50 protein-coding genes and 1 pseudogene (2 of these 51 running past the window's edge) are annotated in these 57,671 nt (G+C 63.8%); 30 read left to right on the top strand and 21 right to left on the bottom strand.

Annotated elements, in window-relative coordinates:
• Together A9975_RS34255 and A9975_RS34250 are read left to right on the top strand one after the other, a co-directional pair.
• A protein-coding gene (locus A9975_RS34255) for an arginine/lysine/ornithine decarboxylase (RefSeq protein ID WP_183036612.1) crosses the window boundary here: on the top strand, positions 1-202 show its end. 2,063 nt of this gene lie to the left of the window's left edge; 202 of the gene's 2,265 nt are visible here — the last part of the coding sequence; its start codon lies beyond the left edge, outside the window; its stop codon occupies positions 200-202.
• A gap of 143 nt (positions 203-345) precedes the next feature.
• On the top strand, positions 346-1,326 hold the full coding sequence (locus tag A9975_RS34250; RefSeq protein ID WP_183036611.1) for a quinone oxidoreductase: 981 nt from the start codon (positions 346-348) through the stop codon (positions 1,324-1,326).
• Between the two features lie 117 nt (positions 1,327-1,443).
• Here A9975_RS34250 and A9975_RS34245 read toward each other — a convergent pair whose 3' ends face one another.
• The 5 genes from A9975_RS34245 to A9975_RS34225 form a co-directional block, all read right to left on the bottom strand.
• Positions 1,444-3,192: a TRAP transporter large permease subunit gene (locus A9975_RS34245; protein WP_183036610.1), complete on the bottom strand. Its 1,749-nt coding sequence runs from the start codon at positions 3,190-3,192 to the stop codon at positions 1,444-1,446.
• Positions 3,189-3,731 carry a TRAP transporter small permease subunit gene (locus A9975_RS34240; RefSeq protein ID WP_183036609.1) on the bottom strand — a complete coding sequence of 181 codons (543 nt, stop codon included), beginning with the start codon at positions 3,729-3,731 and terminating at the stop codon, positions 3,189-3,191. The genes A9975_RS34245 and A9975_RS34240 overlap by 4 nt, the downstream gene beginning before the upstream one ends.
• Positions 3,732-3,947: 216 nt before the next feature.
• The gene (argH, locus tag A9975_RS34235) at positions 3,948-5,357 is read right to left on the bottom strand and encodes an argininosuccinate lyase (RefSeq protein ID WP_150984039.1); all 1,410 of its coding nucleotides are present in this window, start codon (positions 5,355-5,357) and stop codon (positions 3,948-3,950) included.
• Between the two features lie 136 nt (positions 5,358-5,493).
• A complete protein-coding gene (locus tag A9975_RS34230) occupies positions 5,494-6,240 on the bottom strand; it encodes an anti-sigma factor domain-containing protein (protein ID WP_183036608.1) in 747 nt (248 codons plus the stop codon).
• Positions 6,237-6,842 (bottom strand): sigma-70 family RNA polymerase sigma factor, encoded by a 606-nt coding sequence (locus A9975_RS34225; RefSeq protein ID WP_183036607.1) that lies wholly within the window; start codon positions 6,840-6,842, stop codon positions 6,237-6,239. The genes A9975_RS34230 and A9975_RS34225 overlap by 4 nt, the downstream gene beginning before the upstream one ends.
• Positions 6,843-7,046: 204 nt before the next feature.
• Here A9975_RS34225 and A9975_RS34220 point away from each other — a divergent pair, with 204 nt between their 5' ends.
• Positions 7,047-7,673 carry a ferritin-like domain-containing protein gene (locus A9975_RS34220; protein WP_183036795.1) on the top strand — a complete coding sequence of 209 codons (627 nt, stop codon included), beginning with the start codon at positions 7,047-7,049 and terminating at the stop codon, positions 7,671-7,673.
• Between the two features lie 175 nt (positions 7,674-7,848).
• Here the strand turns inward: A9975_RS34220 and ppc are convergent, their stop codons facing one another.
• A complete protein-coding gene (ppc, locus tag A9975_RS34215) occupies positions 7,849-10,854 on the bottom strand; it encodes a phosphoenolpyruvate carboxylase (RefSeq protein WP_183036606.1) in 3,006 nt (1,001 codons plus the stop codon).
• A 79-nt stretch (positions 10,855-10,933) separates the two neighbouring features.
• Between ppc and hemC the strand changes: the two genes are divergently transcribed.
• Genes hemC through A9975_RS34200 form a run of 3 tightly spaced genes read left to right on the top strand, consistent with a single transcriptional unit; the run spans position 10,934 to position 15,301 of the window.
• Positions 10,934-11,935, top strand: a complete 1,002-nt coding sequence (hemC, locus tag A9975_RS34210) for a hydroxymethylbilane synthase (RefSeq protein WP_183036605.1) — start codon at positions 10,934-10,936, stop codon at positions 11,933-11,935.
• Between the two features lie 9 nt (positions 11,936-11,944).
• Positions 11,945-14,107, top strand: coding sequence for a fused uroporphyrinogen-III synthase HemD/membrane protein HemX (gene hemDX, locus A9975_RS34205; protein ID WP_183036604.1), 2,163 nt, complete (start codon positions 11,945-11,947; stop codon positions 14,105-14,107).
• Positions 14,108-14,110: 3 nt separating this feature from the next.
• Positions 14,111-15,301 carry a heme biosynthesis protein HemY gene (locus A9975_RS34200; protein WP_174422644.1) on the top strand — a complete coding sequence of 397 codons (1,191 nt, stop codon included), beginning with the start codon at positions 14,111-14,113 and terminating at the stop codon, positions 15,299-15,301.
• A gap of 157 nt (positions 15,302-15,458) precedes the next feature.
• On the opposite strand, the gene A9975_RS34195 is transcribed toward A9975_RS34200, so the two are convergent.
• Positions 15,459-17,009 carry a deoxyribodipyrimidine photo-lyase gene (locus tag A9975_RS34195; protein ID WP_183036603.1) on the bottom strand — a complete coding sequence of 517 codons (1,551 nt, stop codon included), beginning with the start codon at positions 17,007-17,009 and terminating at the stop codon, positions 15,459-15,461.
• Between the two features lie 174 nt (positions 17,010-17,183).
• Between A9975_RS34195 and A9975_RS34190 the strand changes: the two genes are divergently transcribed.
• From A9975_RS34190 to A9975_RS34160, 7 genes are all read left to right on the top strand, one after another.
• Positions 17,184-17,891: a pseudouridine synthase gene (locus A9975_RS34190; RefSeq protein WP_170301746.1), complete on the top strand. Its 708-nt coding sequence runs from the start codon at positions 17,184-17,186 to the stop codon at positions 17,889-17,891.
• Between the two features lie 137 nt (positions 17,892-18,028).
• Positions 18,029-18,601 carry a YqgE/AlgH family protein gene (locus A9975_RS34185; RefSeq protein WP_043348720.1) on the top strand — a complete coding sequence of 191 codons (573 nt, stop codon included), beginning with the start codon at positions 18,029-18,031 and terminating at the stop codon, positions 18,599-18,601.
• A complete protein-coding gene (ruvX, locus tag A9975_RS34180; protein ID WP_150984048.1) occupies positions 18,594-19,031 on the top strand; it encodes a Holliday junction resolvase RuvX in 438 nt (145 codons plus the stop codon). The genes A9975_RS34185 and ruvX overlap by 8 nt, the downstream gene beginning before the upstream one ends.
• Complete coding sequence (gene pyrR / locus A9975_RS34175; protein WP_174422641.1) at positions 19,028-19,555, top strand: bifunctional pyr operon transcriptional regulator/uracil phosphoribosyltransferase PyrR; 528 nt, start codon at positions 19,028-19,030, stop codon at positions 19,553-19,555. The genes ruvX and pyrR overlap by 4 nt, the downstream gene beginning before the upstream one ends.
• A gap of 105 nt (positions 19,556-19,660) precedes the next feature.
• Entirely contained in the window at positions 19,661-20,632 is a 972-nt protein-coding gene (locus tag A9975_RS34170) for an aspartate carbamoyltransferase catalytic subunit (RefSeq protein ID WP_183036602.1), read from the top strand.
• 75 nt (positions 20,633-20,707) lie between these two features.
• Positions 20,708-21,982: a dihydroorotase gene (locus tag A9975_RS34165; RefSeq protein WP_183036601.1), complete on the top strand. Its 1,275-nt coding sequence runs from the start codon at positions 20,708-20,710 to the stop codon at positions 21,980-21,982.
• A gap of 64 nt (positions 21,983-22,046) precedes the next feature.
• A complete protein-coding gene (locus tag A9975_RS34160) occupies positions 22,047-22,904 on the top strand; it encodes a 1-acyl-sn-glycerol-3-phosphate acyltransferase (RefSeq protein WP_255504199.1) in 858 nt (285 codons plus the stop codon).
• 25 nt (positions 22,905-22,929) lie between these two features.
• On the opposite strand, the gene A9975_RS34155 is transcribed toward A9975_RS34160, so the two are convergent.
• Entirely contained in the window at positions 22,930-23,769 is an 840-nt protein-coding gene (locus A9975_RS34155) for a symmetrical bis(5'-nucleosyl)-tetraphosphatase (protein ID WP_370565972.1), read from the bottom strand.
• 254 nt (positions 23,770-24,023) lie between these two features.
• Here A9975_RS34155 and rfbB point away from each other — a divergent pair, with 254 nt between their 5' ends.
• The 13 genes from rfbB (at position 24,024) to A9975_RS34090 (ending at position 37,981) form a co-directional block, all read left to right on the top strand.
• Complete coding sequence (gene rfbB, locus A9975_RS34150) at positions 24,024-25,088, top strand: dTDP-glucose 4,6-dehydratase (protein ID WP_183036599.1); 1,065 nt, start codon at positions 24,024-24,026, stop codon at positions 25,086-25,088.
• Positions 25,078-25,995 (top strand): dTDP-4-dehydrorhamnose reductase, encoded by a 918-nt coding sequence (gene rfbD, locus A9975_RS34145; protein ID WP_183036598.1) that lies wholly within the window; start codon positions 25,078-25,080, stop codon positions 25,993-25,995. Before rfbB ends, rfbD begins: the two co-directional genes overlap by 11 nt.
• Before the next feature lie 10 nt (positions 25,996-26,005).
• Positions 26,006-26,884: a glucose-1-phosphate thymidylyltransferase RfbA gene (rfbA, locus tag A9975_RS34140; RefSeq protein ID WP_183036597.1), complete on the top strand. Its 879-nt coding sequence runs from the start codon at positions 26,006-26,008 to the stop codon at positions 26,882-26,884.
• Positions 26,885-26,892: 8 nt separating this feature from the next.
• Positions 26,893-27,444, top strand: a complete 552-nt coding sequence (gene rfbC, locus A9975_RS34135; protein WP_183036596.1) for a dTDP-4-dehydrorhamnose 3,5-epimerase — start codon at positions 26,893-26,895, stop codon at positions 27,442-27,444.
• A gap of 73 nt (positions 27,445-27,517) precedes the next feature.
• Positions 27,518-28,339 (top strand): ABC transporter permease, encoded by an 822-nt coding sequence (locus A9975_RS34130; RefSeq protein WP_183036595.1) that lies wholly within the window; start codon positions 27,518-27,520, stop codon positions 28,337-28,339.
• Positions 28,329-29,717 carry an ABC transporter ATP-binding protein gene (locus A9975_RS34125; protein ID WP_183036594.1) on the top strand — a complete coding sequence of 463 codons (1,389 nt, stop codon included), beginning with the start codon at positions 28,329-28,331 and terminating at the stop codon, positions 29,715-29,717. Before A9975_RS34130 ends, A9975_RS34125 begins: the two co-directional genes overlap by 11 nt.
• Positions 29,718-29,720: 3 nt before the next feature.
• The gene (locus A9975_RS34120) at positions 29,721-33,119 is read left to right on the top strand and encodes a glycosyltransferase (RefSeq protein ID WP_370565966.1); all 3,399 of its coding nucleotides are present in this window, start codon (positions 29,721-29,723) and stop codon (positions 33,117-33,119) included.
• A gap of 8 nt (positions 33,120-33,127) precedes the next feature.
• Positions 33,128-34,165, top strand: a complete 1,038-nt coding sequence (locus A9975_RS34115; protein ID WP_183036593.1) for a dehydrogenase — start codon at positions 33,128-33,130, stop codon at positions 34,163-34,165.
• The gene (locus tag A9975_RS34110) at positions 34,162-34,743 is read left to right on the top strand and encodes a D-sedoheptulose 7-phosphate isomerase (protein ID WP_183036592.1); all 582 of its coding nucleotides are present in this window, start codon (positions 34,162-34,164) and stop codon (positions 34,741-34,743) included. The genes A9975_RS34115 and A9975_RS34110 overlap by 4 nt, the downstream gene beginning before the upstream one ends.
• Complete coding sequence (locus A9975_RS34105) at positions 34,740-35,450, top strand: nucleotidyltransferase family protein (RefSeq protein WP_183036591.1); 711 nt, start codon at positions 34,740-34,742, stop codon at positions 35,448-35,450. The genes A9975_RS34110 and A9975_RS34105 overlap by 4 nt, the downstream gene beginning before the upstream one ends.
• Positions 35,450-36,016: a D-glycero-beta-D-manno-heptose 1,7-bisphosphate 7-phosphatase gene (locus A9975_RS34100; RefSeq protein ID WP_183036590.1), complete on the top strand. Its 567-nt coding sequence runs from the start codon at positions 35,450-35,452 to the stop codon at positions 36,014-36,016. Before A9975_RS34105 ends, A9975_RS34100 begins: the two co-directional genes overlap by 1 nt.
• Positions 36,017-36,182: 166 nt before the next feature.
• Positions 36,183-36,890, top strand: a complete 708-nt coding sequence (locus tag A9975_RS34095; protein ID WP_255504197.1) for a glycosyltransferase — start codon at positions 36,183-36,185, stop codon at positions 36,888-36,890.
• An 8-nt stretch (positions 36,891-36,898) separates the two neighbouring features.
• Complete coding sequence (locus tag A9975_RS34090) at positions 36,899-37,981, top strand: MraY family glycosyltransferase (RefSeq protein WP_183036588.1); 1,083 nt, start codon at positions 36,899-36,901, stop codon at positions 37,979-37,981.
• Between the two features lie 389 nt (positions 37,982-38,370).
• On the opposite strand, the pseudogene A9975_RS34085 reads toward A9975_RS34090, so the two are convergent.
• Positions 38,371-39,631: pseudogene (locus tag A9975_RS34085) on the bottom strand (IS110 family transposase).
• Between the two features lie 49 nt (positions 39,632-39,680).
• Entirely contained in the window at positions 39,681-40,268 is a 588-nt protein-coding gene (locus A9975_RS34080; protein ID WP_183036587.1) for a hypothetical protein, read from the bottom strand.
• Between the two features lie 618 nt (positions 40,269-40,886).
• Between A9975_RS34080 and A9975_RS34075 the strand changes: the two genes are divergently transcribed.
• The 4 genes from A9975_RS34075 to A9975_RS34060 all read left to right on the top strand — a co-directional run bounded on the left by A9975_RS34075 (position 40,887) and on the right by A9975_RS34060 (position 45,128).
• On the top strand, positions 40,887-41,270 hold the full coding sequence (locus A9975_RS34075) for a GtrA family protein (protein WP_183036586.1): 384 nt from the start codon (positions 40,887-40,889) through the stop codon (positions 41,268-41,270).
• A gap of 22 nt (positions 41,271-41,292) precedes the next feature.
• On the top strand, positions 41,293-42,345 hold the full coding sequence (locus tag A9975_RS34070) for a glycosyltransferase family 2 protein (RefSeq protein WP_183036585.1): 1,053 nt from the start codon (positions 41,293-41,295) through the stop codon (positions 42,343-42,345).
• Positions 42,346-42,602: 257 nt separating this feature from the next.
• The gene (locus A9975_RS34065) at positions 42,603-44,687 is read left to right on the top strand and encodes a hypothetical protein (RefSeq protein WP_183036584.1); all 2,085 of its coding nucleotides are present in this window, start codon (positions 42,603-42,605) and stop codon (positions 44,685-44,687) included.
• Between the two features lie 9 nt (positions 44,688-44,696).
• Complete coding sequence (locus tag A9975_RS34060) at positions 44,697-45,128, top strand: hypothetical protein (RefSeq protein WP_183036583.1); 432 nt, start codon at positions 44,697-44,699, stop codon at positions 45,126-45,128.
• Positions 45,129-45,174: 46 nt separating this feature from the next.
• Here the strand turns inward: A9975_RS34060 and A9975_RS34055 are convergent, their stop codons facing one another.
• The 11 genes from A9975_RS34055 to A9975_RS34005 all read right to left on the bottom strand — a co-directional run.
• The gene (locus A9975_RS34055; protein ID WP_183036582.1) at positions 45,175-46,326 is read right to left on the bottom strand and encodes an acyltransferase; all 1,152 of its coding nucleotides are present in this window, start codon (positions 46,324-46,326) and stop codon (positions 45,175-45,177) included.
• Between the two features lie 118 nt (positions 46,327-46,444).
• On the bottom strand, positions 46,445-48,292 hold the full coding sequence (locus A9975_RS34050; RefSeq protein ID WP_183036581.1) for a hypothetical protein: 1,848 nt from the start codon (positions 48,290-48,292) through the stop codon (positions 46,445-46,447).
• A 104-nt stretch (positions 48,293-48,396) separates the two neighbouring features.
• Positions 48,397-48,789 (bottom strand): GtrA family protein, encoded by a 393-nt coding sequence (locus A9975_RS34045; RefSeq protein ID WP_183036580.1) that lies wholly within the window; start codon positions 48,787-48,789, stop codon positions 48,397-48,399.
• 1 nt (position 48,790) lies between these two features.
• Complete coding sequence (locus A9975_RS34040; RefSeq protein WP_253928642.1) at positions 48,791-49,708, bottom strand: class I SAM-dependent methyltransferase; 918 nt, start codon at positions 49,706-49,708, stop codon at positions 48,791-48,793.
• An 89-nt stretch (positions 49,709-49,797) separates the two neighbouring features.
• Positions 49,798-51,753 (bottom strand): NAD-dependent epimerase/dehydratase family protein, encoded by a 1,956-nt coding sequence (locus A9975_RS34035; RefSeq protein ID WP_183036579.1) that lies wholly within the window; start codon positions 51,751-51,753, stop codon positions 49,798-49,800.
• Between the two features lie 21 nt (positions 51,754-51,774).
• Positions 51,775-52,686 carry a transketolase gene (locus A9975_RS34030; RefSeq protein WP_183036578.1) on the bottom strand — a complete coding sequence of 304 codons (912 nt, stop codon included), beginning with the start codon at positions 52,684-52,686 and terminating at the stop codon, positions 51,775-51,777.
• Complete coding sequence (locus A9975_RS34025; protein ID WP_183036577.1) at positions 52,683-53,468, bottom strand: transketolase; 786 nt, start codon at positions 53,466-53,468, stop codon at positions 52,683-52,685. The genes A9975_RS34030 and A9975_RS34025 overlap by 4 nt, the downstream gene beginning before the upstream one ends.
• A complete protein-coding gene (locus A9975_RS34020) occupies positions 53,465-54,949 on the bottom strand; it encodes a hypothetical protein (protein WP_183036576.1) in 1,485 nt (494 codons plus the stop codon). Before A9975_RS34020 ends, A9975_RS34025 begins: the two co-directional genes overlap by 4 nt.
• Positions 54,950-55,258: 309 nt before the next feature.
• Positions 55,259-56,131: a hypothetical protein gene (locus tag A9975_RS34015; protein WP_183036575.1), complete on the bottom strand. Its 873-nt coding sequence runs from the start codon at positions 56,129-56,131 to the stop codon at positions 55,259-55,261.
• Between the two features lie 113 nt (positions 56,132-56,244).
• The gene (gene cysC, locus A9975_RS34010; protein WP_183036792.1) at positions 56,245-56,877 is read right to left on the bottom strand and encodes an adenylyl-sulfate kinase; all 633 of its coding nucleotides are present in this window, start codon (positions 56,875-56,877) and stop codon (positions 56,245-56,247) included.
• A gap of 171 nt (positions 56,878-57,048) precedes the next feature.
• Positions 57,049-57,671: the 3' portion of a glycosyltransferase family 4 protein gene (locus tag A9975_RS34005; protein WP_370565965.1), read on the bottom strand. 484 nt of this gene lie beyond the right edge of the window; only the last 623 of its 1,107 coding nucleotides appear in the window; its start codon lies beyond the right edge, outside the window — the gene reads right to left on this strand; it ends in the stop codon at positions 57,049-57,051.

Raw genomic sequence — 57,671 nt, 5'->3', positions numbered from 1 at the left:
CGCCATCCTGCTCACGCCGTACCCGCCGGGCATTCCGCTACTGATCCCGGGTGAGCGCTTCAACCGCATCATCGTGCAGTACCTGAAGTTCGCGCGCGAGTTCAACAAGCTGTTCCCCGGCTTCGAGACCGACATCCACGGCCTGGTCGAGGAAGAGGTCGAGGGTGGTGGCAAGGCGTATTTCGTCGACTGCGTGAAGTAACGCAGGCTGGCGGCAAGAATGAAGGCCTCGCCCGTGCGAGGCCTTTTTTCTTCGTTCGCCCATGCCTTGCGCACGGCCGACGCGCCGCGCGAGATTGCGATAGAGTGGCGCTCACAAATCTATGCAACCTCGACGGAGTGGAAATGACATCAGCACGCGTAGTGGAATTGACGGAGTTCGGCGGCCCCGAAGTGATGCGCCTGGTGGATGCCGGGTTGCCTGCGCCGGCGCCCGGCCAGGTGCAGTTGCGCCAGACCGCCATCGGCTTCAACTACATCGACGTCTACCAGCGCTCGGGCAAGTACCCGCTGCCGTCGCCGACCGGGCTGGGCCATGAAGCCGCCGGCGTGGTCGAAGCGGTGGGCGAGGGCGTGACCGCCCTGCGCGAAGGCGACCGCGTGGTCTACATGCACGCTGGCATCGGCGCCTATGCCAGCCAGCGCAACGTGCCCGCCGACAAGCTGGTCAAGCTGCCCGACAGCATCGACGACCTCACCGCCGCGGCGATCTTCTTCAAGGCCATGACCGCGCAATACCTCGTGCGCAAGACACATCCCGTGCAAGCCGGCGACATCGTGCTGGTGCACGCCGCCGCGGGCGGCGTAGGGCAGATCCTCAGCAGCTGGGCCAAGGCGCTCGGCGCCACCGTGATCGGCACCGCCGGCTCGGCCGAGAAGTGCGAAGTGGCCCGCGCGGCCGGGTGCGATGTCGCCATCAACTATTCGCAGGCGGACTGGGTGGAGCAGGTGATCGCTGCCACCGACGGGCGCAAGGCGCGTGTGGTTTATGACTCGGTGGGCAAGCATACCTTCATGGGCTCGCTGGACTGCACGGCGCCATTCGGGCTGGTGGCGCTCTATGGCGCCGCCTCGGGCCCCGTGCCGGCGTTTGAGCCAGAGCTGCTCAGCAAGAAGGGCTGCCTGTTCCTGACGCGGCCATCGGTGTTTCCGCACAACGCCGATCCACAGACCTTCCGTGCCAACGCGGCGGACGTGTTCCAGGCGATCGGGCGGGGCGCGATCCGGGCCGCCATCGGCGCGCGCTTCCCGCTTGAGCAGGTGGCCGAGGCGCATCGGATGGCCGAGGCGCGCGCGACCACGGGCGCTATCCTGCTGCTGCCGTGACCTGAACTGACCAGACAAGATGCGGGGGCAACCCCGGAAATCAAAAAAGGCCTCGGTTTTGAACTGAACCCGAGGCCTTTTCCATGCCGGCGACTGAAGCCCCGGCGCTGTCTCAAACTACTTCTTCTTGTCGAACTCGAACTGCGGCGTTGCAGGTTCGCTGTCGGCAGGCGCCGCCGGCAACTCCAGCGTGCCAGGCTCGCTACGGCCGCCCGGCACAGGTGCCGGCACCGAGGCCGCACCGCCCGGACTCTCTCCCCCCAGCGGAATCGTGACCTCCGCCGCATTGCTATGGTGCAACGATCCCTTGTCCAGGAACATCGTCACCAAGCCCGGCCAGAACATCACCAGCACGACCATGATCATCTGCAGGCCGACCCAGGGCAGCGCGCCCCAGTAGATGTCAGAGCTCTTCACTTCCTTGGGCGCAATGCCGCGCAGGTAGAACAGCGCGAAGCCGAAGGGCGGGTGCATGAAGGAGGTCTGCATGTTCACGCACAGCATCACGCCGAACCACACCAGCGCCGCGGTGGCCGCCGCTTCCGGGTTGCCGCCCATCGAATCGGCGACGACCGGGGCCAGCACCTTGACCGCAACCGGCGCCAGCATCGGCACCACGATGAACGCGATCTCGAAGAAGTCCAGGAAGAAGGCCAGGAAGAAGATAAACAGGTTGACCACCAGCAGGAAGCCGATCCAGCCGCCCGGCAGCGAGGTGAACATGTGCTCCACCCAGGCGCCGCCATCCACGCCCTGGAACACCACCGAGAAGCAGGTGGAGCCGATCAGGATGAACACCACCATGGCGGTGATGCGCGCCGTGGACTGGTAAGCCTCGATGATCAGCCCGCGCAGCGCGGTCAGTTGCCCGGCGCGCAGCAGCAACCACGTGATCACGAGGTAGACCACTGCCAGCGGAATGCGGAAGGCATGCGAGCCGAACGCGACAGTGCCGGCGATGATGGCCACGCCCGTGGCGGCAAGGCCGATGCGGTACAAGGTACGGTCGAGCTTGCCGAAGCCGGGGTCGCGCAGCACCGCCAGCACCAGCGCGCCGACCGCGCCCATGGCGCCGGATTCGGTAGGCGTAGCGATGCCCAGCATGATCGTGCCCAGCACCAGGAAGATCAGCACCGCGCACGGGATGATGCCGCGCAGGCATTTGCGCCACAGCGGCCAGCCGCGCAGCGTGCGTTCTTCAACCGGCACCGGCGGAAGCCAGTCAGGCTTGACGCGTGTCAGCACGAAGGTATAGAGCGCGAACAGCGCGATCTGGATCACCGACGGGCCCCAGGCGCCCAGGTACATGCTGCCCACGTCGGCGCTGCCCATTGGCGTCTTGAGCTGGTCGGCCAGCACCACCAGCACCAGCGACGGCGGCACCAGCTGCGTGATGGTGCCCGACGCCGCCAGCACGCCAGTGGCGTACTTCATGTTGTAGCGGTAGCGCATCATCACCGGCAGCGAGATCATCGCCATGGCGATCACCTGCGCCGCCACGGTGCCCGTGATGGCGCCGAGGATAAAGCCCACGATGATCACCGAGTAGCCCAGGCCGCCACGCACCGGGCCGAACAACTGGCCCATGGAGTCCAGCATGTCCTCGGCCAGCCCGCACTTTTCCAGTATCGCCCCCATGAAGGTGAAGAACGGGATGGCAAGCAGCAACTCGTTGGCCAGCACGCTGCCGAACACGCGGCTGGGCACCGCCTGCAGGAAACTGACCGGGAAGTAGCCAAACTGAATGGCCAGGATGCCGAAGGCAAGACCCACCGCCGACAGCGAAAATGCGACCGGGAATCCGATCAGCATGAATACCACCAGGCCGCCGAACATCAGCGGCGGCATATATTCCAATGGAATCATTGCACCGGCCTCTCGTATTTCGATTCGATGCGCACGAGGCCCTTGAGGGCGGCGATGCGCTTGATCAGCTCGGACACGCCCTGCAGACCCAGCAGGACAAAGCCGAGGGGCACCACCAGCTTGATCGGGTAACGCGGCAGGCCGCCGGAGTTACCGGATTGCTCGAGGATGCGCCACGAGGGCAGGAACAGGGAATCCCACGATAGCCAGGCAAACAGCACGCACGAAGGCAGCAGGAAGAAGATGATCCCGAAGATGTCGATCCAGTGTTGCGCACGCTCCGATACGTTGCCGTAGATCAGGTCCACGCGCACATGTTCATTACGCTGGAAGGTGTAGGAGGCGCCGAACATCACCGCGATGGCGAACATATACCACTGCAGCTCGAGCGGCCAGTTGTCACTGAGGTTGAAGCCGTAACGCAGCAGGGCGTTGCCTGCGCTGATCAGGCACGACAGCAGGATCATGATGTTTGCAAGCCTGCCCGTGTGCTGATTCAACCTGTCGATCTGTCGTGACAGACCAAGCAAGTAATACATGGGTTGTCTCCCCTGTTTTTGCGGCGATTAGTTTATCTGTAACAAAATGCTTCGGCGCTTGGGGCTAATACCTACCGCTTCGCGCAAAAATCAAAAGCGCCGTGAGGCAATAAAAAAAAGCCGTCAGGGGCCTGCCCTGGCGGCTTTTTTTTCAAAACAAAACTTACGTGAAACTTACATCAGCACGCTGCGCCGCATTGAATCCGCGGCTTGCGATTAAAGCGTGGCGCGCGCTGCGGCAATGGCCGCGCGCACCTGCGCCGGCGCGGTGCCGCCGATGTGGTTACGCGCCGCGACCGAGCCTTCCAGCGTCAGCACCGCGTGCACGTCATCGCCGATCAGCGCGGCCTTGTCGCCCAGGCCGGTGACTTCGCGCAGCTCGGCCACGGTCAGGTCGGCCAGGTCGCAGCGGCGGTCGTCGCAGGCGCGCACCGCGTGGGCCACGGCTTCGTGGGCATCGCGGAAGGGCAGGCCGTGCTTGACCAGGTAGTCGGCCAGGTCGGTGGCGGTGGCGTAGCCTTGCAGCGCAGCGGCGCGCATGGCCTCCGGCTTGACCGAGATGCCCGGCACCATGTCGGCGAAGATGCGCAGCGTGTCGGCCACGGTGTCGACCGTGTCGAACAGCGGCTCCTTGTCTTCCTGGTTGTCCTTGTTGTACGCCAGGGGCTGGCCCTTCATCAGGGTCAAGAGTCCGATCAGGTGGCCGTTCACGCGGCCGGTCTTGCCACGCGCCAGTTCGGGCACGTCCGGGTTCTTCTTCTGCGGCATGATCGAGCTGCCGGTGCAGAAGCGGTCGGCGATGTCGATAAAGCCCACGCGCGGGCTCATCCAGATCACCAGTTCCTCGGAGAAGCGCGAGATGTGGGTCATCACCAGCGCGGCGGCGGCGCAGAACTCGATGGCAAAGTCGCGGTCGGAGACGGCGTCCAGCGAGTTGCGGCACACGCCGTCGAAGCCCAGCTGCTGCGCCACGAACTCACGGTCGATCGGGTAGCTGGTGCCGGCCAGCGCGGCGGCGCCCAGCGGCAGGCGGTTAACGCGGCGGCGGCAGTCGGCCATGCGCTCGGCGTCGCGCGTAAACATCTCCACGTAAGCCAGCAGGTGGTGGCCGAAGGTGACCGGCTGGGCCACCTGCAGGTGGGTGAAGCCCGGCAGGATGGTGTCGGCGTTCTTCTCGGCCAGGTCCAGCAGCGCGCCGCGCAGCGCGCCCAGCAGGCCGATGATGGTGTCGATCTCGCTGCGCAGCCACAGGCGGATATCGGTAGCGACCTGGTCGTTACGCGAGCGGCCGGTGTGCAGGCGCTTGCCGGCGTCGCCGACCAGCGCGGTCAGGCGCGCTTCGATATTCAGGTGGACGTCTTCCAGGTCGAGCTTCCACTCGAAGCCGCCGGCCTCGATCTCGCCACGGATCTGCGTCATGCCGCGCTCGATCTCGGCGCGGTCGGCCTCGGCGATGATTCCCTGCTTGGCCAGCATGGCGGCGTGCGCCAGCGAACCCTGGATGTCGAAGAGAGCCAGGCGCTTGTCGAAGAACACCGAAGCGGTGTAGCGCTTCACCAGGTCGGACATCGGTTCGGAGAAGCGGGCGGACCAGGCTTCGCCTTTCTTGGCAAGTTGGGAGGTCATGGGCGGTAAGGCTGGGTTAGCTCGCAAGCCGGCGGCGGACCGCGGGGCGAACGAGAAAATTCGGGGAAAGCGCGATTATATCGCTGCCAGGCCCCACGCAGACGGTAGCGGGTCCGGGAGAGCCTCCCGGACCGCCCTATAAGGTGTTGTCGATCACCTGGCCCTTGAACACTACCGGCCCGGTGGGGCCGTTGGGGTCGGGCGAGCCGCCGCGCGGCTCCACGCTGATGGCCAGCGCCGGCACCTTGCCCAGCGCCTGGGCGACCGCCAGGCGCAGCTGGCGCTGGTGCCCGATCACGCCGAGCGATTGTGGCTTGCCACCGGCCGGGAGAGCCCAAAGCTGCAGGGCCTGCGCATCGTTCAGTGGCAAGTGATCCAGGCGGCGCAAGGTCAGCGCTTGCGAACGCGCATCCCAAGTCACAAGCACGGCGGCCTGGGCCCGGTCGTCGTTGAGGACGGCCACCGCATTGACCAGTGGTGAGGTGTCCAACTGGCGGGCCATCCGCACGTTGAGGCCGATTGCCACGGCCGCCAGCGCGGCGGTCGCCATGGTGGCGCTGCGCCAGAAGCCAGGGGCGGCCCACAGCCGTTGCCACCAGGCTGTGGGTGCCGCGCCGGCTGGGCCGGCGGCCTCGGACGACTTCATGGCTTGCCAGCCCAGCCGTTGTTCTATCCCGCTCCACACCTTCTCCACCGGCGCCGAGGCAGGCTGGAGTTCGGCAAGGCCTGACAGCCTGGACTGCCAGTGGTTGATGGCAGCGCGGATCGCGGGCTGCTCGCGGGCGAGCGTCTCCAGCCGGCGGCGCGCGCCCCCGCGCAACACGCCCAGCGCGTACTGCGCGGCAAGGCGGTCGATCAGGTCGGGATGGCGGCTGAGGTTCATGACAGGCTTTCCAGGCACGTGCGCAGGCGCTCCAGGCCGCGCCGTATCCATGACTTGATGGTGCCAAGCGGCACCTGCAATTGTTCGGACAGCTCGCTATGGCTCATGTCCTTCAGGTAGGCCAGCGAGATTGCCTGCCGCTGCGGCTGTTCCAGCCGCTGCAGGCACTGGTTCAACGCCCGCGCTTGCTGGCTGGCGAGCGCAAGTTCCGCCGGGCCGGCCGCTTCGTCGGCCAGCCACTCGCCAAGGCTGTCGTCCAGCTCCACGGTCTGGCTGGTGCGGGCAGCTGCCTGGCGGCGCAGGCAATCCAGCGCCCGGTTGCGCACGATGGCTGTCATCCAGGTCATCGGGGCAGCCAGGTGCGGCCGGTAGTCGCCGGCGTGATGCCAGATGCTGACGAAACTCTCTTGCACCACATCCTCCGCCCAATCGTGTCTGTTGGTTATACGCAGCGCGAGGCCAAACAGTTTCGTTGCGGTCTGGTCGTAGAGCTGCCGCAAGGCGTGCCGGTCTCCCATGGCCGCGCCTTGCAGCAACGAGGCAAGCAGGTCAGCGTCGGCCGGCCTGGGGGCAAATGAGGAGTCGGCGGGGGAGGAGGGCACTGGGGGCGGATATCGGCAAGTGACGTTCCCGGATTATAGGCACGGCTTGCGTGCGGCATGCGATGGATCGCTGCATCCGATGGCCAATTGCGTGCGTAGAAGAGACAGGCGCCGCCATTGCAGCCGCGATGCAAGCCGCATCCGATTGCATGCGACCCCATGAAGGCGCCATCCACCTCTATATAGGAGAACACCATGGAAAGCATGCAGTCGAGGACCGCCCAGCACGAACGCCGGGCCGGCGAGGACACGGACAGCCGCATCCTTGTTGCGCCGGATGCGCGCCGGCGTGGCTTGCTGAAAGTCCCCGGCCTATTCGCGCTGGGATCGCTGGCGGTGATGAGTCTGGGCGAGTCGATGCCAGCATGGGCGCAGGTCCAGTCCGGCAGCACCAAGGACGATATCGCCATTCTCAATGTGGCCCTCGGGCTGGAATACCAGGCTATCGCGGCCTATCAGGTTGGCGCGGAGAGCGGTTTGCTGCAAAAACCCGTGCTGGAAACCGCGGTCAAGTTCCAGACGCACCACAAGGCTCACGCACAGGTGCTGGCGAGCACGGTGTCCAAGATGGGCGGCAGCCCCGTGGTGACCAAGAAGCCGGGTGAATACGGCTTCCCGACCGACCAGCTGAAGACCCAGGCCGATGTATTGCGCTTTGCCGCCGGCCTGGAGAAGGGTGCCGCCGCGGCCTACCTGGGCGTGCTGCCGAATTTCCACAATCGCGAGCTGACCAAGGCCGCCGGCAGCATCCTGGGTGACGAATCGATGCATTGGGCCATCCTGCTCTCGGTGCTCGGCGAAGACCCGGTGCCGGGCGCGTTCGTCGGCTAAAAGCCTGGCCGCCTATATCGGATGGCGGGCCGCGCGCCCGGTCTGCCGTTTCTGCCCGGATAGCCGCTATCCTCGGTAGACGAGCCACACTCTGCGCCGTCCGGCCTGTCGGCCGGACGGGTTTCCCGCCATGGTGCCAGCCACCATGGCGGCTTTTTTTGCGCGCAGCCTCGCCTTAGCCGCTGTTGCGCAGGCCCGCCGCCACCCCGTTGATGGTCAGGTGAATGCCGCGTCGCACGCGGATGTCGTCCCCGTCCTTGCCCGAGCGGTAGCGCTTGAGCAATTCCACCTGCAAGTGGTTGAGCGGGTCCAGGTAGGCGAAGCGGTTCTTGATCGAACGGGCCAGCAGCGGGTTGTCGGCCAGACGCTCATGGCGGCCGGTGATCAGCGCCAGCATCTCGCACGTCAGGTGCCACTCGGCGCTGATGCGCGCGAACACCGTCTTGCGCAGCGCGGCGTCTTCGCACAGCTGGGCGTAGCGCGAGGCCACGGCCAGGTCGGTCTTGGCCAGCACCATGTCCATATTGGACAGCAGCGTGGTGAAGAACGGCCAGGTCTTGACCATGCGGCGCAGCGTGGCCACGGCGGCCTTGTGCGCACGCTCGTCAGGCGCTTCGTCCAGCAGCGCCTTGACCGCGCTGCCAAAGCCGTACCAGCCCGGCAGCAGCAGCCGGCACTGCCCCCAGGAAAAGCCCCAGGGAATCGCGCGCAGGTCTTCGATGCGGCGCTGCTTCTTGTCCATCAGCTTGCGCGAGGCCGGGCGCGAGCCCAGGTTGAGGTCGGCGATCTCGGTGATCGGCGTGGTGGCGAAGAAGTAGTCCTTGAAGCCGGGCGTGTCGTACACCAGGTGACGATACGACGTGAACGCGCGATCCGAGAGCTGCTGCATCACGGCCTCGAACGTCGCCAGGTCCTTCGGCGCGTTCTGCGTCGGCAGCAGCGAGGCTTCCAGCGTGGCGGCGATCACCGTTTCCAGGTTGCGGCGGCCGATCTCGGCGTTGGCGAACTTGCTGTTGATGATCTCGCCCTGCTCGGTCAGGCGGATCTGGCCGTTGACCGTGCCCGGCGGCTGCGACAGGATGGCCTGATAGGTCGGGCCGCCGCCACGGCCAACGGTGCCGCCGCGGCCATGGAACAACCGCAGCTTCACGCGGCGCGCCTCGAACACCTGCACCAGTGCCAGCTCGGCCTTGTACAGCTCCCAGTTGGAGGTGAGGAAGCCGCCGTCCTTGTTGGAGTCGGAGTAGCCCAGCATCACTTCCTGCTCGCCGCCATGCTCGGCGATCACCGAGGCAAAGCCCGGCAGTTCCAGCAGCGATTGCATGATGCCGGCGGCGTTGCGCAAGTCCTCGATGGTCTCGAACAGCGGGATCACCATCAGTTCCGGGCGCGCGGGGTTGGCCTTGCTGCCCAGCGTGCCGTGCAGCATGCCGGTTTCCTTCTGCAGCAGCAGCACCTCGACCAGGTCGGACAGCGTCTCGGTGTGCGAGATGATGTAGTTGCGGGCCACGCGCGCGCCGTAGCGGGCACGCAGCTCGCGCGCCATGTTCAGGATGGCCAGCTCGCTGCGGGTCTGCTCGGAATAGGCATGCCAGGGCAGCGTCAGCAGGCGCGGCTGGCGCAGCTCGGCGAGCAGCAGCTCCAGCTTGCGGGCTTCCGTCAGGCCGGCATAGTTGGCCTCAACCCCGGCTGCGGCGAACAGTTCCGCGATCACCGCCTCGTGCACGTCGGACACCTGGCGCATGTCGATCGAGGCCAGGTGGAAGCCGAATACGGCGATGGCCTTGGCCAGCGCGTCGATGCGGGTGCGCGCCAGCGCCTCGCCGTGGTGCGCGCGCAGCGAGTCGATCACGACCTGCACGTCGGAGGCAAAGGATTGCGCGTCGGCATAGGGCGCGGAGTCGGCCACCGGGTGGCGCGGCGCGGCCTGCCCTGTGACGGCCTGGCAAGTTGCCGCCAGGCGCGCATAGATGCCGATCAGTGCGCGGCGGTACGGCTCGTCGGCGCGATGCTCGGAGTGATCGGGCGAGGCATCCGCCAGCGCCAGCAGTTCCGGGCTGGCCTCCACCATCAGGCTCGACATCGACAGTTCGGCACCCAGCGCGTGGACTTCGTCCAGGTACCACTCCAGGATCAGCGACGATTGCTGGCTTGCGGCGTGTTGCAGGGTGTCGGCGGTGACGTTGGGGTTGCCGTCGCGGTCGCCGCCGATCCAGGAGCCCATCTGGAAGAAGGGCGCGAGCTGGGTAGAGGCGGCCGGCGCAGCCTTGCTCTTGCGCGCGGCGGGAAACACCGCGGCGATGTCCTCTTCCAGCTCGCTCATCAGTTGCGGGATGCCGCGCAGGAAGCAGGTGCGGTAGTAGGACAGCGCATTCTCGATCTCGTCCACCACCATCAGCCGCGTATTGCGCAGCATGCGGGTCTGCCACAGCGTGGTGACGCGCGCGCGCAACAGCGCGGTGTTGTGATCGCGCTCACGCGCGGTCATGGGCAGGTCGCGCTCGGCCAGCAGGCGGGCGATCTCGCGCTCGGCGTCGAGAATGCTCTTGCGCTGGACTTCGGTCGGGTGCGCGGTCAGCACCGGCACGATCAGCGCTTCGTCGAAGAACTTGCGCAGTGTCTTGCCGGTCACACCAGCCGCGTCGATGGCCTGCAGCGCATGCGCCAGGCTGCCCGGCTGCGGCGGCGAGCCGGCCAGCGCGTGCACGCGCCGGCGGCGGTTGTGGTGCTGGTCCTCGGCGATATTGGCCAGGTGCGAGAAATAGCTGAAGGCGCGCACCACCGAGTTGGTCTGGTCGCGCGACAGGCGCTTGAGCAGGCGATCCAGCTCCGCGCCGGCGGCGCGGTCGTTCTCGCGGCGAAAGCGCACGGCGGTCTGGCGGATGGTCTCGACCAGCTCGAACGCCGATTCGCCTTCCTGCTCGCGCACGCAATCGCCCAGCAGCCGGCCCAGGAAGCGGATGTCTTCGCGCAGGGGCACGTCCTTGTCGCTGGCGCGGCGGGCCGGCGTTGCGGCTGGCGCGGCTTCAGGCTTCGCGGCGCTGGCGCGCCTGGTGCGGGCGGATGAGGCGGATGGAGCGGTCGCGGGAATCGAGGCGGAAGCCAATGCGGTGTCGGGGGCGTCTGCCCGGCTGGCGGTTGGCTTGCGCCGGCCTGCGGGGCGCGCAGCTTGCTGCGTCATGCAATCTCCTGTCGTTTCTTATCTATTGTGTGTTGTCTGTTGGCCCGGAGCGGCTTGGGGTGCGTGCTAACATTCGCGGATGCAAGCATCCGTCTCCCCGTCTTCCTCCAGCGCTGCGCCGCGCAAGCTAGTCATTGCCTCCCGTGAAAGCCGTCTGGCTATGTGGCAGGCCGAGCATGTGCGTGCTGCGTTGCAACAATACTATCCCGCGTGCGATGTGTCCATTCTCGGAATGACGACGCGCGGAGATCAGATTCTAGACCGTACTTTGTCCAAGGTTGGCGGCAAGGGCCTGTTCGTCAAGGAGCTCGAGATCGCGATGGCCGAAGGCCGCGCCGACCTCGCCGTGCACTCCCTCAAGGATGTGCCGATGGAGTTGCCTGAAGGGTTTGCCCTGACCGCGATCATGGAGCGCGAGGACCCGCGCGATGCGCTGGTCTCAAGCCGCTTCGCCTCGCTCGACGATATGCCCGCGGGCACCGTGGTTGGCACCTCCAGCCTGCGCCGCGAAGCCGCGTTGCGCACCCGCTACCCCCACCTGGTGATCCAGCCGCTGCGCGGCAACCTGGATACCCGCCTGGCCAAGCTCGACCGTGGCGACTACGGCGCCATTATCCTGGCCGCCGCCGGCCTCAAGCGCCTCGGCCTGGCCGACCGTATCCGTGCCGTGCTGGATACCGTCAGTTCGCTCCCGGCAGCCGGGCAAGGCGCGCTGGGTATCGAGATTCCGTCCGGCCGCCCTGAGCTGGCCGCGTGGCTGGCGCCGCTGAATCATGCGCCCAGCGCGCTGGCCGTGACCGCCGAGCGCGCCGTGTCGCGCATGCTGGGCGGTTCGTGCCAGGTGCCGCTTGCCGCGCATGCGCGCTGGGAGGGCACGCAACTGCACATCGACGCCTTCGTGGCGCTGCCCGACGGCAGCCGCTGCGTGCGGGCCCAGTCCGCGGCCGTGGTGGAAGGCGCCAATGCATCCAGCCAGGCCGAAGCACTTGGCAAGGCCGTTGCCCAGGACCTGTTGGGGCAGGGCGCGGCCGACATTCTCGCGGCGCTGGTGGATCCGGCGTCCCCTCAAGCCCCTGCCTGAGACCGGCCCATGCCCCGCCCGACCGTCGTTGTAACACGACCCGCCGGGCAGTCCCGGCAACTTACCGAGGCCTTGTCGGCCGCCGGCCTGGACGTGCTTGGCTTTCCCCTGCTGGCGATCGGCCCCGTGGCCGACGATGCCCCCTTGCGCGCGGCGCTGGCGCAACTGGCGGACTTCGCGCTGGTGGTGTTCGTCAGCCCCAATGCCGTGGCCTTCGCACTCGATGCGCTGGGCCAGGTGCAGGACAAGCCCGCGCCGCAGTGGCCGGCATCCGTAGCGGTAGCCGTGGTTGGCCCCGCCAGCGTGGCTGCGCTGGCCGAGCGCGGGATTGCCGCGCCCAACTACCGGGTGATCGCCCCGGCGGGTTGCACGACCGGCCATGAGGCAGACAACGGCGATGCCGCCAACGGTGGCGACGGCGCCGCGGCGCGCTTCGATTCCGAGGCCCTGTGGCAACAGCTTGAAGCCCAGCTCGGCGCCGGGGCGCTTGCCGGGCGCCAGGTCCTGATCATCCGTGGCAATGGCGGACGCGACTGGCTGGCCGAGCGCCTGCGCGCCGTCGGCGCCGACGTGCAGGCGGTCGAGGCCTACCAGCGCTCGGTTCCCACGCCCGGCAGCATGCAATGGCAAGCCGTGCGCGACGCGCTCAAGCCCGGCGCGGCACCGCAGGCCTGGCTGCTGACCAGTTCCGAAGCCGTGCGCAATCTCGACGAGATGGCGCGCCAGGCCCTGAGCCCGCAAGAGCTCGCCTGCCTGCGCCAGGTGCAGTGCATCGCGCCCCATGCGAGAATCGCCGAACAGGCCTTGGCCCTCGGCTTCTCGCACCTGCTGCGCGCGGCACCCGGAGACGAGGGCCTGCTGGCGGCTTGCCGCCAGTGGGCGCAGGCGCATGCCGGCCCGCCGGCGCCGATGCCTGTCGCGGCGCCGCCGGCTGCCGCCGCGCCCGTCCCGCTCGCCACGGTGCCGCCGCCGCTCCCGGCAGCACCACCAGTCAATTCACCGCCCGCAACGTCAACGAAGGTCGATCGCGTGACGCAAGACAATACCTCTCCTCCCGCCTCCAGCCCGCCTCCCGCGGCTGGTGCCCCGCTGCCTGCGCGCGGCGCGCCCCGCATCAATCCATGGTGGCTGCTGCTATTCCTGCTGATCCTCGCCATCGGCGGCGGTTTCTGGTGGCTGCAGCAGCGCGTGGATCACCTGACCCAGGAGCTGGCGCGGCGCCAGCAGAGCAACGATGCGCTGGTGCAGGAAACCCGGGTGCTCTCGCGCAATGCGCAGGACACCGTCAAGGAACTGCAGGCCAAGGTTGGCGCGCTGGACGGCCAGGTGGGCGAGGCGCGCGACAAGCAATCCGCGCTGGAGCAGGTCTACCAGGACCTGATGCGCAACCGGGACGACTGGGAGATCGCTGAGATCCAGCAACTGCTCACCAACGCCGGCCAGCAACTCCAGCTGACGGGCAATGTGCAGGTCGCGCTGGCCGCGCTGCAAAGCGCCGACACGCGCCTTGCACGGACCGACAAGCCGCAGTACAACCTGCTGCGCCGTGCCATCGCGCGCGACGTGGCGCGCATGAAGGCCGTGCCGGATACGGACCTGACCGGCGCCGCCATCAAGCTCGACGAAGCCATCAACCAGATCGATACGCTGCCGTTGCTGTCGAGCGAGCGCATGCTCGAGCGCAGTGAAGCGGATGCGCGCAAGACGGACGGGAAGGCCGAGGCTGTCGACAAGCCCGCCAAGCCCGCCGGCGCCAAGGCTGGCAAGAATGCCGCCAAGGACGAGTCGGTGCCGGCCGGCAACGCGATCGGCAACTGGTTTGGCCGCCTGTGGGGCAGTGTGCGCGACGAGCTGATGCAAGTCATCCGCATCCGCCGCGTGGATGATGCCCAGGCACTGCTGCTGACCGGCGACCAGGGTTGGTTCCTGCGCGAGAACGTCAAGCTGCGGCTGCTCAATGCACGCCTGGCGCTGCTGTCGCGCAACGAACCGGTGTTCCGCAATGACCTGGCGGCCGCGCAAGCCATGATCGGACGCTATTGCGACACCAAGTCGCGCCGCGTGCAGGCTGTGCTGACCCTGCTCAAGCAGGCCCAGGCCGGCGCCGTGACGGTGCAGTTGCCCACCATGGCGGAAAGCCTCGGCGCGCTGCAAGCGCTCAAGAAGGAGTAGCGCATGCGGCTTCTTTTCTGGGTAGCTATCCTGTTTGGCGGTGCCGTCGGGCTCGCGTTGTTCACGCAATTCAACCAGAGCAACCTGGTTTTGTTCTACCCGCCTTACCGGGTTGAACTGTCGCTGAACCTGGCGCTGGCCCTGCTGTTGCTGGCGTTCTTCGTGGTCTGGACCATCCTCAGCACCGCGCGCCATCTGTCCGAGATGCCGGCGCGTGCGGCAGCCTACCGCGAGCGCAGCCGCATGAACCGTGCGCAAGCGGCTCTGCGCGAGTCCATCGAGAACCTGTTCGCCGGCCGCTTTGCTCGTGCCGAGCGTACTGCGCGCGAGGCCCAGGCCTGGCCCGAGCAGGCCCAGACGGCGGCCCTGATCGGTGCCCGCGCGGCGCACCGCATGCAGGAAACCGAGCGGCGCGACGCGTGGATGGCGCAGGTGACCGATCCCGAGCGCGAGCAGGCCAGGCTGGTGTCGATGGCCGAGTTGCTGGTCGACGCGCGCGATGCCGAAGGCGCGCTGGAAACCATCGCGCAGCTGCAGGCCCAGGGCGCGCGCCAGATTCATGTGCAGCGCATCGCGCTGCGTGCCCACCAGCACCTGAAGAACTGGACCGAAGTCCTGCGCCTGGCGCGCTCGCTGGAAAAGCGCAACGCCCTGCATCCTGTGCTGGCGCTGCGCCTCAAGCAACTGGCCTGCGAGGCCCTGCTGGAGGAGCGCCGCCACGACGTGCAGGGGCTGCAGGATTTCTGGCGTTCGTTGTCCACCGACGAACGCCGCGCCGCCCGCATCGCCGAGCCTGCGGCGCGCTATTTCGCGGCACTGGGCCGTCAGGATGAAGCGCGCAAGATCGTGGAGGACGCGCTCAAGGTCAACTGGGATAGCCGGCTGGTCTTGCGCTATGCCGAATGCGCGGAGCCAGGACGTGCGCTGCCGCAGATTCAGCAGGCCGAGAAATGGCTGACGCAGCATCCGGTGGATGCGGATCTCTACTTCACGCTAGGCGTGTTGTGCCTGGGCGAGAAGCTATGGGGCAAGGCGCAGTCCAGCTTTGAGCGGGCATTGAAGTATGCGGATGCTGACCTGCAGCGCAGGCTGCGGGTTCGGGCGCATCTGGCGTTGGCTAAGATGTTTGAGGAGACCGAGCGGCCTGAGGAGGCGCAGCGGCATTATCGGGAGAGTGCGATTTTGGCGGCTTGACCGCTGAAAACAGCGGGCTTCGCTTCAGGTGGTTCCTAGCTAAGCCACCCCTCTCCCCGGCCCTCTCCCCCTGAGGGGAGAGGGAGAGACAGCCGTCGTCATCGCAAGCGGTTTGGGCCTGTCAGGCGGCTTCGTTCTGTGTCTCAGGGGCTCCAGATCAATCGTTATTGCCCGACGCCGACTCACTCCCCGCCTTCTCCTTCACTACCGCATACCGCGCCAGGGTCTCCTTGCGGGCCACGTCGTGTTGCACGATCGGCCGCGGATAGTTATCCCCTAGCCTGACCCCGGCTGCTAGCAACACGTCCTCGGAGGCCGTCCACGGTGCATGTATGTACTTGTCCGGCAGGCGCGCCAGTTGCGGCAGGTATTTCCTGATAAATCGTCCCTGCGGGTCGAATTTCTCGGACTGCGTGGTCGGGTTGAAGATGCGGAAGTAGGGCTGGGCGTCGCAGCCGGTGGAGGCGGCCCACTGCCAGCCGCCGTTGTTGGCGGAGAAGTCGAAGTCGTTGAGCTGGTCGGTGAAGTACTGCTCGCCGCGCCGCCAGTCCACGCCGAGGTCCTTCACCAGGAAGCTCGCCACCACCATGCGCAGCCGGTTGTGCATGTAGCCGCTTTGCCGGATCTGCAGCATGGCGGCGTCCACCAGCGGGTAGCCGGTCCTGGCGTCGCACCAGGCCTGGAAGTAGCGCTCGCCGGTGTCGCCATTGACCCAGCGGATGGCATCGTAGGCGGGGTGGAAGGCATGCCCCGCGGCGACCCGGGGGTGGTGGTGCAGGATCATGAAGTAGAAATCGCGCCAGATCAGCTCCGACAGCCAGGTGGCGGCGCCGGCGCTCTCGGCGCCGCCGCGCAGCGTGGCGGCGTGGGCAGTGCGGGCGAGCGTGCGGATCGACAGGGTGCCAAAGCGCAAGTGCACCGACAGGTAGCTCGGCCCGCGCAGGGCGGGGAAGTCGCGCCGGCGTGCGTAGTCGCCCATGCGCTCGCAGAACTCGTCGAACAGCGCGTGGGCGCCGGCGCTGCCGGTGGGCATGGCGATCTCGGCCAGGTTGGAGGGGGCGAAGCCCAGTGCCTCCAGCGTGGGCAGTGGCCGCACGTAAGCCTTCGGCGGAGCGGCCAGTGACTTCAGATAAGGCTCGACCGGGTAGGGCTTGAGGTCGAACGGCAGCAAGGCCTTGAGCCAGGCGTTCTTGTAAGGCGTGAAGACCGAGAAGGACTTGCCCTGGCCGGTCAGGATCTCATCCCGCTCAAAGATCACCTGGTCCTTGAAGCTGAAGCAGGCGCAGGACTGGCCCGCCAGCGCTTGCCTGACTTCGGCATCGCGGGCCAGCGAGGCGGGCTCATAGTCGTGGTTGGCGAAGACGGCGGTGACGCCGAGTTCGGCGGCCAGCTTGGGAATGGCCACGCGCGCGTGGCCGTGCAGCACGATCAGGCCGCCGCCGGCCGCGCGCAGCGCTTCGTCCAGCGGGGCCAGCGAGGCCAGGATGAACGCCACCCGGCGGTCGGCCGCCAGGCCGCGCGCCAGCAGCGGATCCAGGATCTCGCGGTCGAAGACGAAGACGCACCATACCTGGCGGCAGTGCTTGAGGGCATAATGCAGCGCCGCGTGATCGTCGGCGCGCAGGTCGCGCCGGAACCACACCAGGCCGCGCTCGAACTGCCGGTCGATCCGATAGGGTTGGCGGGTGTCGGCGGGGGATGGGGGCAAGATCGTGCGCTCCGGAAGTTGGGCTGGCGAAGCCTGTTACCCTACCATAGCGCCAGGCATGCGCCGCGCGCGCGGGCTGGCCCGGCATGCCGGCCAGTGTTGTCCCCGGCGCCGAACAACCGGCCCGTATTTCCGTAATCCAGTAATCCAGATATCAAGAAGCAAGCCATGGCCATGACACTCGACCGCATCCTCCAATCCCAAGGCTTCGGCACCCGCCGCTATTGCGGCGACCTGATCGGCGCCGGCCTGGTGGAGGTCGATGGCGTCCTGTGCGAGGATCCGGGCGCCAAGTTCGAGGTCGATGGCCTGCGCCTGACCGTGGACGGCGAGGAATGGATCGGCCACACCAAGGCCTACATCCTGCTGAACAAGCCGGTGGGCTACGAATGCTCGCAGCGCCCGCGCCACCATCCCAGCGTGTACAACCTGCTGCCGGTGCCGCTGCGCCAGCGCGAGGTGCAGGCGGTCGGGCGGCTGGACCAGGACACCACCGGGCTGCTGCTGCTCTCGGACGATGGCCAGTTCATCCACGCCCAGACCTCGCCCAAGAAGAAGGTGCCCAAGGTCTACGAAGTGACGACCGCCGAGCCGGTCACCCAAGAGCAGGTCGATGCGCTGGTGGCGGGCGTGCAGCTGGAGGACGAGCCGGCGCCGATCGCGGCGGCCGCCTGCGAGGCTACCGGCGAACGCAGCCTGCGCCTTAGCTTGACCGAGGGCAAGTACCACCAAGTCAAGCGCATGGTGGCCGCGGCTGGCAACCATGTGGAAGCTCTGCATCGCAGCGCCATCGGCGGGCTGGTGCTGGAGCCGACCCTGGCGCTGGGAGACTGGCGCTGGCTGACGCCGGAAGACCTGGCCGCCCTGACGCGCAAGGAATAGGCAGGCGGCAGCAGGCGAGCAACGACGCTGGCACAGAGGCCAGCAAGCAAGCGCACCGGATAAGGGTCGGAATGTTGCGTTGCGGCATTCCGCGAATCTTTTCCGGACGGATGGCAACGATTTGATAAAATGCAGGAATGGCGACGCTGGAAGCCCCAATCAACCTCACCAATCAGTTCCTGATTGCCATGCCCGGCATGGCAGACCCGACTTTTTCGGGTTCCGTCGTCTACTTGTGCGAGCACAACGACCGCGGCGCGCTGGGCCTGGTGATCAATCGGCCTATCGATATCGATATGGCCACCCTGTTCGACAAGATCGACCTCAAGCTGGAGATCCAGCCGGTGGCACAGCAGCCTGTCTATTTCGGCGGGCCGGTGCAGACCGAGCGCGGTTTCGTGCTGCATGATCCGGTTGGCATCTATGTCTCGTCGCTGGCCGTACCCGGCGGACTCGAGATGACCACCTCCAAGGACGTGCTGGAGGCCGTGGCCAACGGCAGCGGCCCGCAACGCTTCCTGCTCACGCTTGGCTATGCCGGTTGGGGCGCCGGGCAGCTGGAGGAAGAACTCAGCCGCAATGGCTGGCTGACTGTCCAGGCCGATCCCGAAATCATCTTCAGCGTGCCCCCCGAGGAACGCTTTGCCGCCGCCATACGCCTGTTGGGCATCGACTTCACCATGCTCTCGGGCGAGGCTGGGCATGCCTGACGACGAAGCGACCCCAGCGCCGCGCCAGTTGCCCTCCGACGGCACCGTCCTGGCCTTCGATTACGGCGAAAAGAAGATTGGCGTCGCGCTTGGCAACTTTGTCACGCGCGAGGCCCGTGCACTCGTCATCATCCCCAATATCACCGTGGAAGGCCGCTTCGAGGCGGTGACCGCGCTGATCGACGAATGGGCGCCGGTGCAACTGGTGGTGGGCATGCCCACCAATCCGGACGGCAGCCAGCAGCCTTCGATGCGGCTCGCACGCCGCTTCGGCAATCAGTTGAACGGCCGTTTTGGCCTGCCGGTGGCCTGGGTGGACGAAAGCTACACGTCGATCGCCGCCGAGATGGCCGGCGCCCGCAAGGGTGCGCTCGACGCCGAGGCCGCCAGCATCATCCTGCAACAGTACTTCGACCAGCATCCGCTATGACCCAGACTTCCTCTCTCGACGCCGAGGCGCTCTACCGTACGCTGCGTGACCAGGTGCAGGCCGCGCTGCCTGAGGCTGAACGCGCGCAATGGTCGGTCGCCGGGATCTATTCCGGCGGCGCCTGGATTGCCGAACGGCTGGCCGCCGACCTGCAACTGGCGGCCCACGGGGTCATCAACGTTGCCTTCCACCGCGACGACTATGCCAAGAAGGGCCTGCATAGCCAGGCCCAGCCGACCACGCTGCCCTTTGACGTGCAAGACCGCAAGATCCTGCTGATCGACGACGTGCTGGCCACCGGGCGCACCATCCGCGCCGCCGTCAACGAGCTGTTCGACTACGGCCGCCCGGCCCGCGTGGCGCTGGCCGTGCTGGTCGATCGCGGCGGCCGCGAACTGCCGGCGGCCGCCGACTTTGCCGCCACGCACGTCGCGTTGCCGCCAGGGACCACGCTGGTGTTGTCGCATGAGGGCACCGGCTCCGACATGCGCTTTGCCTTCGCCGACGAGGCCACCGGCAACTAAGCCTGCCCAGCCCACCGGCCGGCGCGCCCGCAACGGCACGCCGGCACGCCAGACCCAGACCTGCCCAGACCAGTCAACGCCACCGCCCGGCCCTTTCTACCTGCCATGATCAAGACGTTCCGCAACCCGCAACTGACCAAGAACGGCGAGCTCAAGCATCTGCTTTCGATCGAGGGCTTGTCGCGCGAGATGGTCGCGCACATCCTCGACACCGCCAGCCAGTTCGTCTCGCTGTCCGACTCGGACCGCGAAGTGAAGAAGGTGCCGCTGTTGCGCGGCAAAAGCGTGTTCAACCTGTTCTTCGAGAACTCCACGCGCACCCGGACCACCTTCGAGATTGCCGCCAAGCGGCTCTCCGCGGACGTGCTCAACCTGAACATCAACGCCTCGTCCACCAGCAAGGGCGAGTCGCTGCTCGACACCATCAACAACCTGTCGGCGATGTCGGCCGACATGTTCGTGGTGCGCCATGCCAGTTCCGGCGCGCCGTACCTGATCGCCGAGCATGTCGCGCCACATGTGCATGTCATCAACGCCGGTGACGGCCGCCATGCGCACCCCACGCAGGGGCTGCTCGACATGTACACGATCCGCCACTACAAGAAGGATTTCACCAATCTCACGGTCGCCATCGTGGGTGACATCCTGCACTCCCGCGTGGCGCGCTCCGACATCCACGCGCTGACCACGCTGGGCGTGCCCGAAGTGCGCGCCATCGGCCCGCGCACGCTGCTGCCCTCGGGGCTGGAGCAGATGGGCGTGCGTGTCTTCCACAATATGGAGGAGGGGATGAAGGGCGTGGACGTGGTGATCATGCTGCGCCTGCAGAACGAGCGCATGAGCGGCGCGCTGCTGCCCTCGGCGCAGGAGTACTTCAAGGCCTATGGCCTCACACCCGAGCGTCTGGCGCTGGCCAAGCCCGATGCCATCGTGATGCACCCGGGCCCGATGAACCGTGGCGTGGAGATCGACTCCGCCGTGGCCGACGGGCCGCAGTCCGTGATCCTCAACCAGGTGACCTTCGGCATTGCGGTACGCATGGCCGTGATGGGCATCGTGGCCGGAAACAACGACTGATCTCATGACGGATAGCGCCCGACCGACAAGGTCCCGGCAAGCCAGAACAACCGAATACAAGCCAAGCGACACGATATGAAGATCCACATCAAGGGCGGCCGCCTGATCGACCCGGCCGCGAACGTCGATGCGCAGCAAGACCTCTACATTGCCGCCGGCAAGATCGTCGGCGTGGGCAGCGCGCCGGCGGACTTCCACGCCAACAAGACCATCGACGCCAGCGGGCTGATCGTCTGCCCCGGCCTGGTCGACCTGTCCGCGCGGCTGCGCGAGCCAGGCTATGAATACAAGGCCACGCTCGAGTCCGAAGTGGCGGCAGCCACCGCCGGCGGCGTGACCAGCCTGGTCTGCCCGCCCGACACCGACCCCGTGCTCGACGAGCCCGGCCTGGTCGAGATGCTCAAGTATCGCGCCCGCACGCTCAACCAGACCCACGTGTATCCGCTTGGCGCGCTCACGCTGGGCCTCAAGGGCGAGACGCTGACCGAGATGTCGCAGCTGACCGAGGCCGGCTGCATCGGCTTCTCGCAGGCCGAAGCACCGATCCGCAACACGCAGGTGCTGCTGCGCGCCCTGCAGTACGCGCAGACCTTCGGCTTCACGGTCTGGCTGCGCCCGGAAGACCCGTACCTCGGTGGCGGCGTGGCCGCCAGCGGCGCCGTGGCGTCGCGCCTGGGCCTGTCCGGTATGTCGGTGATTGCCGAGACCGTGCGCCTGCACACTATCTTCGAGCTGATGCGCGCCAGCGGCGCACGCGTGCACCTGTGCCGCCTGTCGTCGGCCGCGGGCATCGAGCTGGTGCGCCAGGCCAAGCGCGAAGGCCTCAAGGTGACCTGTGACGTCAACATCCATCATGTGTCGCTGACCGACATGGACATCGGCTACTTCAACTCGCAGATGCGCTTCTCGCCGCCGCTACGCAGCGCGCGCGACCGCGACGCCATCGTGGCCGGGCTGGCCGACGGCACCATCGACGCACTGTGCTCGGACCACACCCCCGTGGACGACGACGAAAAGCTGCTGCCCTTCGCCGAAGCCTCGCCAGGTGCCACTGGGCTGGAACTGCTGCTGCCGCTGACGCTGCGCTGGGCCGAGGAGCACAAGGTGCCGCTTGGCAAGGCGCTTGCCCGCATCACGGCCGAGCCCGCCCGCGTGCTCGGCCTGGCTGCCGGCACGCTGGCCACAGGCAGCGCCGCCGATATCTGCATCTTCCATCCCGAGCAGGAATGGAAGGTCGAGCGGCGCGCGCTCAAGAGCCAGGGCAAGAATTCGCCGTGGCTCGGCTACGAGATGCGTGGGCGCGTGCGCACCACGCTGGTCGGCGGCCACGTCGTCTACGAACTGCACTGAGCACCATGCCGGGCCGAGGGAAGTCGGACAAGATGGTACAAGCGAGTTCGCCAGTGGGGCAGGCATGATCTGGCTGCGCAAGATTGCCCTGATCCTCCACCTGTTGCGCGGCCTCCTGACCTGCGCGGTGCTGTTCCCCTGGCTCGGCGTAGAGTCGCGGCAATCGCATATCCGACGCTGGTCGCGCCGGCTGCTGCGGATCTGTGGGGTGACGCTCGAGGTGCAAGGCCTGCAGCCGGGGCAGGCCATGCCGCATGGCGCGATGGTGGTGTCCAACCATATTTCATGGCTGGATATCTACGTCATCAATAGCTGGCAGCCCGTGCGCTTCGTCGCCAAATCCGAGATCCGCGACTGGCCGGTAATCGGCTGGCTGTGCGGGCAGACCGGCACCATCTTCATCGAACGCGCGCGCAAGCGCGACGCGCATCGCGTGCTGCACGCCATTACCGATGTGATGCTGCAGGGCGATCTGGTCTGCGTGTTCCCGGAAGGCACAACCACGGATGGCAGCAGCGTGCTGCCGTTCCACGCCAACCTGATGCAAGCGCCGATATCGGGCGGGCTGCCGGTGCAGCCGGTCGGGCTGGCTTACCTGGATGCCGCGACGGGCCAGCCGACGCTGGCGCCAGCCTATATTGGCGACCTGAGCCTGCTGGAAACGCTCGATGCGATTCTGCGGGCGCCGCCGATCACCGCGCGGCTGTGCTTCGCGCCTGCCTTGACATCCACCAGCGCCAGCAGGCGCGAACTGGCCGAGGCTGCGCGGGAAGTGGTGATCCATCTGAGCCAGGGCGCGCATGCGTATGCCACTGAACTTGCGGGCCGGGTCAACGCTAAAGGCGGTATGGCAAGCACCGTGGATGAGGGTGGCGAAAGCGTGGAAAGCCCCACTCCGCATGCGCCGGCAACCGCGCCGTAGGCGGGTTTGCCGGCGGCCAGGGGCTTCAGCTTGAGGCTGGCGGGTCGCAGTATTGCGGGCACGCCACTTGGATCAGCGAACGCTGTGCCGGGTCGGACGCCAGCCGTGCCGCCGTCAGCTTGCCCCCCCAGACACACCCGGTATCTAGCGCCATGAGGTTGGGGCGCATCACCAGTCCCAGCGTCGACCAGTGTCCGCATACGACCGTGGTGTCCTCGGTGCGCCGGCCAGGCACGTCGAACCAGGGCATATAACCGGCAGGCATGCTGCCGGGGCCGTCCTTGGTCTTGAGATCCATCACGCCTTCCGCGTTGCAGAACCGCAGGCGGGTGAGGGCGTTGACAACAGCCCGATGACGCTCGATGCCGCGCAGTCCCGCTTCCCACCGATCTGCCGCGTTGCCGAAGATGCCGGCCAGGAAAGCCTTCCAGCCGGGGCCACGTAACTCACGTTCCACTTCCCCGGCCAGTTCCATGGTTTGCTCCGTGGTCCACTGCGGCAGCACGCCGGCGTGCACGAGCAAGAAGCCGTTTTCATGGATCGCCATGGGGCGGTGCCTGAGCCAAGTAACTAATTCGGTACAATCCGGGCCTTCGAGGATATCGTCCAATGTGTCGCCGCGGCCGGGCTTGCGCACGCCGGCAGCCACGGCTAGCAGGTGGATATCGTGATTGCCGAGCACGGATTCGGCCCGGTCGCCAAGCTGGCGGACGGTCCGCAGCGTGCGGGCCGAGGCCGGGCCGCGGTTGACTAGGTCGCCGACGAAGCGCAGGCGGCTATCCGTGGGCAAGTGCTGGGCAAGCAACTCCTCTAAGGAGGCTGCGCAGCCTTGCAGGTCGCCGATGGCGAAATGTTGTCTATTGATCACAAATTCGCTTTGCCTGAATAATTGCACAATAAATTAGTTATTTATTTCCAACATTGTGCCGACAATTCTGGGAAGACGTTACAACAGGCTACAAAAAGATGCCTGTTCCGGGTAAGGCCCTGCCCTCGGTCGGATAGAATATCGCTACTTCTGCAGGTACTTAAGATCCCGCCGTCCCCACAATGGACCAAGGCGGGCGCTCGGCCTTAGCCGGGTTCTCGAAATATATCGATAGGCAGGGAGCACAGCTTTTGTCTCATATTCTCGTTACGGGCGGTGCGGGGTTTATCGGCGCCAACTTTGTTCTGAACTGGCTCGGTACCGACGGCGCCGACAGCGTTGTCAACGTCGACAAGCTGACGTACGCCGGCAACCGCAAGACGCTCGCCTCGCTGGAAGGCGACAGCCGTCATGTCTTCTCGCAGACGGATATCTGCGACCGCGCCGCACTGGACCGGCTGCTGGCGACCTACCGGCCGCGCGCCGTGGTGCATTTTGCCGCGGAGAGCCATGTCGACCGCTCCATCCATGGCCCGGGCGAATTCATCCAGACCAATATCGTCGGCACCTTCACGCTGCTCGAGGCGGTGCGGGCCTACTGGGGGGCGCTGGACGAAGAGGCCAGGGCGGCCTTTCGCTTCCTGCATGTCTCCACCGACGAAGTCTTTGGCTCGCTCGAGGCCGGTGATCCGCAATTCTCCGAGACCACGGCCTATGCGCCCAACAGCCCGTATTCGGCTTCGAAGGCGGCGTCCGACCACTTGGTGCGTGCCTATCACCACACCTACGGGCTGCCGGTTCTCACCACGAACTGCTCCAACAACTATGGTCCGTACCACTTCCCCGAGAAGCTGATCCCGCTGATCATCGCCAATGCGCTGGGCGGCAAGCCCCTGCCGGTATATGGCGATGGCCTGAACGTGCGGGACTGGCTGTATGTTGGCGATCACTGCGCCGCCATCCGTGAAGTGCTGGCGCGCGGCCGCATTGGGGAGACATACAACGTCGGCGGCTGGAACGAAAAGACCAATCTCGACGTGGTGCACACGCTTTGTGACCTGCTTAACGAGTTGCGCCCCAAGGCGGCCGGTTCGTACCGGGACCAGATCACCTTCGTCAAGGACCGCCCTGGCCACGATCGCCGCTATGCCATCGATGCCCGCAAGCTGGAGCGCGAACTCGGCTGGAAGCCCGCCGAGACGTTCGAGAGCGGCATGCGCAAGACCGTTCGGTGGTATCTGGACAATCAGGCATGGGTGCAGGATGTGATGTCTGGTGAATACCGGAACTGGGTAGCCAAGCAATATGCCGCATAAGGCGCTCAGCATCCCAACCCTTCTTGTAACAGGAGGCAACGGCCAAGTCGGCTTCGAACTGCGCCGCAGTCTGGCTCCGCTCGGCAATGTGATCGCACTCGACCGTGCCGGTTGCGACCTGTCGCGCCCGGATGAACTGCGGCGGCTGGTCCGTCGCTACCGCCCCGATGTGATCGTCAACCCTGCCGCCTACACGGCGGTCGACAAGGCCGAGAGCGATGCCAAGACCGCATTTGCGGTCAATGGCGCTGCCGCTGGCGTACTGGCCGAGGAGGCCGTTGCGCTGGGGAGCCTGCTGGTGCACTATTCGACCGACTACGTATTCGATGGCCGCAAGGATGGTGCCTACGTCGAAACGGACGCGGTCAACCCGCAGTCCGTCTACGGCAAGAGCAAGCTGGCTGGCGAGCAAGCGATCGCGGCGTCCGGCGCGCAGGCGCTGGTGTTGCGCACCTGCTGGGTGGCCGGCGCCCACGGGGGCAACTTCGCCAAGACCATGCTAAAGATGGGCCGCGAACGCGACAGCCTGCGCGTGATCGCCGACCAGTTCGGGGCGCCGACGACCGCCGCGCTGATTGCTGACGTGACCGCGCAGATTGTGGCGCGCCACTGGCTGCATGGCCGGCGCGAGGCGTTCCTGGGCGGCGTGTACCATCTGGCGGCCGCCGGTGAAACCACCTGGCACGGCTATGCTACCGAAGTACTGCGCTATGCGGCCTCGCTCGGCGTAGTCTTGAAAGCGGACCCGGCGAGCATCCAGCCGATTCCCGCCAGTGAGTATCCACTACCGGCACCGCGGCCGGCAAACTCGCGCCTGGATACGACCAGGTTGCGCGAGACCTTCGACGTCCATCTTCCGGATTGGCAGCAGGGCATGCACCACCTGCTAGACCAGATCCTCTCCTGATCCCAGCACCATGCGCAAAGGTATTATTCTGGCCGGCGGTTCCGGCACGCGGCTTTATCCGATCACCCGCTCGGTGTCCAAGCAACTGCTGCCGGTCTACGACAAGCCGATGATCTACTATCCCCTGTCCACGCTGATGTTGGCAGGGATTCGTGACATCCTGATTATCTCGACGCCGGAAGACACCCCGCGCTTCGCTGACATGCTCGGCGACGGCAGCAAGTGGGGCATCAACCTGCAGTACGCGGTGCAGCCTTCGCCGGACGGCCTGGCGCAGGCCTTCGTTATCGGCCGCGACTTTATCGGCAACGATCCGTCCACGCTGATCCTGGGCGACAATATCTTCCATGGCCACGACCTGGTCGGCCAGCTCGGCCGCGCCGCGCGGCAGCAGCACGGAGCCACCGTGTTCGCCTATCACGTGCACGATCCGGAGCGCTATGGCGTGGTCGAGTTCGACGACGGTTTCCGTGCGCTGTCGCTTGAGGAAAAGCCGCCGAAGCCGCGTTCCAACTACGCGGTGACCGGACTTTACTTCTATGACCGGCAAGTTTGCGACATCGCCGCAGATATCAAGCCGTCCGCCCGTGGCGAGCTCGAGATCACCGATGTCAACAAGCGCTACCTGGAGATGGCGCAGCTCGACGTGGAAATCATGGGCCGCGGCTATGCGTGGCTTGACACTGGCACGCACGACTCGTTGCTGGAAGCGGCCAGTTTTATCGCCACGCTGCAAAATCGGCAGGGCCTGATGGTTGCCTGTCCGGAAGAGATCGCGTACCGCAGCAAATGGATCAATGCCGAGCAGGTGGCTGCGCTGGCCAAGCCCCTGTCCAAGAACGCCTATGGACAGTATCTGCAGCGCATCGTCTCGGAAACGATCAAGTAAGCAACACCATGAACCTGAAAGCCATTCCCACCGAAATACCCGAGGTATTGATCCTCGAGCCGAGAGTATTCGGCGACGACCGCGGATTCTTTTTTGAGAGTTTCAATGCCAAGGCGTTTGAAGCCGTGACCGGCCTCAGGCGCGAGTTCGTGCAGGACAACCACTCCCGCTCCGCGCGCAACGTATTGCGCGGCCTGCATTACCAGATCCAGCATGCGCAAGGGAAACTGGTTCGCGTGACGTCGGGCGAGGTGTTCGATGTGGCGGTCGACCTGCGCCGTGGCTCGCCTACGTTCGGCAAATGGACCGGCATCGTGCTTTCCGCCGAGAACAAGCGCCAGCTCTGGGTGCCGGAGGGCTTTGCCCATGGTTTCCTGGTGATCTCGGAGTTCGCCGAGTTCTTGTACAAGACGACCGACTACTGGTATCCGGAGTACGAGCGCAGCCTGGCCTGGAACGATCCCGCGCTGGGGATCGACTGGCCACTGGCCGGCGAGCCCGTGCTCGCGGCCAAGGACGCCGCGGGAAAGTGCCTGGCCGATGCCGAGGTATTTGCATGATCCTGCCATCCAGAGCACATGGCGCCGCTGGTTGCCGTCAGGCCCCGACGGCGGTCCGGCAGGGGTGTTGCGCATGAAGGAGAAGCCAAGCTTGCACCCGCTGATCGTGGTGCAGTCCGTCCTTGCGAACCGCAGCATCATCACCCAGTTCGTCAAGCGCGAGGTCGCCGGGCGCTATAAGGGATCGTTCCTGGGCCTGCTGTGGACCTTCATCAATCCGCTGCTGATGCTGCTGATCTATACCTTCGTCTTCGGCGTGGTGTTCAAGTCGCGCTGGCGTCCGGCCTCGACCGATCACCTGGAATTCGCCGTGGTCATGTTCGCCGGCGTGCTGGTGCACGGCCTGATCGCGGAGTGCTTGCAGCGCGCGCCAACACTGGTGGTGAGCAACCCCAACTTCGTCAAGAAGGTGGTGTTTCCGCTTGAGACACTGCCGTGGATTGCCATCGGCTCGGCGCTGTTCCATACGCTGGTGGCATCGGTGATCCTGATCGGCGCGATCTTCATCTGGCAGGGCCACTTGCCGCTGACGGTCGTCCTGGTCCCGGTCATCCTGCTTCCCTTTGTGATCCTGATCGCCGGCCTGGTGTGGCTGCTGGCTTCGCTCGGCGTCTACCTGCGCGATCTGGGCCAGGTGATGGGTATCGTCACTTCGCTGCTGATGTTCATGGCGCCGGTGTTCTATCCGCTGCAATCCGTGCCGGAGCGGCTGCGTCCGCTGTTGTACCTGAATCCCATCACGTTCATTGTCGAGCAGATCCGCAATGCCGCGATCTGGGGAACGGGGATCGACTGGCTCGGCTGGCTGATTTACCTGGCGGTCGGGTACTGCGTGGCATGGGCAGGGCTGGCGTGGTTCCAGAAGACGCGAAAGGGGTTCTCCGATGTCCTCTAATCTCGTGAACAATCCCGTGATTCGCGTCGACAACCTGGGCAAGCGCTATGAAATCTACGCGCAGCCCAAGGATCGCCTCAAGCAGATGGTGGTGCCGCGACTCAAGCGCATGGTCGGCATGCACCCGCCGGAGTACTTCCGTGAGTTCTGGGCGCTGCGCGACGTCAGCTTCGATGTGCAGCAAGGCGAGACCGTCGCCATCATCGGCCAGAACGGCTCGGGCAAGTCGACCCTGCTGCAACTGGTATGCGGCACGCTATTCCCGACCGTGGGCGATGTCAGCGTTAGCGGCCGCATTGCCGCGCTGCTCGAGTTGGGCGCGGGATTCAATCCGGAGTTCACCGGGGAGGAAAACGTCTACCTGAGCGGGCTGCTGTATGGCATCGAACAGGGCGAACTCGCCAAGCGCTTCGATTCCATTGTCGCCTTTGCCGAGATCGGGGACTTCATCAACCAGCCGGTGAAGACGTACTCCAGCGGCATGTATGTGCGCCTGGCATTTGCGATTGCCGCGCACGTCGATGCCGATGTGCTGGTGGTGGACGAAGCCCTCTCGGTGGGCGACGTGCGCTTCACGCAGAAGTGCATGCGCTTCCTGCGCGAGTTCCAGAAGACCGGCACGCTGCTGTTCGTCAGCCATGACGTGGGCGCCGTGACCAGCCTGTGCTCGCGCGCGATCTGGCTCGACCATGGCGTGCTGAAGATGGACGGCAATGCCAAGGAAACCGTCGAGGCTTACCTGGCCGAGCAGCATGCGCTGGACCGCAGCGCGCTCGGCGTGTCCGTTAAGGTCGGGGCAGCCAGGGAGAAGAAGTCACGCAAGAAGGCCGAACTCGACGTGGTGGACGCCCGTTGGGAAATGCTTCGCGCCGGGGGCGGCGGCACGCGTATCGAAGTATTCGAGTTCGATCCGGAACAGGCAGACAGCGAATTCGGCGCACGCGGCGCGTCCATTGTTGATGCCGTGCTGCTGGATGAGCAGGGCGCGGAACTCAAGCTGGTCCATGGCGGCGAGCTGGTCGAGCTGCGGATCACTGCCGAGCTGCACGCCGCGCTGGATGGCTTGATTTTCGGCTTCTACCTGAAAGACCGGCTGGGCCAGCGCCTGTTTGGCGATAACACCTTTCTGGCCACGCTCGAAGACGCCATGTCCGGCGAAGCCGGCAAGCGCTATAGCGCGACCTTCCGCTTCCGCATGCCCACCTTGCCGGTGGGCGCGTATTCCGTGGACGCGGCAGTCGCTTCGGGCACGCAGCATGATCATACACAGCAGCATTGGGTGCACGACGCCCTGAACCTGCGTGCGGTGGACAGCTCCATGCGGTATGGGCTGGTGGGCATTCCGATGCTCGACATCGCAATTTCTGAGGAAGGATAGTCAGTGCTTAACTTTACCGGCGAACGATTCGTTCCCACCGAAGAAGGAGCGATCCGCTACGAGCACATGCACCGTTACAGCTGGTCGCTGGATATCGCTGCCGGCAAGGATGTGCTCGACATCGCCTGCGGCGAAGGCTATGGATCCGCCCTGATGGCGACGCGTGCGAAGTCGGTCGTGGGCGTGGACATCTCCGACGACGCGGTCGCGCACGCGCGCGGGCGCTACCAGCAGCACCAGAACCTGCGTTTCGTGGCAGGCAGCGCCACGGCGATCCCGTTGCCCGATGCCTGCGTGGATGTGGTGGTCTCGTTTGAAACAATCGAGCACCTGCTTGGGCATGAGGAAATGATCGAGCAGATTCGCCGGGTGCTTCGCCCCGACGGCGTCCTGGTTATGTCTTCGCCGAATAAGAAGGTCTATTCCGACGACCGCGATTACCACAACGAGTATCACGTCAAGGAGCTTTACTTCGACGAGTTCGACGCATTGCTGCGCTCGCGCTTTCCCAAGGTCAGCTACTACGGCCAGCGCCTCGCCACCAGCTCGGTGCTACTGCCGCTGGAAGGGCAGCAGGCGGCCTACCAGGCGCTGACGATGCGTGGCGACGAGGTTAGGGAAGCGACCGTGTCGGCCGATGACATGATGTATTTTGTCGCCGTCTGCTCTGCCTCGGACGTGGCGCTGCCGGTGGGCCTGGCTTCGGTATTTTTCGAGGAGGGCGTGGATCTCTATGCCGAGCGCGAAGAAATCGCCAGGTGGGCGGAGCGCCTGAGTGTGGAGGAGGCCGCGGTGCGCAAGCGCCTGGGCGAGTTGCAGGTCGAGTTCGACGAGCGCACGGCCTGGGCGCTGTTGCTCGACAAGCAATTGTCGTCGCTTCCGAACAGGGCCGAGAATATGGGCAGATTGCGGCGCCTGCGCAAGATTTTTCGCCGCAACGTGATATCGACGCCCGCGAAGGCAGCGGTGCCCGGCTTTACTCCTGCTGCCGGTCCACTGTCGGGTGCGGTGCCGCCCCCGACAGTGAGCGAGTCGGGTACGGCTGCGTATTTCAAGTATCAGCTTGAGCAGGCACATCTGGAGCGTGATCATCTTCTTGGCAGGATCGCGGCTCACGAGGGCGAACTGAAAGCCATGCGGCGCTCGCTTTCGTGGAAAGCGACAGCCCCGCTGCGGCTGGTATCGAGGCTGGCGCGCGGCGAGGTCCAGACGGTGCTCGATGGCCTGCGTCCCTGGCTGATCAGTACCGGCCGCGAGTTTTACCAGCGTGCGCCCCTGTCCAGGAAATGGAAAGACCGCTGCGTCGGTCTCGCCTACCGCGTCGCCGGCCCCATGTTCAAGGGCATGGTGCATTATGAGGTGTGGCGGCGCCACCGCGCCGGCATGGCACTCAGGCCGGTCGGACTGGGCCCGGTCGCCGCCGACAAGGTCGACGAGGTGCTGGCCGGTCTGAAACTCCCCGAGGTGGCGGAACCCGTGGTATCGGTGATCATCCCGACCTACGGCAATATCGGCCATACCCTGTCATGTGTGCGCTCCATCTGCGCGCATATGCCGAGCGTGCCGATTGAGGTCATCGTCGCCGAGGACGTGTCGGGCGACAAGGAAATCCTGCGCATGCAGGAAATCCCTGGCCTGCGCTTTGTGATGAACGAGGTGAATCTCGGCTTCATTCGCTCATGCAATCACGCAGCGAGCCTGGCGCGCGGCCAGTACGTTTATTTCCTTAACAACGACACGGAAGTGACGCCGGGCTGGCTCGATACTATGCTATCGCTGTTCGATAGCGAGCCGGACTGCGGCATGGTCGGATCCAAGCTGGTGTACCCGGACGGCCGCATGCAGGAAGCCGGCGGGATCATGTGGCGCGACGGCTCGGCCTGGAATTTCGGCAGGCTCGATGAGCCGACCCGCAGCGTCTACAACTATGTCAAGGACACAGACTATTGTTCCGGCGCATCGCTGCTGATTCCGGCGGCGCTGTTCCGCGAGCTGCACGGTTTTGACGAAATCTATGTCCCTGCCTATTGTGAAGACTCCGATCTGGCCTTCCGCGTGCGTGCCATGGGCAAGCGCGTGCTTTACCAGCCGAAGTCGGTGATCATCCACTACGAAGGCATTTCGCACGGCACGGATACGGGCGGCGGCATCAAGGCCTATCAGGTAGAGAACCAGAAGAAATTCCGCGAGCGCTGGCGTCATGTGCTGGACCGCGAGCATTTCGACAACGGCACCAATGTATTCCGTGCCCACGAGCGTTCCGCCGGCAAGAAGACCATCCTGGTCATCGACCACTACGCGCCGCAGCCGGATCGCGACGCCGGATCGCGCTCGATGTGGTGCTTCCTGCGCGTGTTGAAAGGCATGGGCATGAACGTGAAGTTCTGGCCGCAGAACCTCTGGTATGACCCCGACTACGTTTCGACCCTGCAGCAGGAGGGCATCGAAGTGTTCTATGGTGGCGAGTTCCAGAACAGCTTCGCTGGCTGGATTGCGCAGCATGGCTCGCAGCTCGACTATGTGCTGCTAAGCCGGCCCTCGGTCGCCAAGGAGTTCCTGTCCGCAGTGCGCGCCTACAGCAGCGCCAAGGTGTTGTTCTATGGCCATGATCTGCACTACGCGCGCCTGCTCAACGAGGTCGAACTGACGGGCTCGGAGTCTTCCCGCAAGGAGGCGGCCACCATGCGTGCGCTGGAACTGGCGCTGTGGAAGGATGTGGATGCGGTCTATTACCCATCGCCCACCGAGACCCAGGCCGTGCAGGAGGCCTTGCCTGGGGTGAATGCGCGCACGGTGCCGCCGTATTTCTTTGACGCCGGTCCGGCCAGCCTGGCCGCGCCGTCGCCGCAGGGCCGCAGCGGCATCCTGTTCGTGGCAGGTTTCGGCCACCCGCCCAATGTCGACGCGGCGAAATGGCTGACGCAGGACATCATGCCGCTGATCCGGGCAAGCGTGCCCGGCGTGCATCTCTGGCTGGTAGGCTCCAATCCGACCTCGGAAGTCCAGCGACTGGCCGCGGATGACATTACCGTAACGGGATACGTGACTGACGAGCAACTGCTGGAGTTCTACCGCACCGCGCGCGTTGCCATAGTTCCTCTGCGTTTCGGCGCGGGCGTGAAGAGCAAGGTGGTGGAGGCGATGCACTACGGCCTGCCGCTGGTGACGACGCCGGTAGGTGCCCAGGGCCTGCAAGGCCTGGACGACACGGTGCCTGTCTCAGATGACCCGCACAAGCTGGCCATGGATGTCGTGGCGCTGCTGGAAAGCGATGATCGCTGGCGCGAAGTGGCGGAGAAGGCAAAGTCCTATATCTCCGGCCGTTTTTCCGCGCAGGCTATGGAGAGCGTTTTCCGACTCGACATCGACCCGCGCCCCACCGTGCACAATATCGCTGGATGAGTTCAACTATGTCGCAGTTTTCTCTTGTTCGCGCTCGCGCCCCGCTTCGCCTTGGCCTTGCTGGTGGCGGTACCGACGTTTCTCCTTATTCCGACGATTTCGGCGGCTTGGTGCTGAACGTCACGATCGACAAATTCGCCTACGCGACCATTGCGCCGCGAGACGATGCCCAGGTCGAACTGGTCGCCGCCGATAGCAAGCGTTCGTGGACCGGCCCGTGCACGCCAGTACTCCGGCGCGTCGACGGACTCGACCTGCACGTTGGCGTCTACAACCGCATCGTCAGGGACTTCAACCGGGGGCAGCCGATTCCCGTGTCCATCACGACACACTCGGAAGCGCCCCCGGGGTCTGGCCTCGGCTCTTCGTCGACCATGGTCGTCGCCCTGGTCCACGCATTCTGCGAACTGCTGTCCCTGCCGCTGGGCGAGTACGAGATCGCGCACCTGGCCTACCAGATCGAGCGCGTGGACCTCGATATGGCGGGCGGCAAGCAGGACCAGTACGCGGCGGCCTTTGGCGGCCTGAACTTCATGGAGTTCTACGGTGACCGGGTCATCGTGAACCCGCTGCGCATCAAGGCCAATATCAAGGCCGAACTGGAGTCGTCGCTGGTGCTGTTCTACACCGGCGTTTCCCGCGAGTCGGCGAAGATCATCGCCCAGCAGACCGCCCACGTGAAGAGCGGCGAGCAGAAGTCCCTGAACGCGCTGCATGCTGTGAAAGAAGAAGCCGTCCGCATGAAGGAAGCAATCCTCAAGGGAGATTTCGACGGGTTCGCTGACTCGATGCGCACCGGTTGGGCGTCGAAGAAAAAAATGGCGGACAGTATTAGCAACGCCTCCATCGACGAGGTCTACGACGCAGCGATCGCCGCCGGCGCACTGGCCGGCAAGGTTTCCGGGGCAGGCGGCGGCGGCTTCATGATGTTCTTTGTCGATCCTGCCCGCAGGCCAGACGTGATGCGAACCCTGGCAGAATTCAATGGCCAGGTGTTTACTTGTAACTTCACCGAAAGCGGTGCTCAATCCTGGAGAAAGGCGTGAGGGCATTCATTGAACAGGAAATCGACAAGGCGATCGATATCTTCTCGAAGATCAGGGCTGACGAGGCACTGATCTCGCGTGCCGAGCAATGCGCGTTGCGGATCTGCGAGGCGCTCAAGCGAGGCAACAAGGTGCTGCTGGCCGGCAATGGCGGCAGCGCCGCTGATGCCCAGCATATTGCCGGTGAGTTCGTCAGCCGTTTTAACTATGACCGGCCCGGCCTTTGCGCGTTTGCGCTGACCGTGGACTCCTCGGTGATGACCGCCATCGGCAACGACTACGGCTACGACAAGCTCTTTGCCCGCCAGGTACAGGCTGTCGGCGCAAAGGGCGACATCTTCTGGGCCTATTCGACTTCGGGCAAGTCGCCCAACGTGCTGCTGGCCATGGAAGAGGCGTGCAAGGCCGGCTTGCTGGTCATTGGCTTCACCGGCCAGAACGGCTGGGCTAAGCCCGAGCTTTGCGATATCTCCATCGAGATCCCTGCTGCGGCGACCCCCAAGATCCAGGAAGGGCACTTGCTGCTCGGCCATATCATCTGCGGTCTCGTCGAAGCCGCTATCTTCCCGCGCCCATGAAGCCTGCTCTCATCCTTGCCGGTGGACTCGGCACCCGTTTGCGCTCCGTGCTGGGCGACCTGCCCAAGCCGATGGCTGACGTCGCCGGCAAGCCGTTCCTGTGGTGGCTGCTCAAGCAACTCGAGAACCAGGGGCTGCGCGACGCCTATCTCTCGGTTGGCTACCGCCACGAGCAGGTGCGTGCCGGCATGGGCGACACCTTTGGCGAAATGCGGCTGCACTACATTGTCGAGGAAGAGCCGCTCGGCACGGGCGGCGCGATCCTGAAGGCAGTCGCCGAGATTCCCGGCGACGATGTGCTCGTGTTCAACGGAGATACGCTCGCGGTTGTCGACCTGGCGGCCTTTGTCGCCGACGCGGAGGCGACGCGCGCCGACGTGGCGCTGGCGGTGGCGAACGTGTCGGATGCCACGCGCTACGGTACCGTGGAAATCGATGACGCAAGGCGCATCTGCGCCTTCATCGAGAAAGGCCGCAATGGCCCGGGCCTGATCAACGCCGGTGTCTACCACCTACGCAAGGCCGCCCTGGCGGATCGCCCCGGCTTGCCTCAGCGCTTCTCGTTCGAGCAGGACTTCCTCGGTCGCTTTATCGACGAGATCCACCTTTCCGCCCACCCTGGGGTCAGCGATTTCATCGATATCGGCGTGCCCGACGACTACCGGGCGGCCCAGACCAGGGTGCCCGCTCTGATCGCAGGGCGGTAATGGGCGTAGCGGCTTTATTCCTGGACCGGGACGGGGTCATCAATGTGGACACGGGCTATGTGCACCGCCCGGAAGACTGTGTGTTTGTCAGCGGCATTTTTGGGCTGGTCCGGCGCGCCAATGCGGCAGGCATGCTGGTGTTCGTGGTGACCAACCAGGCCGGTATCGGGCGCGGCTACTACGACGAGGCGCAATTCCAGGCGTTCACCGCCTGGATGCTGCAACGCTTCGAGGAGCAGGGTGCCAGGATCGCCGGAGTCTACCATTGCCCGCATCACCCGAGCTCGGGGCTGGGCGACTACCTGCTGGCTTGCAAATGCCGCAAGCCGGCGCCAGGCATGCTGCTAGCCGCGCGGGATGCCTACGGGCTGGATATGGGCCGCTCGGCAATGGTCGGCGATACCGCCAAGGACATGCAGGCCGCAGCTGCGGCCGGAATCGAGCAGCGTTGGTTCTTCCGCCACGAAGGCGGCACAGCATCGCCGGGCGTGGCTGATGTAAGCTGCACGGTTGTCAGGGCCCTGGAGGAAATCGATCCCGCCATCGCACTGGTACGGCAGGCCTGAAGTTCCAAGAGAAACAAAATGGCGCGCGGGCCCTGCTCGCGACCAACAGACGGGAAGTCGCGCAACGCGCAAGGGCACCTTCTGCGCCTGCGCGTTGCGCGCGTACTACTGAATGCAGATCACATTCTCCATCGTCAGCCATGGCCAGTCGGCGCTGCTGCCGCCATTGCTGGAACAACTGCAGGCCCTGTCGGCGACCGTGCCGCTGCAAGTCATTGTGACCGAGAACATCCCGGACAGCCGGCCCGGCCTGCGCGACTGCCCGAGCTGCCCGATCCTGTGGAAGGTGAATGCACTGCCCAAGGGATTTGGCGCCAATCACAATGCGGCGTTCAGTGAATGCAGGACGCCACTGTTCATGGTGCTGAATCCCGATGTGCGCTTTCCGCCAAATGTCGGGCTGGAAGCGTTGGTGGCGCAGATCGCCGCGCATCCCGGCGTGGCTGGCCCGTGTGTCTTGTCGCCGGACGGGCGCGTGGAGGATAGCGCGCGCCGGGTCCCCGGGCTTGTGCGCCTGGCGCTGCGCCGTCTGCGCGGGATTTCCGAGCCAGACTATTCCGTCAGGACGCCGGTGCAGCAGGTCGACTGGATTGCCGGCATGTGCATGCTGTTCGATAGCCCGAGCTTCGCAGCCGTATCCGGCTTCGACGAGCGTTACCACCTGTACTGCGAGGATATCGACATCTGCCTGCGGCTGCACCGTCTGGGGCGCAGCGTCGCATGGGTACAATCTGCCCGAGTGATTCACGATGCGCAGCGGCAAAGCCATCGTGACCGCCGCTATCTCAACTGGCACGTCAAAAGCCTGCTTCGCCTGATGACATCCGCAAGCTATTGGAGCTTCCGGTTTCTTCCCGCGAGCCGGCAATCGTAGAGAACACTATGTTCGATTTCTTCTGGGTACCTCTAATGGTGGCATTGGTCAGCGCGATGGCGACGCTGACCTTGAGGCCGCTGGCGGAGCGGGGCGGCCTGCTTGACAGGCCGGGCGGCCGCAAGCGCCACGACGGCGACGTACCATTGGTGGGTGGCATAGCGATAACTTTCGCGGTCTGGGTGGGCGCCATCATGTTCATGCGCGACCAGGGGCACTACGTTGCCTTGCTGGGCGGCCTGACCGTGCTGGCGATGGTCGGCGTGGTAGACGACCTGAGGGGCATGACGCCGTTGACCAAGCTTGGCTTCCAGATATTCGCCGCCATCTTGATGACGTCTTGGGGCGGCGTGTTCCTGATGTCCCTTGGCGATCTGATGGGCAAGCGCGAGATCGAATTGGCCAACTGGGGCATCCCGCTGACCCTGTTCGCCGTGGTCGCGGTCATCAACGCCATGAACATGATGGATGGACTGGATGGCCTGGCTGGCGGGCTGGCGTTCATCATCTTCGCCTGGCTCGCCTACCTCTCCGGCGAAGTCGGCAGCAACTCGGCGCAGCGCCTGTGCGTGGTGTTGTGCGGTGCGTTGCTGGGCTTCTTGTTCTTCAACATGCCGAATCCGCTACGCGGCCGCAAGCGCGTCTTCCTTGGCGACGCGGGCAGCCTGATGCTGGGCTTCGGCATTGTCTGGTTTGCGGTTGAGCTGTCGCAGCCCGCCTACAACGTCGGCCGCCATGTGCCGCCCGTGCTGATGCTTTGGGTCGCCGGGTTTCTGCTGATAGACCTGCTGGCGGTAGTGACGCGGCGCATGATTTCGGGTCGCAATCCGTTGTCGGCCGACCGCACCCATTTGCACCATGTGCTGATCCGGATGGATTTGTCCCCGGTGCTGGTGGTCTGGATCATCCTTGTCAGCAATGCGTTGCTCGGGCTCGTCGGGGTTGCCGCGTGGAAGGCGGGCATGACCGACAACTGGCTGTTCCTGGGTTTCCTGGTAGTGGCGGTGACGCATCTGACGATCATGCGCAACGCCGCACGGTTCCTGCGGCGTGGCCGCAGGCTGGTGGCGAGGCGCCGGCGGGCCGGTTAGCCGGCTGGCGTGGCTTGGTGAGGGGCAGGTCAATCCTTGCGCGCAAACAGTCGGCTAAGCAGCTGGCGTGCCCCGCCGCTTTGCCTGTGATGCGCAGCCAGTGCGCGGCTGAGCGATTGGGCCCAGCGAGTTCGGTCGAGCATGGTGGCATGCTCGATATAGCAGTGTGCGCTATCCATCTCCAGGTGGAACTTGAGCGGCCCAAAGCCAGAGCTCTTCAGGGCCGCAATGTTCTCCGGCAGTGGGGACTAATGCCATGCGAACAGATCGTCGATCGGGTTTTCGCTGGCACGCGCGGGAGCGAATTCGGCGAGAAAGGCCCAGTCGCGGCCCTGCAAGGGGAGCGGGTTGAAGCCGGAGTTCGCAGGGGGGTGCCCCTATGTGTTTCGTCAAGCGTTAGAGGCGGATTTCGGCTGGTAGAGGGTGCCGTCGCGCAGCATGGCGAACATCACATCACAACGTCTTCTGGCGAGAGCGATGAGCGCCTGATTGTGGCGTTTTCCTTGCTGGACCTTGCGGGCGTAATAGCCCCTTGAGACCGGATCTCGCAATGCGGCAAAGGCTGAGAGGAAGAGCGCTCTCTTGAGTACCTTGTTGCCCCGCCTGGACGGATGTTCGCCGCGGATAGACGAGCCTGAGCGGCGGGTGACCGGCGCGAGACCGGCGTAGGCGGCAAGATGCGCGGCCGAAGCGAAGGCTTTGTGCGCGACTTCAGTGAGGAGTCTGGCGGCGGTCCTGACGCCGACTCCCGGCATGCTGGTCAGGACCGGCCAAAGAGGGTGTGCATGTACCAGGCGTTCGACTTCGCTGGCGACCTCGTCACGCTGTTTGCGTAAGGCGGCGAGCTGCTGGGCCAGACGCGGCATGACGATGGTGGCCGCCTGCGTGCCGGGTACGACCACAGCCTGTTCACCGAGCGCCTGAACGATTTCGGCCGCAAGGCCTTTGCCCATACGCGGGGCGAGCTTGGTCAGGCGGTTGGCGAGCGTCTTCTCGCTGGTCGCGGCAAGCTCAGAGGGCGATGGGTAGCGCTCGAGCAGATCGAGCACGGCCGGATGGTCCAGGCGCGGCCCCAGAACCCTTTCCAGTGCGGGATGGATCTGGGTGAGCAGGCCGCGATGCGGTTACTGGTTTGGGTGATTTGGGCAGCCAGATCGTCGTCGAAGCCGCACAGCATGGTGAGTTCGGCGAGTGGCTCGTCAGCGAGTCGAAGCGAGCGCAACGTATGCGGCATCGATCGCGCGGCCTCGGCGATGATCGCGGCATCGCGGGCGTCGGTCTTGGCTTCGCCCGCGTGCAGATCGGCGATGCGGCGCATGGCCAGACCCGGCAGATAGGCGACCAGGACGTCTTCGTCGCGGGCGACTGCGACCGGCAGCGCGCCAATGGTGGCGGGCTGATCGACGACGAACAGGAGTCGGCCGTGTGCCTTGAGGTCGGTAATGAGGGCGCGCAGTTTGGCCTCATCGTTGGGCAGCGCTTTGTTGTAAAGGCGTTTTCCGGTCCGATCGAGCGCGACAGCGTGATGATGGCCTTTGCCTACATCAACGCCGACGAAGACATCGACGGAGTCGTGTTGTTGGTTTTCTTGCATCGAAGTTTGTGCGGATTGAGCGGATTGGCCGCAACAACGGTGGCAAGTCTCGGCATCCACGTTACGGACGGCCTCAGGATGTTCCGGCCGAGCCCCTATTAGCGATCACCAGCCACCCACCAGACCCGGTGACAACACCCCCCGGATCATGGACGACTGGGGGCAGGAATCATGCCGGGCCTGGCTGGCCAAAGCCCCAATTATCGGGGCATGAAGATAGTAACGGGGCAGACCCTTGATCCCGTACGAGACGATGTGACCCCTTTGCAAAGGGTCGAGATAGCCGGGGTCTTCCCGCCTGACATAGGAGGGCTGTCCGGAGTTGAACAGATAGAGCGCGCCCGGGTTCGACACATCGGCGAAATCTCGGGGCAAGCAGCCCAGGGTGGCTGGGGTCAGGTGCTCAATGACTTCGATGCACACCCCCTGCGTCGAATTTGTCCCCGGCATTTTCCGACAGCAAAGTGGTGTGGTAATTCGGATGGCGCGAACGGTTTTCTTCGCTGGGAGGAAATAATTCGAATCCGTAAAAGTATGGGGTGCGTCGGGCAATAAGAGCGAGAGCGCATCCAGGAGATAGCCGGGCCCGGAACCGATATCGACGAATCTCCTGAGCGGGCGTCTGCAGTAGAAGAAGGTCTCGGCGACGCCCTGGCTAGATGCGCCGCAGTAGTACTCCCCGGCTGCCTGCAATTCGGTTCGCCAGTAGTCTTCATTGTAATTCCGGACCCTGTCTGCCTCGATCCTGGCAAAAATTCAAGGCTTGCAAAAAATGGATTCGCAGGATCCACAGGGGAAGCAATCGATATTCTCGATGGTGAAACAATAAGGGCCGCCGGCAGCCTTGCAAACGGGACAAGTCGGTTCGACTCGAGCTCAATTCATGATGCCTCTCTGCGTTGTGGGAGGGGTCGATATGAGTGGCGGGGAGAGTGCAGCGGTGTCGTTCCAGTCTTGTACCGTCGATATTCACTGTCAAGCAGAGCGTTCCTCATTATGTAACTGATTCTGTCCGGGCTTGCCATGGAGGGAGCGGAGCGGGTAGGGCAGCGAGATTTCCGCCGATGCCGGGGCGACGCTGGATTCGTTGCGTTCTGAAGGCCATCGGGACATCAGATACGTTAGAATCGCGGGTTGCGCTGAGGACGGTGTGGTACTTCCCTTGCGTTGTCAGTCAGCGCCCGCGGGGGTGCCAGGTCGATTTGACTCCGGGGATCTGGCGTGATAGTGACGCCAACGCCGCGAACTTGGCTGTGGGATAAGATGTGTCGCGCGGCTCCGTATTGCGGAGGGCCGCCGTGGGGAGGCGGGATGAGCTTGATAAGGCAGGGGGCTTCGTATGGAGTCATTGGAGGCGTTCAGTTGGGGGTCGACTGGCTCTGCTTCTTTTTGCTGACTTCGTTTGGCGTTGGCGCCGTGAAGGCCAACATTGCCGGCCGGGTGCTGGGAGCGTTGCTTGGGTTCTGGCTGAACGGAAAGAAGACTTTCTCAGCGCAAATCGATAGCGAGTTGGGATTCCGGCATTTTTTCAGATATATCGTGCTGTGGTCGGGCACTGCATTGGCTAGTACCGTGGTTATCGCTTCGGTGGACCGGCTGCAGGGGCTCCAGCTGGCATGGCTGGTAAAACCCTTTGCTGATGGCTTGCTGGCCGTGGCAGGTTTCGTGGTTTCCAGATATTGGATTTATCGCTGAGTTAAGTTAAGAGATTTCCGGCATGAGTGACAGAAATATAAATTTCGCTGGCGATGAATTCGATATAGCCGTCGTCATTCCTTGTTTTAAGGTAAAGAAGTTCATCCTGTCCGTCATTGAACGCATCGATGAACTGGTATCGGCTATCTATGTCGTAGACGATGCGTGTCCCGAGGGGTCCGGGGAGTACGTCAAGGCGCACTGTACCGACCCGCGTGTGACCGTCGTCAAGCACGAAAAGAACAAGGGAGTCGGTGGTGCGGTGATGACCGGCTATCGCGCCGCGATCGCGGATGGCGCCAAGGTGATCGTCAAGATCGATGGCGACGGCCAGATGGATCCGTCGCTGTTGCGCGAGTTCGTGATGCCTATCCTCGGTGGCGAGGCTGACTACACCAAGGGCAACCGCTTTTACGATCTTTCCAATATAAGCCGCATGCCGGCGATGCGCTTGTTCGGCAATGCCGGGCTATCGTTTCTCGCCAAGCTTTCCACCGGGTACTGGAATATCTTCGATCCGACCAATGGCTATACCGCGATCCATGCCGACGTGGCCGCGAAACTGCCGTTCGACAAGATTAGCGAGCGCTATTTCTTCGAGACCGACATCCTGTTCCGCCTTTGCACCTACCGTGCAGTGGTAGTCGATGTGCCGATGGACGCGGTGTACGGCGAAGAAGTCAGCAACCTGAAGATCTCCCGCATACTGGGCGAATTCCTTCGCAAGCATCTCAGGAATTTCGGCAAACGCCTCTTCTACAATTATTTCCTTCGCGATGTTTCGCTGGCTTCGCTGGAACTGGTATTCGGGCTGCTAATCTTCTGCTTCGGCCTGGTATTCGGCATCTACCATTGGCACAACTCGACGGCCGCTGGAACGGCAACGCCCGTGGGTACGCTGATGATCGTTGCGCTGTCGCTGTTGTTCGGCCTGCAGCTGTTGCTGGCGTTCGTCGGATATGACATTGCCAGCGTACCCAGGCGGCCTATTCACCGTTTGTTCACGATACGCCGGGGCCTGCGCAAGCGAGCCGGCGAAGGGGTGGATGCCGCCAGCGCCCCCGCTGGCAAGTAGGACCCGCCCCCGGATTTCATCGATGCCGGCCGCGACATCGCTTTGGTTCTTCGCGGCCGATCTTCGCGGAGGCGGTCGTCCAGATGATGGGACAATCGATCGCACCCCATAGCAATCAGGGCTTTCGCCGGCGCGCAAGTATGACGGCATGCCACTGAGCTGCGGCCTGTTTGGCCTGCCAGACGGCCCGGTCCGGCAACGATCGGCACCGACGATCATTGCCGGACCGGGGCGATATCCATCTTCACTCCTTTGACATGATTTCAGCCGCCCGTCTTCTGTCAGCCAGGCTCTTGCTCTGGCTGGGCCCGATCCTGATAGCCGCAGGATTTGCCACGACCGCCGTGAGAACGGAATGGCAGGGCAACCGCATCGCGGAATTCATCATGATTGCCGGCGTTTTGCTGGCGTGCGCCGTAGCCCTGGCCAAGGCGAAACGCTGCTCAGCCAGCACGGCGCTTGCCGTGATCGCCGCCGTTTTGCTGTGCACGCATGTCGGTTTCGGTCCGGCGGTCGCCATGGTCCTGTTTGGCGGTGCGGCCCTGGGTGTCGGTTCGACTTTTGTGCCGACAATGGGCCGGCGGCGCTGGGCGCTCGCCTTGCTCATCGGCATGGTCGTATTGGGCGGAACCGCGGGCTGGCTGCTGCCTTTCCCGATCCACAAGCCGCTGATCTATGTGATCGCATTGCTGGCGATCTGGCTATTGCGGTATCGCGTGATCGCCCGCGCAGTGCGGGATTCCCTGGTCGGCTGGCGGCTTGCCGTCCGGGGGGCACCCTATGCATCCCTGCTGGCCATCGCCGTGCTGGTTATCGCATCGACCAGCCTGTGGCTGCCAACCGTACAGTATGACGACATGGTGCTGCACCTGTCCCTGACGGACCAGTTGCGCCATCTCGGTTATTACAGGATGGACGCCGCCACCCAGGTCTGGGCAATGACGCCCTGGGTGGCCGACATTGTCCAGGCAATGGTGGCGGTGGTGGCCAACCAGGAAGCACGCGGTGTCGTCAATGCGGTCTGGTTCGGCCTGTCGGCATATTTCCTGTGGGATATCGGGCGCAGCCTCGGCCTGTCCAACAGGTTGCGCTGGGTCTCGGTGGCGGCTTTTGCCAGCCAGCCGCTGGTCTTGCCTCTGCTCGGCAGCATGCAGGCGGAGAGCTCCCTCACCGCCGCCAGTGCCGCGTGCATCGCCGCGGTGCTGCATATCAAGAACGGAACCAGCCGCAACCGTTCGATCGTCGCGGTTGTCCTCCTGTGTGCCACCCTGATGGCGTTCAAGGCAACACAGGTCCTCCTGGTCGGCCCGCTGGTGATCTGGACGCTCTGGGGGCGGCAGGTCGGGCGCGATCTCGCGCTCGTCGCCAGGTGGTTTCCGCTGGTGCTCCTGATTACGGGTTCGAGCTATTTCTATGGTGCGCTCATTACCGGAAACCCGGTGCTTCCGGTATTCAACGATATCTTCCGTTCCCCGTACTACGACCTTGCGCGATTCAACGACATGCGCTGGCACACGGCGATGGGCTTGTCCACGCCATGGGATCTTGCATTCCATAGCGTGCGCTACATGGAGGCCTACGACGGCGCGGCGGGATTCCTGTTTCTGGGGCTGATTGGCGGCACAGTATTGGCGGCATGCTCGCGCAAGGTGTGGCCTGCACTCCTGGTTGTCTTGGCCAGCCTGCTCGCGACCTTTGCGAGTATCCAATACCTGCGGTATATCTTTCCCGCGCTCACTCTTCTGTTGCCCCTCTCGCTGGCGGGTTTCAAACGTTGGGGACTCCGCGACCGGGAACTGGTTGCCGTCGTCGTTGCGATGGTCCTGCTCAACATCTCTTTCATGCCCAGTAGTTCCTATCATTATCGAGAACGCATCATCTGGGACAAGTTCTGGCTGAAGAGCGGAACGAGGCAGCTCGAGCAGAACTTTGCGCCGGAGAAGGCGCTGGCTGATTACCTGCTGGAACAGGGCGGGGCGGATGCAAGCGTCATCCTGACCGACCGCGAGCGTCCTTACATTGCTCCGTTCGCTGGCAGGGCATTTACCACGGCGTGGTACGACCCATCGATGCTGGCGGCGTCCCGCAAGGCGGACGAGGATGCCACCGGCGCGCTCTGGCAGCGCTTGGTGCGGGCGACCGGCGTAAGCCATGTCGTCACCGGACCTGGCTCGAGCAAGGCGGTCCTGGCGGCGATCGAAAGTCTGCACGCCGTGCCTGTCGTGACCCTTCGCGAAGTGACCATGTGGGCGATTCCTGGCCGTGGGCCGGACGCGGCACCGACGCTGCTCAATGTGCGCGGCGCCGCGCGCTATCAAATCTGGCCGTTTCACGGACAATAGGAGCACGTCATGAAGAAGTTCGCTTTCATCACGTCGATTGCCGTCCTGCTGGCTGGGGGAATGATGGCCGCGAAGTATCATGCGCCAGGGCCCGATCCATTGCCTGGGATATCGCTATTGCAGGCGGCGGTGGGGGCACCGGCGGTGCCCGGTGTCGCGTTCGATATCCGGCTGCTTCCCGGGGCGGATTGCACCGCCTTGCAGAATGGCGCCATAGCCGAGGCGCAATGGCATGTCGGCGAGGCGGGGCCGCGCGAGGTCGAGTTGTGGATTCAAAAGCCGGACGGCAAACCCCAGTTATGGGAGAGTGGCGGGCGGGAAGGGCGTAAGCTGACCGGTCCCTGGGTCCGGGACGGGCTCTTGTTCGTACTGGTGGAGAGCCACAGCCACAGGCTGCTGGCGGCAAGAAGCATCGATAAGGATCGCTGCCCGGTGCGCTGATGTGGTCTGTGGTGGCAGGCAAGTGTGCGGCCGGCGGCCGGCGCCGCTACAGAGCGGCGGGGTTGCGCTTGCCGCCAGAAGCGGCGGATAGGGATGTGGCCAGCCGCCTGGCGAGGCGGATCGACGGCTTCTCGACGATATGCCACGAAAGGGCCGCCGCAATGATGGTCAGGGGAATGGAGATCGCAAGGCCCACCAGGTTGTCCATCTCCGGCGCGTACGCTGCCACGATCTGCTGGATGGGGAACGCCCAGAGATACACCCCGTACGAGTAGTCGTTCACGAGGCGGATGCGCCGCAGCATTCTGTCGCCGGAAAGGCACAGGAGAACATAGACGAAGGCCAGGTAGAACAGCGGGGCGGCAAGCGCCGAGTGCCGTCCCGCGATATAGGCGATCGCCAGGGCGATCCCGACCGGCCAGCTGACGATCACGCGATCGCGGACAGCATACAGCAGCATGCCGGCCATAAAGAACGGCGGAGCATAAAACGAATACCCCGTCGGCTTGTTGACAATGCTGCGGAGCAATTCGTAATTTGAGGTATGGCTGGCCAGGTAGGCAATGCCCGCGCCGATAACGGCCAGCAGTGCCACAAGCCTCAACCGTGACGAATAGGCCGACATAAGCCCGGCGGCAATGACCATCAGGTAGCACATCAGTTCAAGCGGTAAAGTCCAGAGGGACCCGTTTACTACCCCCTTGATTGCATTGTGTTCAAAGATGTGAGGGAGCGTCCACTGGATCCCCCAGAACAGTCCGACGTTCATGAAGAAATACTCCTTTGCCTCCCCGCTTAGCAGTGCGTTGGCCATGCCGCCTGTGGACAGGATCGGGTACAGCACGAAGGTCGTCAGGAAAACACAGGCAATCAGTGCCGGATAAATGCGAGCAAGCCGGAGCGGGACGAAACGCCCCAGGGAACGTTGGCGCTGGTAGCTGGCGGATACCAGCATCCCGCTGATCACGAAGAAGGTGTAGACGGCGAGACTGCCCGAGTATTCCAGGCCCGTGTGCGTGAGGATGGGTTCCGTGCGGCCATGCGCCGGCTGCAGCCAGAAGGAATGGCCAAACATCACGGCCAGGGCCGCGCATAGCCTCAACAGGTCGAAGTTGTTTCCGTCCCTTTCCAGAATGGATGAGAGCCTCGTGCCGCGGAGCAGGCCATGCCAGCCTGGGGAAGTCTTTAAGTCTTGCATAATATGGTCTTGGTTGGTTGCCGCAGGATCTATCTCTAACTCAGCGACGCCCTGGCCACGCTCGCATAGCCAGGGCAATGCCCGATCCCCGGGGCCGCCTGCCTAGTGAGAGGCCGGCTCAGGATTTATCGTCTCGCCGCAATGTTTCCAATGCCTGGTTGAAAGCGGGGTTTGGCGACGCACCGGCGTTTGCCACCGCTGCCGCGTATGCGCTGCGCGCTTCGCCGAAGCGTCCAAGTGCCTCGAGCGCCTTGCCCAGGTAATAGTGGCTGTATGGATTCCCAGGAATCAATTCGGCGCTGCGCCGCAGGCATAATTCAGCGCGGTCCGGCGCATTGTAGGAGAGAAACGAGGTCCCGCATTTGAGAAAGCGGAATCCCGTCGCATCCCCAGCATCCCCAGCATCGGCGGCTTGCGGCGCTGACGCGAACTCGAGGAGATCCGGGTACTTCACCAGATCCTGCCCGCTGATCCCGAAATCGGGCACGCCCGCAAGTCGGCTCTGCTGGTCGAGCGTACGGGCGACGCTTCCATCCGAGCGGAACAGCCATGCACGGTCGGCGTGCATACCCTCCAGCTGATCCGGATTTATCCAGCTCACAATCCCTCGCGCGGCATTGATCCCTTCGATGGCCGACACGGACGCGCCGCCTGACGGCAACTTCTCCGGATAGCGCATCACATAGAAGTGCACGCCGGCGGGTGGATGCATGGACAGGATGGCTTGCCAGTGGTCATAGGGACTGAATGGCCCGTTCAGGCCGGAGACGACGACGGAAGACTGCCCAGGAGGAAGCTCTGCGATCAGGCCCTGGAGCGCGGTCACAAGGCGCTTCTGCCGGAGCTGGTTGTCCACGGTCCATCTCTCTTTGGCGTACGTGCCGGCGAATCCGGCCGGGCTGCAGATGGCGACGGCGACGATGGCCGAAACGAGGAGCTTGAAGCCGGGGGCGCCTCGTTGGAAGACCGCCGCCAGGAGGATCACTGGGGCATAGAGCAGGTATGCGCCGTTCCACGCATAGGCGGAGTGATGGTGATTGGGTAGCACGGAGTTGGGCAGCCACGCCAGCGTGCCCGAGACGGCGACTGCCAAGGCTGTCATGGCAACGGCGCTCGCGCCGCCAAAGACCAGCACAATACTCGCGAGGGTCAGGACGATGACGCCCGCGCTGGCAAGCGACACGCCCTCAACGGCGTACTGTGCCCACTGCGAAAGCACCGACCAGGGACTGAGCACGATCTGGTAAGGCGAGCCGGCGAAGTCCGCGCCGCCGGTGAAGGGGGAGCCGTTGATCCGGTTGATCGCGAAGGCCAGCACGAATGCCGCGAGCACGATGGCCAGCGGTGAGAGCGCTGCCCGCGCGCCCGACTTCTTGTGATACAGAAGCCATGCAAGTGCGAGCATCGCTGCCGACGCCGCATAGGTTTCTTTCACGAGAAAGCCCATCAGCGCGACCAGGAACACCTGCCAGGGGGCGTGACCCCGGAGCATGAGACTCGTTGCCAGCAGCAGGAACAGAAACGACATCTGCGAAAACATGTCCCAGGTCGAGAATTCGTACTGGTATGGGTGCGATGCCAGCAAATAGGCGAAGCTCGCCACGGCGGCAAAGAGTACCGGCCCGACCGGAAGCCGGAATGCCCGACGCATCATCATTGCGATGCCGACATAGTTCGCAACGACGACGCCGAATGAGGCGATGACGGATCCGTGGATGCCCAGCCGGCCGAATAGCGAAAACAGCAGCAGTGCCAGCGGCCTGGGCTGGGTCAGGATCTGCAGGACGCCGCCTTCGTTGTAAGCGAGCGCTTGGGCGATGTAGTAGTCGGAATGATGCGGCCAGAAGGGGTCGTAGAAGCCTGGAAATACATAGACGAGCACCAGGGCATGCACGACCAGGAAAATCGCCGCGAGAGCGATAGCTTCAAGTATGGCGTGGCGTAGAGCGCTTCTTTCTTGTTGCATGTCGCACTTACTAGTCGAGGTGTCATCCGTCCGTGGCGGCGTTGCCGCCATTCAATCGCCGGCGGCAGCCTGCTCAGGCCGCCGCGGCATGTGGTCCCCGCATTTCACGGATCGGTTCTCTTGTTAAAAACGAAACGGGACATCAATAGGAACGAAATGCACGACAGCGGGGGCGTCAGCAAGGCCTGGCTGGCGATGGGCCCACCGACCAGCGGAATGAGCTGATGGGCCAAACCGAGATTCAGTAGGTAAAGCCCAAGGTAAGAGAGTACGAAACGGGGAAAGCGCTTGCGCGAAAGGTCGTCAAAGACCAGCCCGCCTGTGGTCAGGAAGTTAAAGGCAATGCCCGCCGCATTGCCGGCGATGAGCGCAGCCCAGGGAGGGAATTTCAGGAGGATGCATGCCGAGTAAGCGCAAAAGCCAAACAGCGAGTTCAACACGCCCACCGCGATAAAGCGCGGGAATCGCCCCAGCCGGTTGAAATGAAATCCTGGCACGTCAGCGGATGGGCTTGAAGCCGATTGCGGCAGTGTTGCCGACGTTGACGGAGAGCTTCAGTCCATCGATGCCAAACGCGCCCAGCAGCGAACCCGCCATCTTCTTGAGGCCAGGGCTCAGGGGTGCAAGGCGCGTCCAATATCGCAAGGCATACTTGTTGGCGAAGGGGTGGACTGCCACGTCCACATAACCTGTCGAACTGAACAGCGCCCCGATGCTGCGCTGGGAGAATAGCTGCATATGTTCGATGTCTATGATCGGGGAGCGCTTGCCCATCAGCCTGTTGATCGGGCTGCGGTAGTCGTGCGTGACGGTGACGAAGGCGCCGCCAGGACGGAGGAGGTTCATGACCGAGTTGGCAATTTCCTTCGGTTCCCTGACATGCTCAAGCGTCATGAAGCAGCAGATCAGGTCGAACGATTCCGGTGCATAGTCGCTCTCCCTGAAGATGCCTTCCCGGATCCAGGGGCGCCGGTATTCTGGTGCCGCGGCGATGGCTGCCGACGACGGCTCGATGCCCACCACGTTCTCGCATCCGAACGATTTGAGCGTGTCGAGAAATACGCCGGTACCTGTTCCTATTTCGAGCGCGTCTTTGATCCGGCGCCCCTTCATGACTGGGCCGACAATGCCGGCATAGGCGAGAGCGGCATCGGCGGCTTCCTCGCTGCTGTCGTACTCCGCCGCGTGATACACCTCCGCCAGTGCATTCTGCGATGGCGGGCGATCTACATAGACGAGGTCACACCGAGGGCATTGCACCATCTGATAGCACAGGTACTCGGGCGCCTTGCGGGATGCAAAGCTGAACTCGTTCAGCTTGGAGGTGTCGATGTGCTCCTCGAAGTACATCTTCGCGGCTTCAGGGCTATTGCCACAGACCGGGCAAGGCCTCTGGTGACGGTTTTCCAGTTGCATATAAGTCTTCTATGCGCGGCGGGCGAATTTGCCGCCACGCGTGGCCGTTTCGGATGGGAGGGATTGCACTGTCGCAGCACGGGCTGGCGTCACGGCCTTGCCGTCTGCTCTGAAACCTTCCCGTTGCGTATTAGTGCTGCGCGTATCAGGCGCGGCCTTCCCTTGACCTCAAGCATGATCTTCCCGATGTATTCGCCCACCAGGCCGATCCCGAACAGATTCAGGGAGCCGAATATCAGGATGGCGATCAGCATGGTCGTGACACCGCGCGGTGCGATGTCGGGGAAAGCGATGCGGAGGACCCCGATGACAAAGGCCGCGAGGATCGACAGCGTCAGCAACAGCAGGCCAGCCGAGGTCAGCATGGTGAGTGGAACGTTGCTGAACGAGAAGATCCCCTTCTTTGCCCAGTCGATATTCTTGGTGAAGGAATTGGTCGTATGCCCGAACATGCGCTCTGGCCGGACATAGTCGACGCCGGTCTGGCGAAAGCCGACGTAAGCGCGCAGCCCGCGCATGAAAAGATCCCGCTCCTCGCAGGCCAGCAGCCAGTGAACAACCTTGCGGTCGATCAGGGAGAAGTCGCCCGCATCAAGAGGAATCTTGACATAGCTGAACGCAGCAAAGACACGGTAGAAAGCCTTGTACAGCAGGCCCCAATGCCATGGCATCTCGCGCTGGATGCGCCGGCCATACACCACGTCGAAGCCCTTCTCCCACTGGGCATAGAATGCCTCGATGATCTCGGGCGGGTCCTGCAGGTCGCCGTCGAGCAGCACCACGGCATCCTTGGACGCCAACTCCATGCCGCTGCGGAAGGCCATTTGCGATCCAAAGTTCCTGGAATGCGAAATGCCGATGACGCGCGGGTCGTTCTTCGAGATGTCGCGTATCACCTCTTCGGAGTTGTCCGGGCTGCAGTCATTGACAAAGATGATCTCGTAGTCAATCTCCAGCTTATGGAAGGTCTCCGTGAGCCGACGATACATGACCGGGATCGCCGGCTCATCCTTATAGCACGCGATGATGGCAGTCACACTGCGCCGGCGGTTGCGCACGGACAGCTTGGAGCGCTCTGCAAGATCAGCCGGGCTGAGCGTCTGCACCCACTGGGCGGTCGCAAGCAGGCCGTCGCGCAACTCAATGCCGGCCTTCCAGCCGAGTTGAACCTCGGCTTTTTCTGCGTTTGCGTACCAGTCGGCGAGGTCCCAGGCGCGGCCTTCCATCGAGCCGAACTCTGGCGTCTTTTCCACCTTGAACAATTCGCGCGTCAGCGTGGCCAGTTCGCGAATGGTCGTCTTTTTCCCCGAGCCGATGTTGTAGCTTTCGCCATACAGCGACGGATTCATGCGGATGGCAGCACTGATGAACGCCGCGCACACATCGTCGACGTGGACGAAGTCCCGGGAGGTTTCCGGGGAGACAAAGGGGGGAAGGTCACCCGACAGCGCCTTGCGCAGCAGGTTGGGAATCAGGCGCGAGCCGTCCTCCAGCGGTCCGTAGACGGAATACAGGCGCAGGTTGACACATGGGAAGTTATGCTGCTTGCCCATGTACCGCAGGTACTCCGCGACGGCGGCTTTCGATACCGCATAGTGGCTGTTGGGTTCCGCCGCTGCGTCTTCGCGGGGGGCAGCGCTGTTGTTCCCGTACTCCGACGAACTTCCCGCATGCACATATGCAGAGATCCCCTGCCTGGCCAGGAGGCTCACCAGGCTGACAATGGAGTTGAAGTTGGTTTGATAGATCAGGTTGGGATCTTGCTCGAACGAGTACGCTCCATACGCGACGCAGTCCATGACCGTCTGCGGCGCGATCGTATCGATCAGGTGCTTGACGGCCGCAGGGTCGTTGACATCGGTACGCAGCAGGTTGCTGTCGGGTACATCCGACAGCCGCCAGAAATTCCCGCCGCGAACGACGGCATAGACATCGCGGCGTACTGCGAAAATCTTCCTGAAGAGATTTGCACCGACAAAACCGGCGGCGCCGGTGATGACAACGGGGCCGCGCAGCGCACGGATTTCCGAACTTAGATCAAGCATTGGTATCTATATCTTTCGCAATCAGGCGAGATTCAAAGTCGAAAGCAGGCTGTGCGCATCGAGCCCGGACGCCTTGCGCAAATAGGTTTGCGAACCGTAGCGAGCGTAGTGATGGGACTTCGCGCAGAGATGCGCCACGCGGGCCGCGACGCCGTTCTTCATCAGGTGCAGAGCAAACTCAGACGCGAAGCTTCCCTGGGCAACGTGTTCCTCGGCGATGCAGAGGACGCCAGTGCGGGCGATCTGGGCCATCAGTTCCCGGGGAGCGGGGTTCTGGGCGAGGGGCAGTTCGCTGATTGCCCACAGGGCCGGGCGCACGTTCTCGGGCAGTGCGGCAAGCGCCTCGATATAGGTGCCTGCCAGGGGGCCCACTGCCACCACCGGCATACCCGTTCCCGCCACGAGTTGGCGCCAGGGAGCATATGGCGGTACCGCGTATCCCTTGGGCGCCTCGCCGCGGCCAAGGCGCAAGTAGGCGGCAAAGGAAGAGCCGCCGGCGCGTGTCACCACCGCCGGGACATCCTCATCGAATACCGGCGTGAAGGCCATCATATTGGGGAGGGTCAGCAGGATGCCATAGTCCTCGATGGCGTGGTGGGTCGGCCCCATCACGCCATATCCGTAGCCGCCGCCGTTGCCGATCAGCCGCACCGGCAGCTTGTGGAAGCAGATGTCGTTGCGGATCTGCTCGAACGGGCGCGCATAGCAGAACGGGGCGATGCTGTAGGCCCACGCATCCAGGCCCTGGCGGGCCAGGGCGGCCGCTACCGAGATCATGTTCTGTTCGGCAACCCCGGCATTGATGAAGCGCTCGCCCATGGCCGATTGCAAGGGCTCCAGGGCCATAAAGCCGAGGTCCCCGGTCAGGAAGACCATCTTCGAGTCCTTGGCCACAGCCCTGGCGACCAGAGCATCACACAATTGCTTTCTCATGGCTTGGTCAGCTCCTCGATCGCTTTCTTATAGTGGTCTTCGGTGAGGGGGAGGTAATGCCATTCCATGCGGTTTTCCATGAAGGAAACACCCTTTCCCTTGGTAGTTTCCAGAAAAATGAAATGCGGTCGGCCGGGCCGCTTGTCCAACGCCTGGCGCATCAGGTCGAGGTCGTGGCCGGGGATCACATCGAGTTCGACATCGAAGCCGCGCAGCTTTTCCCATAGCGGCGCCATCGACGCCACATGCGTGGTCGTGCCGAATCCCTGCAACTGGTTATGGTCGACCACGACGGTAAGGTTCGATAGTTGCTGGTGGCGCGCGAAGATCAGGGCTTCCCAAGTGGAGCCTTCCTGCCATTCGCCATCGGACGTCAGGCAGAAGACCCGCCCGTCCGTCTTGCCCAGCCGGAGCGCGAGCGCTGTGCCGGCCGCGAGCGACAGGCCGTGGCCGAGACTGCCGGTCGCGAACATGATGTCCTTGATGCCCTTGGCAGGGGGGTGGCCTGCCAGCAGGGTGTCGTCCTTGTGGAAGGTGCTCAGCGCTTCTTCGGGCAGCTTGCCCGCGCTCCACAGGGCGACATAGAGCGCGCCCGCGGAATGACCCTTCGAGAGGATGAAATGATCGTCCTCGCCGACGTATTCCTTGAACAGGAGAGCCAGTGCGTCGATGGCAGACAGATTTCCGCCGGCGTGACCCACGCCGCTCTCATAATGCATGCGAACTAGCCGCCGACGGATCTCCAGGAGGAGATGGGGATCCAGTTTTTTCTCTTGAATCATGAGTGCCCTTGAATAGCTTTTTCTGCTTGCTTTTGCATGGATTTGAAGCCCACGCCCGGCATATAGTTGAATACGTATGCTGAAGGATGGATGGCTGCCAGCTTTTCAAATGCTTGCGGATCCTGTTCGCAATAGACCTGGCGAGGAACTCCTTCATAGAGTTCAAAAAAACGCCCCTCGATAAAAGTCCATTTGCAATGATCCGTTGAAGCCAGCAATAGCAATGGCGCTCCCTTGGGGGCGGCTTTACTATCGACAATATCGCGTTTAGCCAGCGTTGCCGCGGCCGACGAACTCATCATGTAGATATTCTGAAAGTACCTTTGCATATAGGTGTCGATGCCAAACAGGCACAGGCAGGCAATGACGCTCGCAATTGTCGGCAGCAAGACGCGGGAATTCACGGTGCCGCAGGCCCAGGCAAAGCCAAGCAGGAAAAGACAGAATGGCGCATATAACCATCGCTGTTCCATCCGGATGGTCAGGGCCGGTGGCACCAGAATAAGGATAAGCAAGCCAAGCAGGAAGACCAGGATATAGATACGGTCGGGCTCGTTCGTCCTGGTGGCGGACGCTGCCCATATCACGGTCCGTATCCAGAGGCCGAGCACCAACGCCGAGGCCGCCAGGACACCGCCGTCCATGTTGTTGCCGGCCATAAATCCGGAGATTACGTCGTGGCCAGCCAGAAAGTCGGGGCCATGGTTTATGCCGATGATGGAAAGCAAAGCTTGCAGGAAACGGTCAATGCTGGCCCCGATATTCAGGCTCAGGTGGGTCGAACCGGTACCGACAAAGAATGAGCTATCGAGCAGGCTGGTCTTGACAAGGAAATTGAAGGCGGGCGTGAGCAGGCTCAATGCGGCCGGAACAAACGTTGCGGCCCGCCGGCCTGGCTGCTTCAGTGCAAGGACAAAGAGGACAGCCGCAAGCCATGGGGACGCCGCCAGATAGCGCTCGTGGGTGTACATGGCGAAAATCAGCGCGCCCAGCGCCATCCATTGCCAGCGGCTGCGTTCAGGTTGCCGCAACGCCTGCACGATCGCCAGCAGCATGAGGAGGAAGAAGGTGAGCGCTACCGATTCCACTGGTCCGGTGCCTTGTGTTACCTGGTACAAGGCGAAGCGGGAACTGGCAAAGACCAGCGTCAGGAAGAGGCTTGCAGTCCTGTTTCTGTTCGATAGGGCGAGCGCAAGAAAATAGAAAATTGTTGCGTTCAGGGTATGCACCACGCCATTGAAGATCAGGAAGGCGCGAAGATCCTCATTGAAGATTCTTGCCAGTGCGAACCAGATGGTGACGAAAACCGGACGGTATTTCTCGTAAAAAACCCCGGCTAATGCTTGCATCCAGCTGTGCGCAAAATCCCCGCCCGGGCGAGTGGCGAGTAAGTTGTAGAGATCGTCGCCATAGAAGGCGGACGGCAGCCACGGCGCAAACCGCAGATAAGTCACGCCGACAATGACCAGCACGAGGAACATTCCGGAGTGCGCAACCGTTTTTCTCCTCCTCGATTTTGTGATCGAGAAGGCCGGAGCGAAAGGAAGGCTTTCCGGGCATGGCATTTGTGTTCTGTTCCTGTTCTTGGGAGCGGAAATCGGGGATACGTCCGAGCCGGGACGTCGGGTAGCCCGCAGAATGCCGCGAGGGGGGAATTATGTCACACGCCAATCGCCATTCCGCCGATTCCGGCGGCCGTGGTTTGCGGCGTTCCGGTCAACTTGGGGCGCATGAGGAGTTCTGCCCGATTGTGAGCGGGCGCACCTTACGTTCGGCGTGGCGGGCGCTTGTTATGGATGGTAAATCGGCGTGCCGGAGGAGCCGCATTTTACCAATAAAGTTATGTATAAGTCGCTTTTATGGGCTGATCGTGCGGCACGTTTTGCCCGCTTTCTTTCGCCCCCCAGGAAAACGGCCTGCATATACAAATCTAGATCGAACCGATTCTGGCTCAGCAGGTGGTCGAAGAGCGTGTCTCCCAGATCGCTTGCAATGCGCTCGATACGGGCGGACAGGCTGTCTGCCCTGCCTTCGCTGCGGTTTAGCACGGCCCTGGCGGAACAGTCGATGGCCGGAAAGTTGGATCGCAGCTTGCGCTGCAGCGCGATGGCCGAGTCCTCGAACCTGTCCACAATGCCCACGAACGGCAGTTCTCGCAACCGCGAACTAGCCACGAGATAGTCTGTATGGCTTGCCCGGGCACTTCGCATATCCCGCTGTCTTCCAGCGATATGAATGGTCTGAAAATTACGGAAAACCGCGGTTCCCTGGTCCGACAACCCCCACTCGACAAACCCCTTCAGATCAGTGTTCTGCGCGATACGCACGCTCGGGCTGAGGCTGTCCGGCGCCTGCTGCCGCTCAAAGTGATAGACCGATTCGACACGGTCGATCGGATGCCTGAGGAAGACAATCGGGTGAACGCGCAGGTTGGGGTGCTGTGGCAGCGGAAACCTCGCCTGATGGCTGGAGATGACATCGAGCCGGGGATTGGCCAGGATGAAATCGAGTAGGTCCTGGTTTGTCAGCGTGTCCCAGGGGTACTTGCCTTCGACCGCCCCGTTTGTCGCGGGGAAGTTGGCATGGAGGATGGCATCGACCGTGGTGCCCGCATTCTTGAATATGTGGTAGTGGACGATGACGTTCCTGACGTTTTCGGTCATGGTAGGCTCGGATGCGTGAAATAGCTCCGCCCAACGGCGAAGCAAGGCGCTCGCCGGCCAGGTGCTGTGCAGTGAGGGCGCCGATAGAGCACCTTATCTCCTTCCGTCTTCGTTTAGAAGACTGGTGCGGCCAGTTGCAGGGTCATGGACTCGCCTTGCAAGCAATGCCGGAGGACCAGCCGGGCGAGAACGCCGACGCAGTGCGCCTCGCTGGCCGTGGTGGTGTCAATGGTCAGGTCTGGCGCCTGCGGTGGCTCGTAGGGCGCGCTGATACCGGTGAACTGGGTAATCTCGCCGCGCTGGACGCGGGCGTAGAGGCCTTTGGGGTCGCGCGCGCGGCACTCCTTCAGATTGGCCCTCACATAGATCTCGAGAAAGCGGTCGGAGCCCACGATCTCGCGGGCGGTCTTCCGGTCGAACGCGGTTGGCGAGATCATCGATACGAGCACCAGCGAGCCCTGGTCGTTGAGGAGCTTGGCTACGTGTGATGCTAGACGCACATTTTCGTGGCGATCTTCGCCCGAGAACTGGAGATCTTGGCATAGTCCCGCGCGTAACTGGTCTCCATCAATACGGAGAGAGCGGATTCCCAGCTCATCCAGCCACCGCTGTGTCCCATCGGCTAGCGTCGACTTGCCCGCACCGCTTAAGCCCGTCAGCCAGACTGTCAGCGGCCGCTGTCCACTGAGGGCGGGGGGGTGCGGCGGTATATCGCTCACATGCGGGGCAAAGATCCGATGTGTCATTGTCATGAGGCGGCAGCTAGGTGCCTCTGGCGGGCACATTGGCGAACTGCCTAGTATTGTTGGGAATTTTTTTTATACATTGGCAAGGTAGGGGGGGCAAGGCAGGAATAGAGGCCGAGTGTTTCCTCTTATTTAATCTCGCTAGAACGAAACCTCTGGCTTTCGGCGTTGTCACTGGCCGCCTCTTGGGCTTCTGCCCTGGCGCATCAGTGCTTCCCACTGCCCGATGAGTTGCTCTGGCGAGTACGTCCGGGCTTTTTCCCGCGCCGTCTTGCCAAGCGCAGTTGCTTCCCCGGGATGCCCGATCAAGTGCCCGAGTGCCCGGGCAAGCTCGGTCGGCTGGTCAACCGGCACCATCAGCGCATCGCACCCGGGCTCGAGCAGTTCCCGCGGTCCGGTCTCGCAGTCGGTCGACACGATCGGCAGGCCGAACGCCATCGCTTCGATCAGCACCAGCCCAAAGCCTTCGTAGCGCGAGCTGAGGCAGAAAATCGAGGCCTGGCTGTAAGCCATCGTTACATCCTCATAGATGCCGGGCAGCGTTACGCTGTCGCCCAGGCCGAGTTCGTCGCGCAAGGCTTCCAGCGCGGCGCGCTCTTCGCCCTCGCCGGCAATTGTCAGCCGCCAGCCCGGTGCCTGCGGAGCGACTTCCGCCCAGGCACGCAGCAGGACATCGAAACCCTTGGCGGTGACCAGCCGTCCCACCGCAAGCACGGTCCTGCCCGTCCTAGGGGCGGCTTGCGCAGGCATCGAGAAGGGCAGGGGATTCGGGATGCAGACTACGGCACTGCGGG

The sequence above is a fragment of the Cupriavidus sp. UME77 genome (assembly GCF_014170355.1).
GTDB classification, from domain to species: Bacteria; Pseudomonadota; Gammaproteobacteria; order Burkholderiales; family Burkholderiaceae; genus Cupriavidus; species Cupriavidus basilensis.
The sequence above is the reverse complement of the archived record's forward strand: the minus strand, read 5'-3'. Positions and strand labels throughout refer to the sequence as shown.

Excerpts from the sequence above, each read along its gene's own strand:
- A9975_RS34130 (WP_183036595.1), top strand. The coding sequence starts at position 27,518 with ATGAAGGAGAAGCCAAGCTTGCACCCGCTGATCGTGGTGCAGTCCGTC.
- ruvX (WP_150984048.1), top strand. The coding sequence starts at position 18,594 with ATGCCTGACGACGAAGCGACCCCAGCGCCGCGCCAGTTGCCCTCCGAC.
- A9975_RS34050 (WP_183036581.1), bottom strand. The coding sequence starts at position 48,292 with ATGCAACAAGAAAGAAGCGCTCTACGCCACGCCATACTTGAAGCTATC.
- A9975_RS34115 (WP_183036593.1), top strand. The coding sequence starts at position 33,128 with ATGTCGCAGTTTTCTCTTGTTCGCGCTCGCGCCCCGCTTCGCCTTGGC.
- A9975_RS34105 (WP_183036591.1), top strand. The coding sequence starts at position 34,740 with ATGAAGCCTGCTCTCATCCTTGCCGGTGGACTCGGCACCCGTTTGCGC.
- pyrR (WP_174422641.1), top strand. The coding sequence starts at position 19,028 with ATGACCCAGACTTCCTCTCTCGACGCCGAGGCGCTCTACCGTACGCTG.
- A9975_RS34070 (WP_183036585.1), top strand. The coding sequence starts at position 41,293 with ATGAGTGACAGAAATATAAATTTCGCTGGCGATGAATTCGATATAGCC.
- cysC (WP_183036792.1), bottom strand. The coding sequence starts at position 56,877 with ATGACACATCGGATCTTTGCCCCGCATGTGAGCGATATACCGCCGCAC.
- A9975_RS34125 (WP_183036594.1), top strand. The coding sequence starts at position 28,329 with ATGTCCTCTAATCTCGTGAACAATCCCGTGATTCGCGTCGACAACCTG.
- A9975_RS34065 (WP_183036584.1), top strand. The coding sequence starts at position 42,603 with ATGATTTCAGCCGCCCGTCTTCTGTCAGCCAGGCTCTTGCTCTGGCTG.
- ppc (WP_183036606.1), bottom strand. The coding sequence starts at position 10,854 with ATGACGCAGCAAGCTGCGCGCCCCGCAGGCCGGCGCAAGCCAACCGCC.
- hemC (WP_183036605.1), top strand. The coding sequence starts at position 10,934 with ATGCAAGCATCCGTCTCCCCGTCTTCCTCCAGCGCTGCGCCGCGCAAG.
- A9975_RS34165 (WP_183036601.1), top strand. The coding sequence starts at position 20,708 with ATGAAGATCCACATCAAGGGCGGCCGCCTGATCGACCCGGCCGCGAAC.
- argH (WP_150984039.1), bottom strand. The coding sequence starts at position 5,357 with ATGACCTCCCAACTTGCCAAGAAAGGCGAAGCCTGGTCCGCCCGCTTC.
- A9975_RS34200 (WP_174422644.1), top strand. The coding sequence starts at position 14,111 with ATGCGGCTTCTTTTCTGGGTAGCTATCCTGTTTGGCGGTGCCGTCGGG.
- A9975_RS34075 (WP_183036586.1), top strand. The coding sequence starts at position 40,887 with ATGAGCTTGATAAGGCAGGGGGCTTCGTATGGAGTCATTGGAGGCGTT.
- A9975_RS34230 (WP_183036608.1), bottom strand. The coding sequence starts at position 6,240 with ATGAACCTCAGCCGCCATCCCGACCTGATCGACCGCCTTGCCGCGCAG.
- A9975_RS34250 (WP_183036611.1), top strand. The coding sequence starts at position 346 with ATGACATCAGCACGCGTAGTGGAATTGACGGAGTTCGGCGGCCCCGAA.
- A9975_RS34025 (WP_183036577.1), bottom strand. The coding sequence starts at position 53,468 with ATGATTCAAGAGAAAAAACTGGATCCCCATCTCCTCCTGGAGATCCGT.
- A9975_RS34160 (WP_255504199.1), top strand. The coding sequence starts at position 22,047 with ATGATCTGGCTGCGCAAGATTGCCCTGATCCTCCACCTGTTGCGCGGC.
- A9975_RS34240 (WP_183036609.1), bottom strand. The coding sequence starts at position 3,731 with ATGTATTACTTGCTTGGTCTGTCACGACAGATCGACAGGTTGAATCAG.
- A9975_RS34015 (WP_183036575.1), bottom strand. The coding sequence starts at position 56,131 with ATGACCGAAAACGTCAGGAACGTCATCGTCCACTACCACATATTCAAG.
- A9975_RS34190 (WP_170301746.1), top strand. The coding sequence starts at position 17,184 with ATGACACTCGACCGCATCCTCCAATCCCAAGGCTTCGGCACCCGCCGC.
- A9975_RS34020 (WP_183036576.1), bottom strand. The coding sequence starts at position 54,949 with ATGTTCCTCGTGCTGGTCATTGTCGGCGTGACTTATCTGCGGTTTGCG.
- rfbD (WP_183036598.1), top strand. The coding sequence starts at position 25,078 with ATGCCGCATAAGGCGCTCAGCATCCCAACCCTTCTTGTAACAGGAGGC.
- A9975_RS34100 (WP_183036590.1), top strand. The coding sequence starts at position 35,450 with ATGGGCGTAGCGGCTTTATTCCTGGACCGGGACGGGGTCATCAATGTG.
- A9975_RS34030 (WP_183036578.1), bottom strand. The coding sequence starts at position 52,686 with ATGAGAAAGCAATTGTGTGATGCTCTGGTCGCCAGGGCTGTGGCCAAG.
- A9975_RS34055 (WP_183036582.1), bottom strand. The coding sequence starts at position 46,326 with ATGCAAGACTTAAAGACTTCCCCAGGCTGGCATGGCCTGCTCCGCGGC.
- A9975_RS34245 (WP_183036610.1), bottom strand. The coding sequence starts at position 3,192 with ATGATTCCATTGGAATATATGCCGCCGCTGATGTTCGGCGGCCTGGTG.
- A9975_RS34185 (WP_043348720.1), top strand. The coding sequence starts at position 18,029 with ATGGCGACGCTGGAAGCCCCAATCAACCTCACCAATCAGTTCCTGATT.
- A9975_RS34035 (WP_183036579.1), bottom strand. The coding sequence starts at position 51,753 with ATGCTTGATCTAAGTTCGGAAATCCGTGCGCTGCGCGGCCCCGTTGTC.
- A9975_RS34090 (WP_183036588.1), top strand. The coding sequence starts at position 36,899 with ATGTTCGATTTCTTCTGGGTACCTCTAATGGTGGCATTGGTCAGCGCG.
- A9975_RS34220 (WP_183036795.1), top strand. The coding sequence starts at position 7,047 with ATGCAGTCGAGGACCGCCCAGCACGAACGCCGGGCCGGCGAGGACACG.
- rfbC (WP_183036596.1), top strand. The coding sequence starts at position 26,893 with ATGAACCTGAAAGCCATTCCCACCGAAATACCCGAGGTATTGATCCTC.
- A9975_RS34040 (WP_253928642.1), bottom strand. The coding sequence starts at position 49,708 with ATGCAACTGGAAAACCGTCACCAGAGGCCTTGCCCGGTCTGTGGCAAT.
- A9975_RS34170 (WP_183036602.1), top strand. The coding sequence starts at position 19,661 with ATGATCAAGACGTTCCGCAACCCGCAACTGACCAAGAACGGCGAGCTC.
- A9975_RS34060 (WP_183036583.1), top strand. The coding sequence starts at position 44,697 with ATGAAGAAGTTCGCTTTCATCACGTCGATTGCCGTCCTGCTGGCTGGG.
- hemDX (WP_183036604.1), top strand. The coding sequence starts at position 11,945 with ATGCCCCGCCCGACCGTCGTTGTAACACGACCCGCCGGGCAGTCCCGG.
- rfbA (WP_183036597.1), top strand. The coding sequence starts at position 26,006 with ATGCGCAAAGGTATTATTCTGGCCGGCGGTTCCGGCACGCGGCTTTAT.